This is a genomic window from Streptomyces viridosporus, assembly GCF_002078235.1.
Lineage (GTDB): Bacteria > Actinomycetota > Actinomycetes > Streptomycetales > Streptomycetaceae > Streptomyces > Streptomyces viridosporus.
In genome coordinates, this window is record NZ_MSGP01000240.1 from 1 (window position 1) to 46,681 (window position 46,681).

A 46,681-nucleotide genomic window follows, 5' to 3' on the forward strand; every position below is an offset into this window, starting at 1 on the left:
GGCTCCGGCTCCGGCTCCGGCAGCAGCGGACATGGGTGCGGCAGCCCGGCGACACGTCCGTACGCCAGGCCCCGTCGCCCGTTTCGGGCGCCGACTGATCACTGGAACGAGTGTCTTGACTTTCCCGAGGCGCGATATATCGTGAATTACGGAAGACGCGATATGGCGCGTCGTCGGGTTCGTCCCAGGAGGTCTCCCATGTCCGAGTGGTCCGTCGCGGAGCCCACGAAGCTCACCTTCGACGCCCCTGTGAGCGAGCTGCACGTCCGCATCGTCAACGGCATGGTGAACGTCGTGGGGACCGACGAGGGTCCCGCCCGTCTGCAGGTGTCCGACCTCGAAGGGCCACCCCTGGTGGTCACCCAGAAGGACGGCACGCTCACGGTGGCCTACGACGACCTGCCGTGGAAGGGCTTCCTCAAGTGGCTGGACCGGAAGGGCTGGCGCCGCAGCGCGGTGGTCTCCCTGGCCGTTCCGGCACGGACCCGGGTCGAGGTCGGCGTGGTCGGCGCCGGCGCCGTCGTCTCCGGGATCCAGGGCCCGGCGGCGGTGAAAGGAGTCGCGGGTGACACCACCCTGGTCGCCCTCTCCGGCCCGGTCCGGGCGGAGACGGTCTCCGGAAACCTGGAGGCCCAGGCGGTCACCGGCGACCTGCGCTTCGCCTCCGTCTCCGGCGACCTCACGGTCGTCGAGGGCTCCGGCTCCTCCGTGCGGGCGGACTCGGTCAGCGGCTCCATGATCGTGGACCTCGACCCCGACGGCCCCACCGACGTCCGGTTGACCAGTGTCTCCGGCGAGATCGCGATCCGGCTGCCGGATCCGGCGGACGCCGAGGTGGAGGCCAACACCGCGAGCGGCGCCGTCTCCAACGCCTTCGACGACCTGCGGGTGCACGGCCAGTGGGGCGCCCACAAGATCACCGGTCGCCTGGGCGCGGGCAGCGGCAAGCTGCGGGCCACCACCGTCTCCGGTTCCATCGCCCTGCTGCGCCGCCCGGCCGGGGAGGACGAGCCCGGACCGGCGGACGCACCACCCCGCGCCGGAAGCACAGCGGACGCCGCCCCGCACGGCCGGGACGGCGGACCGCGGGGCGGCTCGGGGGACCATTCCCCTACCGGCCGGAGCGAGGGCTCCTCCGACTCCCCGGCCGACGGCACGACCGACAAGAAGGTGCTCTGACATGCCCCCCGTCTTCGCCCACGGACGCCTCCGCCTGTACCTGCTGAAGCTGCTGGACGAGGCGCCGCGCCACGGCTACGAGGTGATCCGCCTCCTCGAGGAGCGCTTCCAGGGGCTCTACGCGCCGTCCGCCGGCACGGTCTACCCGCGCCTGGCCAAGCTGGAGGCGGAGGGCCTGGTCACCCACACCTCCGAAGGCGGCCGCAAGGTCTACTCGATCACCGAGGCCGGACGCGCCGAGCTGGCCGACCGCAGGGGCGAGCTGGCCGACCTGGAGCTGGAGATCCGGGAGTCGGTCGCCGAGCTCGCCGCCGAGATCCGGGCCGACGTCAGCGGCGCGGCCGGCGACCTGCGCCGCGAGATGCGGGCCGCGGCGAGCAAGGCCCGCCAGAGCCGGCGGAACGGGACGTCCGGCGAGGAGGAAGGCGTCGGCCTCGGCGATTTCACGGTCCTCGGCGACAAGGACGCCTGGCGCGCCGCCAAGGAGGAGATGCGCCGCGCCAAGCAGGAGTGGAAGGAGCAGGCCCGGCGCGCCAAGGACGAGAGTCGTCGCGCCCGCGAGGAGGCCCAGCGCGCCCGTCGCCAGGCCGAGGAGGCCCAGGACCAGGCGCAGGAGGAGGTGCGGCGCATCGCGCGACGGGTCCAGGAGCAGGTGCAGGACCACTTCGCCCGGGGCGACTGGCCGACGGGGCTGCGCGAGGGCCTGAGCGAACTGGCCAAGGAGATGGGCGAGTTCGGCAAGGACTTCGCCTTCGGCCGTACCGGCGCGGGAACCGCCGACCGGTCCTCCCGGCCGTCGTACTCCCACACCCCCGAGGACTTCCCCGCCGACTGCACCCCGGCCTGGGCGCACGAGGACGCCGCGGACTCCACCGGCGATCCGGCCCGCGACCTGGACCGGCTGCTGGACCGCTTCCGGGACGACATCCGCGACGCGGCCCGCGACCACGGCATCTCCCAGGAGCAACTCCACGACGCCCGCCGTCACCTGTCCACGGCGGCGACCCGGATCGGGGCGCTGCTGCGCACGCCGAAGCCCTGAGCCCGACGGCGGATCGGGACCCTACGGCAGACCGGGACCCGGCGGCGGACCGGGACCCGGCGGTGCGGCGGGGCCCCGGCCCGTGCGGCCGAGGGGTCCCGCCGTGCCGTCGGACGGGTCGCGCCCTCCTCAGGCGCACGCCTCCCCCGTGCCGCCGAGCACCCTGGTCAGCGACGCGTGGGTCACCCCGTGGTCGGCGAGCACCTCGGCCGGGACGCCGGGGCGGACGGTCAGGGCGAGGAGGATGTGCTCGTCCCCGATGTGCCGCTCGCGCCGGGCGAGGGCGACGCGCAGGGCCTTCTCCAGCACCTCCTTGGCACCCTTGCCGAAGCCGGGGCGCCCCGACCGCCCCTGCCCGTCCTTCCGGTCGCCGGACATCGCCCCGACCCCATGGGTCTCCTCCACCCGGGCGACGATCTCCCGGACGTCGATCCCCAGCCCGGCGAGGGCGTCGGTCTCGGCCCGGGACAGACCGGCACGGCGACGCGCCTCCTCCAGGGCCCGCCGCACCGACTCCTTGCGCTCGCCCACCCCGAGCGCCGCCAGCGCGAAGGAGGCACGGCTGCCCTCGCGGTCCAGCAGGGCGAGCAACAGGTGCTCGGCACCGACGGTCCGCGCCCGCGTCCCTTCGGCACGCTCGACCGCCCCCTTCACCACCGCACGGGCGTCCTTCGTGAACCGCTCGAACATCACTGCCTCCCGTACTTCTTGTGCACGGCCTGCCTGCTGACCCCGAGTTCGGTGGCGATCTCCTGCCACGACCAGCCCTGATGGCGCGCGTTGCGCACCTGCACGGTCTCCAGTTGCTCCAGCAGCCTGCGCAGCGCGGCGACGGCCCGCAGGCCGACCCGCGGGTCGCGGTCGCCCGCACGCTCGGCGAGGTCGGTTGCCTCAGTCATGCCGTCAACTTACGTTGACACATTGGCGACGTCAACCCCGGTTGACAAAGCGACGGCCGGCCCGGAGATCCGGACCGGCCGTCATGAGGTGGGCCGTACCCCGCCGTCAGGGATTCGTGAGCACGATCTTGCCGAACTGCCCGCCGCTCTCCATCCGTTCGAAGCCCTCCCGGGCCCGGTCCATGGGCAGTACCTCGTCGATGACGGGGCGCACACCGGTGGCGGCACAGAAGGAGAGCAGGTCCTCCAGCTCGTCCTTGGTGCCCATCGTCGACCCGACGACCTTGAGCTCCAGGAAGAAGATCCGGGTCAGCTCGGCGTGCGAGGGCCGGTCCCCGCTCGTGGCCCCGGAGATGACCAGCGTGCCGCCGGGCCGCAGCGACTTCACCGAGTGGGACCAGGTGGCGGCCCCCACGGTCTCGATGACCGCGTCGACCCGCTGCGGCAGCCGCGCACCGGACTCCAGCGCCTCCACGGCCCCCAGCTCCAGCGCCCGCTTGCGCTTGGCCTCGTCCCGGCTGGTGGCGAAGACCCGCAGTCCCGCGGCCTTCCCCAGCGCGATCGCGGCGGTGGCGACTCCCCCGCCGGCGCCCTGCACCAGCACCGAGTCCCCCGGGCGGACCCCGGCGTTGGTGAACAGCATCCGGTAGGCGGTCAGCCAGGCGGTGGGCAGGCAGGCCGCCTCCTCGAAGGACAGCTCCTTCGGCTTGGGCAGGACGTTCCAGGTGGGCACGGCGACCTGCTCGGCGAAGGTCCCCTGGTAACGCTCGGTCAGGATGGAGCGGGGCTCCTCGGGCCCCACCCCGTGACCGCTCTGTCCGATCACCGAGTGCAGGACGACCTCGTTGCCGTCCTCGTCGACCCCGGCGGCGTCGCAGCCGAGGATCATCGGCAGTTTGTCCTCCGCGAGGCCTACGCCGCGCAGGGACCAGAGGTCGTGGTGGTTGAGGGAGGCGGCCTTGACCGTGACGGTGCTCCAGCCGGGACGGGCCTCGGGAGCCGGGCGCTCTCCCGACTCCAGTCCGGCAAGCGGCTGGTCGCGGTCGATTCGGGCGGCGTAGACAGCGAACATGACCTTGACGATAGGTTCCCCGCCGCGCGGAAGGAACCACGGCCCGCTGTGAGACACGCCCTCTTGCCAGGAGGCATGGAAAGGCCGGGGCGCCCCTCCCGACAGCGAAATCGGCCCCGTCCCTCGGAGGGGACGGGGCCGACGGGTACCGCGCGCCTCAGCGGCGGGCGACGCCCTCCGCCCGGGCGGCCGCGGCCACCGCCGCCGTCACCGCGGGGGCGACCCGCTCGTCGAACGGGGACGGGATGACGTAGTCGGCGGCGAGGTCGTCGCCCACCACCGACGCCAGCGCCTCGGCCGCCGCCAGCTTCATCCCCTCGGTGATCCGGGAGGCCCGCACCTGCAGCGCCCCCGCGAAGATCCCCGGGAACGCCAGGACGTTGTTGATCTGGTTCGGGAAGTCCGACCGCCCGGTGGCCACGACCGCCGCGTACTTGTGCGCGACCTCCGGGCGCACCTCCGGGTTCGGGTTGGCCATGGCGAAGACGAACGCGCCCTCGGCCATCGACGCCACCGCCGGCTCCGGCACCGTGCCGCCCGAGACGCCGATGAAGACGTCGGCGCCGGCCAGCGCGGCCTCCAGCGGGCCGGAGAGCCCGGCCTTGTTGGTGAAGGACGCCAGTTCCCGCTTGATCGGCGTGAGGTCGTCGCGGTCCCGCGACACCACGCCCTTGCGGTCGGCCACCGCGACGTCCCCGATCCCGGCCTCGATCAGCATCTTGGCGATCGCGACACCGGCCGCGCCCGCACCCGAGATCACGGCCCGCAGATCGCCCAGCGCCCGCCCGCTCAGCCGCGCGGCGTTGCGCAGCGCCGCCAGCGTCACGACCGCCGTGCCGTGCTGGTCGTCGTGGAAGACCGGGATGTCCAGCCGCTCCTGCAGGCGCCGCTCGATCTCGAAGCACCGGGGCGCCGAGATGTCCTCCAGGTTCACCCCGCCGAAGGACGGGGCGAGCCGCACCACGGTCTCGACGATCTCGTCGACGTCGGTGCAGTTCAGGGCGAGCGGAACGGCGTCCACGCCGCCGAACTGCTTGAAGAGGATCGCCTTGCCCTCCATCACCGGGAGGGAGGCCTCGGGCCCGATGTCCCCGAGCCCGAGCACGGCCGTACCGTCCGTCACGACGGCGACGACCGACGACTTCCACGTGTAGTCGTGGACGAGGTCCGGCTGCTCGGCGATCGCGCTGCACACCTTCGCGACGCCGGGCGTGTAAGCCAGGGACAGATCGTCCTTGTCACGGACCGGCACGGTGGCCTGCACGGCCATCTTGCCGCCGCGGTGCAGCGCGAACGCCGGGTCGAAGGAATCGAGGGGCTCTGCCCCGTTCTCCTGCTCCGTATGACCCTGCAGGCTTTCGCTGTCGCTGCGAGGATTGACAATCTCCGCTGCCACTTGGTTTTACCCCTTAAGTGTTTCGGTTTGAGGGTTGCCGCTCCGGGTGAGGAGCGGGCGGGACCGCGCAAGGCCCGAAGGGTGGATAGGCACGAGCCGAACACGACGGGCACGCCGCACACGCGCCCTGAGCCCCGGATGAGGGGTGTAAAGAACCTTCTTACCGGACGGACGCCACCGGCGACGAGTCCATAACGCGAAGGTCACATGACGACACCCCGAATCATCATCTGATATCAGGACAAGACCTGGACGAACGCTCAGCAAGCCCACAAGCACAGCAAAAGGCGCAGTGGACATGTCCGCATCCTGGGACACGCAGAAGATCTTCCGGTCGGAATGATCGATTCCCGAAGAGTCTCCGGTCGTGATGTACCGGAGTGATGCGGTTCGGGTGTCGCCCGTTACCCGATTTTGACATGGCGGCCCCACTGAATGGCTCAATCCAAATGGCAAGATGCGGTAATCACACGAGGTCGCGACACTCGAAGGCGCGTGCTCTCGTCGACCCGCGGCGACGCCGCGCAGGCAGTCGCCGGCCCCATCGGCAACTCCACCCATCCGCCGGAGGAACCCACCATGACCGCAAGCACCACCCGTCGTACCACCGCCGCGCACTCCCGGCTAGCAGCGGTCGGTGCGATCGCGGTCGCAGGCGCGCTGCTTCTCACCGGCTGCGGTGACCAGACCGAGGAGAACGGCCCGGGCACCAGCGACACCGCGTCGACGAGCGCCGCTCCCCTGGCCGACAAGCTCCCCCAGGCGATCCGCGACAAGGGCGTCGTCAAGGTCGGTTCGGACATCGCGTACGCCCCGGTCGAGTTCAAGGACGACTCCGGCGAGACGGTCGGCATCGACCCCGACGTCGCCGCCGCCCTGGGCAAGCAGCTCGGGGTGAAGTTCGAGTTCGAGAACGGCACCTTCGACACCCTCATCACCGGTCTGCGCTCCAAGCGGTACGACATAGCCATGTCCGCGATGACCGACACCAAGGACCGCCAGGAGGGCATCGACTCCGAGACCGGCAAGAAGGTCGGCCAGGGCGTCGACTTCGTCGACTACTTCACCGCCGGTGTCTCGATCTACACCAAGAAGGGCGACGACCAGGGCATCAAGACCTGGTCCGACCTGTGCGGCAAGAAGATCGTGGTGCAGCGCGGCACGGTCTCCGAGGACCTCGCCAAGGCCGAGAACGAGAAGTGCCCGGCGGGCAAGAAGATCGCCATCGAGGCCTTCGACAACGACCAGCAGGCCCAGACCCGGCTGCGCGCGGGCGGCGCCAACGCAGGCTCCTCCGACTTCCCGGTCGCCGCGTACGCTGTGAAGACCTCCGGCGGCGGCAACGACTTCCAGCTGGTCGGCGAGCAGGTCGAGGCCGCTCCGTACGGCATCGCGATCGCCAAGGACAACACCCAGCTGCGCGACGCCATCAAGGCCGCACTGGACGCGATCATCGAGAACGGCGAGTACCAGAAGATCATGGAGAAGTGGGGCGTCACGGAGGGCGCCGTCGAGGAAGCCACCATCAACGGCGGCAAGTGACCGCGCGCCGGCGGCACTGAAAGGCAACACCCGTGACTGTTGACATCGACAAGACGACGGGTCCGGCCGACACACCCCCGGCCGGACCGGAAGCCATCAAGGCCATCCCGGTCCGGCACTACGGGCGGTACGTCTCCGCCGTCGTCGCCCTCGCCCTGCTGGGCGGGATCGTCTACGCGTTCTCCCAGGGCAAGATCAACTGGGGCACGATCCCGGACTACTTCTTCGACGACCGCATCCTCAGCGGTGTCGGCAAGACGCTGCTGCTCACCGTGCTGGCCATGGCGATCGGCATCGTCGGCGGCATCCTGCTGGCCGTGATGCGCCTGTCGAAGAACCCGGTGACCTCGTCGATCGCGTGGTTCTACATCTGGTTCTTCCGCGGCACCCCGGTCCTGGTGCAGCTGATCGTCTGGTTCAACCTGGGCCTGGTCTTCGAGTACATCAACCTCGGGCCGTTCTACAAGGACGAGTGGTCGGACTTCATGACCCCGTTCCTGACGGCGCTGCTGGGGCTCGGTCTCAACGAGGCCGCTTACATGGCGGAGATCTGCCGGGCCGGCCTGCTCTCGGTCGACGAGGGCCAGACCGAGGCGTCGCACGCGCTGGGCATGAGCCACGCGAAGACGCTGCGCCGGATCGTCGTCCCGCAGGCGATGCGCGTGATCGTGCCGCCGACGGGCAACGAGGTCATCAACATGCTGAAGACGACCTCGCTGGTGTCGGTCGTCCAGTACCCCGAGTTGCTCCGCGCCGCCCAGGACATCGGCCAGACCTCCGGCGCACCGGCCGAGATGCTCTTCCTGGCCGCCGCCTGGTACCTGCTGCTGACGTCGGTCTTCAGCATCGGCCAGTACTACCTGGAGCGCTACTACGCGAAGGGCTCCACGCGTCAGCTGCCGCCGACGCCGTGGCAGAAGGTGAAGGCCAACATGCTGTCCCTCGGCCGCCCGAAGGGAGGCATGGCATGAGCGAGAAGCTCGTCGAGTCGGACGCGCCCGTGAAGGGGTCCGCCGTCCCCATGGTCAAGGCGGAGGGCGTCCACAAGTCCTTCGGTCCCGTCGAGGTCCTCAAGGGCATCGACCTGGAGGTGAGGACCGGCGAGGTGTTCTGCCTCATCGGCCCCTCCGGCTCCGGCAAGTCGACCTTCCTGAGGTGCATCAACCACCTGGAGAAGATCAACGCCGGCCGTCTGTACGTGGACGGCGAGCTGGTCGGCTACCGCCAGAAGGGCGACAAGCTGTACGAGCTCAAGGACAGCGAGGTCGCCCTGAAGCGCCGGGACATCGGCATGGTCTTCCAGCGCTTCAACCTGTTCCCGCACATGACGGCCGTCGAGAACGTCATGGAGGCGCCCGTACAGGTCAAGGGCGCGAGCAAGGCGCAGGCCAGGGAGCGCGCGATGCAGCTCCTGGAGCGCGTGGGCCTCGGCGACAAGGCCGGGAACTACCCCTCGCAGCTCTCCGGCGGCCAGCAGCAGCGCGTGGCGATCGCGAGGGCGCTCGCCATGGACCCCAAGCTGATGCTGTTCGACGAGCCGACCTCGGCCCTCGACCCGGAGCTGGTCGGTGACGTCCTCGACGTCATGCGGGACCTGGCCGAGTCGGGCATGACGATGGTCGTCGTCACCCACGAGATGGGCTTCGCCCGCGAGGTGGGCGACAGCCTGGTCTTCATGGACGGCGGCGTGGTGGTCGAGTCGGGCGACCCGCGCCAGGTGCTGACCGATCCGCAGCACGAGCGGACCAAGTCGTTCCTGTCGAAGGTGCTCTGACACCTCCCGCGGGCACGCGCAGCGAGGGGCGGTACGGACTTCCGTACCGCCCCTCGCCCGTGGCACGGCCTACTTCAGCGCCAGCAGCAGCGTGTCCGACGGCGAGCACCACACCGGGCGGGCCTCGGCGAACCCCTGCTCGCGCAGCACGCGCGCGTGCCAGGCCGCGGACGGCATGTCGCCGTCGGCGTGGTCGCCGTAGATCTCGAAGCGGCGGGCGGTGGGCTCGGCGAGGACGGGGTCCTCGGCGGCGAGCCGCCACCATTCGGCCCAGTCGAGGGCACCGCCCTCCCTGGCCCGGTCCATGCGGGCGTGGCGCAGGGCGCGCTCGGCCGCGTTGATCCGGGGCGTGGTCTCGTCGATCATGTGGTCCGCGTTCATGAAGACACCGCCGTCGCGGACCAGGCCCGCGACGTGCCCGTAGAGGTCCGCGAGAGGTTCCCGGTGCAGCCAGTGCAGAGCGGTCGCGGTCAGCACGGCGTCGTAGGAGTCGTGCGGCAGCGCCGCCGTCCAGTCGGGGTCCTTGAGGTCGGCGGTGACGAAGGCGACCCGCCCGTCGCCCGCGAAGGTGCCCTCGGCGATGGCGAGCAGCGCCGGGTCCAGGTCGACGCCGGTGCTGGTGGCGTCCGGGAACCGGGCGAGCAGCCGGGCCGTGATGCTTCCCGTGCCGCACGCGAGGTCCAGCACGCGCGGGGAGGTGCCGACGAGTGCCTCCACCATGTCGAGCATGACCCGGAACCGCTCCTCGCGGTCGGGCATGTACCACTCCTGCTGCCGGTCCCAGCTCTCCTGCCAGGCCTGCCAGTCGGCGGCGGCCGTGGTGGTGTCCGCGTCCGTCATCGAGCCCCTCCCTCGCGCACGTCACGTAATACCCTGAAAGCACGATCGTCTGTTACCCGACCGCACGCACGACCATAGAGCCCCTGCGTAAGGACTACAAGTGGAACTGGCCTATTACTCGGATTACGCCGTCCGCCTCGTCAACACCGAGGAACCGGCGCGGGGCAAGGACGTCCTGACCTCGATCGAGGCCGTGCGCGCCCTGTTCGGCGCCAACCAGTCGGCGGCGCGCCGCGCGACCGAGGCGGACGTGACCCGGTTCCGTTCCGTGCGGGCCCGGCTGCGCGCGGTCTTCGAGGCGGCGGACGGCGGCGACGAGACGCTCGCCGTCGACCTGCTGAACTCGCTGCTGCTGGAGTTCCCGGTGAGCCCGCAGATCTCCGGCCACGACTTCCGCGACGACGACGGCCGGCCGCTGTGGCACATGCACCTGGCCGACCACCCGTCCAACGCGACCGCCGGATTCGCCGCCATCGCGGCGATGGGCCTGGCCTTCCACCTCACCGAGTACGGCGTGGACCGCCTCGGCCTGTGCGAGGCGCCGCCCTGCCGCAACGCCTACCTGGACACCTCGACCAACCGCTCCCGGCGCTACTGCTCCGACCGCTGCGCCACCCGGGCCAACGTGGCGGCCTACCGCGCCCGCAAGCGCCTGGAGGCCGACCGGGCGGAGAACACCGGCCGGGCCGCCGACAGCGCCCAGCCCACCACGGCCGGCACGGAACGCCGGTCCGAACCGCGCGGCCGGTAGCGGAAGCGGACCCTGCCGAGCACCAGCTCGTCGGGGACGACCCCGTAGTCGGTGCTGTCGCCCCCGGCGTACGTGTTGTCGCCGAGCACCCACCAGCCGCCCTCGCGCCGCTCCGCGGCCCGCTTCACCACGAGCAGGTCCTGCTGGAACGGATGTCTCAGCACGACCACGTCACCGCGTTTGATCCGGGCCCCGTAGTGCACCAGGAGCCGGTCCCCGTGGTGCAGCGTGGGCACCATGGACGGCCCGGTCACCTCGGCGACCCCGAAGGGCAGCGGCGCCCTCACCCGCTCGGCGTCCTGCGGCAGCTCCGGCATCACCCGGCACCTCCCCGGTCTTTCCTCCACCAGTCTCAGTCTCACCCGGGACTTTTGTCCTAAGCCCACGGGGGCACCCGAGAAAAGCACTCCGCCACGGAGTAATGTCCCCTCTGAGAAGACGATCACGAGGGAGGAATGCTCCATGCTTTCCCGCCTGTTTGCCCCCAAGGTAAAGGTCAGCGCGCACTGCGACCTGCCCTGCGGTGTGTACGACCCTGCCCAGGCCCGCATCGAGGCGGAGTCGGTGAAGGCCGTCCAGGAGAAGATGGCCGGCAACGACGACCCGCACTTCCAGGCGCGTGCCACGGTCATCAAGGAGCAGCGCGCGGAGCTCGCGAAGCACCACGTCTCCGTGCTCTGGAGCGACTACTTCAAGCCCCCGCACTTCGAGAAGTACCCGGAACTGCACCAGCTGGTCAACGACACCCTGAAGGCCCTCTCGGCCGCCAAGGCGTCGACCGACCCGGCGACCGGCCAGAAGGCGCTGGACTACATCGCCCAGATCGACAAGATCTTCTGGGAGACCAAGAAGGCCTGACCGGCCGGATTCTTTCATCACGACCGACGATCCGCGCACCCTCGCGGGTCAGCGGGCATCCCGGAGGGGCCGGGCCGACTGCAGTCGGCCCGGCCCCTCCGGCGATCTCTGGGGGGAGGGCGTGACGGAGTCCGACGCGTCGGTGCCGCGGCCGGGCGCGGAAGGGGGTCGCCGAACGGAAGGGGTGGACCGTGGCGTCCTGCAGCCCCAGGGCCGGTCCGCCCGTCAGGTGTCCTCCGCGGTGGCCCGTCCCGGCTTCTCGACCGGCGCCGCACTCCGGGCGTCCCCCGTCCGGCCGGTTTCGCCGGGTCCCCGGACGAGGCGGCCCCCGCACTCGGGGTTGCGACACGGGCCGGGCACCCACACCGGTACCCACGCGCCCAACGTCTTGTGGCGCCGGACGACCGTCTCCACCGGCTGTCCGCAGACGGGACAGACGGGTTCCTTGCTGCCCATGTCCTCAGGGTAGACCCGGCGACGGTCCGTCGCTTCCCGCCGCACGTCCCGTCCCACCGCGCCGTTGCCGAGGCCGCGCACCGGCTCCGGGGCGAACCGCGCCGCCGAGAAGCCGGAGTCGGACACCGGCGTCCCGGGCACGTGGGGAAGGGGGTTCCGCGTTCTGCCGGCCCCGATCACCGTGCGGCTCCGGTCGCCACCGGGCCGCTACCCCGGGTGCCGTCCGCGGCCCGCCGCGGTGTGGCGGGCCGCTCGGGTGTGCCGGGCGGCGACCGCGAGGCAGAGGCACACGGCCGCCGCGGGGACGACGACCACCGCCGCGGGGACGACGGCGGTCGCCGGCCCGTGCCCGCCCCCGTGCCCCAGGTCCGGCAGCAGGGCGGTCACGGCCGCCACGCCCGCGGCCGGCCCGGCGACGACCAGGGCCGTGACCGCTCCGCGGGAGCGGTGAGCGGCGACGGGCAGCGGTCCGTGCGGCAACTGCGCCCACTGCCGGGCCGCCTCCCGCCGCTCACCGGCGCGCCGCACGGCGGCACCGGTCCACAGGGCGGCGGTGGCCGACCCGCCCGCGGCCACCACGACGCCCGGCGCCCCCCACCCCGTGGTCACGAGCAGCACCGCGGCGACCGCCGCAAGCGTGCCCCAGCCGGTCAGGCAGGCGATCGCCGCGGTGCGGCGGGACAGCGGCCGGTCGGCACCGGCCCGCAGGTCGGCGAGGGCGGGCAGGTACCAGACGCAACCGGCGGCCGTCACCACCGCGCACCCCAGGGCCAGAACGGGCTGCGACACCGCTCACCTCACCGTTTCGATCTCGAGCGCGGCGATCTCGGGGTGGTGCAGGTCGAACGCCGGGGACTCGCTGCGGATCTTCGGCAGGGTGAGGAAGTTGTGCCGCGGCGGCGGGCAGGAGGTCGCCCACTCCAGCGAACGGCCCCAGCCCCAGGGGTCGTCGACCTCGACCTTCTTGCCGTACTTGGCCGTCTTCCAGACGTTGTAGAAGAACGGCAGGAGCGACAGGCCGAGCAGGAACGACCCCATCGAGGAAAGGGTGTTCAGCGCGGTGAAGCCGTCGGCGGCCAGGTAGTCCGAGTACCGGCGCGGCATGCCCTCGGCGCCCAGCCAGTGCTGGACCAGGAAGGTCAGTTGGAAGCCGGCCGTCAGCGTCCAGAAGGTGACCTTCCCCAGACGCTCGTCGAGCATCTTGCCGGTGAACTTCGGCCACCAGAAGTGGAAGCCGGCGAACATCGCGTACACGACCGTCCCGAAGACGGTGTAGTGGAAGTGCGCGACGACGAAGTACGTGTCGGTGACGTGGAAGTCCAGCGGCGGCGAGGCCAGGATCACGCCGGTCAGCCCGCCGAAGACGAACGTGATCAGGAAGCCCAGCGTCCACAGCATCGGCGTCTCGAAGCTCAGGGAGCCCTTCCACATGGTGCCGATCCAGTTGAAGAACTTCACACCGGTCGGGACCGCGATCAGGAAGGTCATGAAGGAGAAGAAGGGCAGCAGCACGCCGCCGGTGGCGTACATGTGGTGCGCCCACACCGTCACCGACAGACCGGCGATCGCGATGGTCGCGCCGATCAGTCCCGTGTAGCCGAACATCGGCTTGCGGGAGAAGACCGGGACCACCTCGGAGACGATGCCGAAGAACGGCAGCGCCAGGATGTAGACCTCGGGGTGGCCGAAGAACCAGAACAGGTGCTGCCACAGCAACGCGCCGCCGTTGGACGCGTCGAAGACGTGGCTGCCGAACCTCCGGTCGCACTCCAGCGCGAAGAGCGCCGCGGCCAGCACCGGGAACACCATCAGCACCAGCAGCGCCGTCAGCAGCACGTTCCAGGTGAAGATCGGCATCCGGAACATCGTCATGCCGGGCGCCCGCATGCAGATGATCGTGGTGATGAAGTTGACCGCGCCCAGGATCGAGCCGAAACCGGACAGGGCCACGCCCATGATCCACAGATCGGCGCCGATGCCCGGCGAGTAGACCTCGTTGGACAGCGGGGCGTACAGGAACCAGCCGAAGCTGGCCGCGCCGCCCGGGGTGAGGAACCCGGCGGCCGCGATCGCGGAACCGAACAGGAACAGCCAGAAGGCCAGCATGTTCAGCCGGGGGAACGCCACGTCGGGCGCGCCGATCTGCAGCGGCATGAGCCAGTTCGCGAAGCCGGTGAACAGCGGCATCGCGAACATCAGCAGCATGATCGAGCCGTGCATCGTGAACGCCTGGTTGAACTGCTCGTTCGACATGATCTGCAGACCCGGACGGGCCAGCTCGGCGCGCATCACCAGCGCCAGCACCCCGCCGATCACGAAGAACACGAACGCGCTGACCAGGTACAGCGTTCCGATCTTCTTGTGGTCGGTGGTCGTCAGCCAGTCCACCCACGCGGCCCGGCGCACCGCGGGTGCCACCGCGACGGTCCCCTCGCGCGCCACGGCCCCCGCCCGCGGCACGGGGCGTGCCCGCCCCTCCTCCGCGGTCCCGACCTTCTCCATGCGTGTCTCGTCCACCGGACGCCTTCCTCCCCATCCTGTTTCGCGCGCCCATGATCGGCGCCGGGGAAGGTGGTCCACATGGGTCGAACAGTCCCTGTACGGGCCTTCGGGCAGGGGCCGATGGTCCCTGTTCTCACCCGGTCGCGGGCAACGCCCGGCGGGCGGCCCCCTCGGGCCACACGACCTCCACGGGGACGCCGTGTGCGCGGGCGTACGTCACCAAGTGGGCGGTGGCATCACGGCCGTTGGAGGGAGAACCGTCCCAGACGGCCAGGAGGAGGCCGCTGGAGACGACGAGCCGCTCGTCCGCGCCGACGCAGGAGTCACGGTCCAGCGGGTCGTACGACAGCAGACGCACCTGGTCGGCGAGGGTCAGGAGCTCGCCGGTCGCCATCCGGTCGCGCGGGGGCGGCATGGCCGGGACCCCGTTCCGCGTCGGGATCACCACGGCCAGCGGGCATCCCGACGCCCGCGCGGCCCGGCCGGAGGCCAGCGGTGCCCCCGCGCCGGAACGCACCATGGCCATGGTCCGGACGGGACGCCGTGCCAGCCGCGCCCGCAGCGCGGACTCCACCAGTGCGAGCGCGTCCGGGGTCAGATCGGCGTGCCCGACCACCGCGATGTCCCTGCTCGTCGTCCCGTCGTCCCCCGCCGCTGCACTCATCCCGCCCCTGGCCGCCCTCGTCGTCCGACGTCCCGCCGACCCCCGGGGGGCGTCGGCGGGTGCTCTTCGCGAGGCCAGTGAAGTCGGGACGCGCGTCGGCGACTAGGGCCGAACGTCCCTGTCGGGCGCGGACGGAGGTGCGGGGAGTCACCCGTCCAGGCCGTCCCGCGAGCCGGTGGTACGGGGTTCGCGCCACATCGGCCACATGTACGGGCCGTCCGGGAGGGGCAAGGGGTCCCCGGCCGGTGCGAAGCCGAGACGCTCGTACAGCAGGCGGCTCCGTTCGCTGCTCGCCTCGAGATAGGCCGGCAGCCCCTCCCGGTCGCAACGGTCGAGGACCGAGCCGATCAGCGCGGTACCGAGTCCCTCGCCCTGGCGGCCGGGGGTGACGCCGATCATCCACAGGTACTCGTGGGCCCGCCCCGAGGGGTGGATGCCCGCCGTCAGCCGGCCGATCAGCTCCACGCGCTCGTTCTCCGGGTCGACGGCCCGGCGCACCTGTGCCGGGCCGTCGTCGTCCGTCCCCCCGTCACCGTCGCCGTCGCCTTGGTCGTCGCCGTGGTCGTCCGCGGGTACGGACAGCCACAGTGCGCACGCCGATCCGTCCTCGGTGACGTCGATGCGCCCCTCGGCGAGCACGATCTCGGTGAACGCGGCCATGAGCCTGTGGTGCGTCGCACGGCGGTACTCCTCGCCGGGGAAGACCCAGCCGCTCACCGGATCGTCCTGGAACGCCTCGTCCAGGAGCCGGACGATCAGCTCCCGGTCCTCGTCCCCAGCCGTCCGGATCGCCACGCCCATGTCCGCCCCTTCATCTCAACCACCCTTGACCGTACGGGGGTTGAGCCTAGCGGGGCGCACCGGGGGGTGTGGGGTGGACGGGTCCCGCACACCGTGGGGAAGTGCGGGACCCGCCGGGCCGGAGCCACGGTGGCCGTACGGGGTCAAAAGCCATACGGTCCCGGTGGGCCCGGGGACGGGGGCGACGGCCGCGCGGGACGGCCGGGGACACGCGCTCCGGTGTCCCTCGACCGTCCCCGGCGAACCGTCAGGTACTGCGTCGGGTCACGAACTCGGCCAGGGCCAGCAGCCCGCCCGCCGCCTCCGGGTCGGGCACCGCGCGGGCCACTTCCTGCATCGCGCGGGCCATCCGGTCGGCCGCCTGGGCCTGCGCCCAGTCGCGGCCGCCCGCCCGCTCCACCGTCAGGGTGATCCGCTCCAGGTCCTCCTCCCGGTGCGCGGTCGCGTACAGCGCGGCGAGTTCGGCGGCGGCCGGGGTTCCCGAGGTGAGCGCGGCGACCACCGGCAGTGACTTCTTGCGGGCGGCCAGATCCGCTCCGGCCGGCTTGCCGGTGCGGCGGGGGTCCCCCCATATGCCGATCACGTCGTCGATGAGCTGGAAGGCCAGCCCCGCCTCGCGGCCGAACGCGTCCAGGGCCGCCACGTCCGCGTCCCCGGCGTCCGCGTACAGCGCACCGATCGCGCAGGCACATCCGAGCAGCGCCCCGGTCTTGGCCTCGGCCATGGTGAGCGTCTCGGCGAGGGTGACCTCGTCGGGGCCCCGCCGCTCCATGGCCGTGTCCGTGTGCTGCCCCGCGCACAGCTCGACGACACAGTTCGCGAGCCGGGCCGCCGCGGCCGGGGCTGCCGGATGCGGGTCCTCGGCGAGCAGCCCCAGGGCGAGCGCCTGGAGGGCGTCCCCGGCGAGGATCGCGTCGGCGTCGCCGAACACCGTCCACGCCGTGGGCCGGTGGCGTCGGGTGGCGTCCCGGTCCATCACGTCGTCGTGCAGCAGCGTGAAGTTGTGGACCAGTTCCACCGCGGCCGCCGCCCGCACGGCCGCCCTCCGGGCTTCGGGCCCGCCCAGGGCGGAGGCCGCGGCGAGCACCAGCGCGGGGCGGATCGCCTTGCCCGAACCCCCCTCGGCCGGGGTGCCGTCCGCGTGTTCCCAGCCGAAGTGGTAGAGCGCGATCCGGCGCATCGGGCCCGGCAGCGAGCCGAGGGCGGCCCGCAGCGCGGGGTCGACCTCGGCCCGCGCCCGCTCCAGCAGGATCGCCGCCTCCTGCCCCTCGCCGGGGTGCTGTTCCGGCTCCGTCGTCCGCGGTGGCACGCGTGGTGTCCGGCACTCCGTCGCGGGCCCCGTTTTCGGCTCCGTCATGGACTCCGTCATCGACTTCACCCCCGGGGCCGGCTCGTGGAACGGAGGGACGGCGCCTGCGCCGCCGTCGAGCACGTACCCCCGAGATGTACCCGCCCGGACGGGCGGGGACACGGCGGGTACACCGGGATCTCGCGGACGGTCACCGCCAGCGGCCGATCTCGACGTTCTCCAGGACACCGAGCGCGTCCGGCACCAGGACCGCAGCCGAGTAGTAGGCCGTGACCAGGTACTTGATGATGGCCTGTTCGTTGATGCCCATGAACCGCACGGACAGGCTCGGCTCGATCTCGTCGGGGATGCCCGCGGCCCGCAGCCCGATGACGCCCTGGTCCTCCTCGCCGGTGCGCAGGGCGATGATGGAGGTCGTCCGGGCCTCGGTCACCGGGATCTTGTTGCACGGGAAGATCGGCACGCCCCGCCAGGTGGGGATGCGGTTGCCGCCCATGTCGATGGTCTCCGGGACGAGTCCCCGCTTGTTGAGTTCACGGCCGAACGCCGCGATCGCGCGCGGGTGGGCGAGGAGCAGCCGCGTCCCACGCCGCCTGCTGAGCAGCTCGTCCATGTCGTCGGGGCTCGGCACGCCGTCGTGCGGCTGGATCCGCTGGTCGTACTCGCAGTTGTGGAGCAGGCCGAAGTCGCGGTTGTTGACGAGTTCGTGCTCCTGGCGCTCCTTCAGCGCCTCCACGGTCAGCCGGATCTGCTGCTCCGTCTGGTTCATGGGCTGGTTGTAGAGGTCGGCCACGCGCGTGTGGATGCGCAGTACGGTCTGGGCGACGCTGAGTTCGTACTCGCGCGGCTGGGCCTCGTAGTCGACGAAGGTGTGCGGGATGTCCGGCTCCCCGCTGTGACCGGCCGCGAGGTCGATCTCCTTCTCCCCGTACTTGTTCGTGCGCTGCCCCGGGATCGTGCGGATCCCCCGCAGGTGCTCGCGCAGGGTTTCGGACCGCTCGGCGACCTGGGTGACGGCCTCGCGGGGCAGGGCGAGCACGGTGCAGGCGGTGAGCGTGCGCGCCGTGTACTCCCAGATGGCGTTCTCGTCCAGCAGCGCCTGCTCGCCGAAGTAGGCGCCGTCGGCGAGGACACCGAGGGACTCGTCCTCGCCGTAGGGGCCGGTGCCGATCTTCTCCACCCTGCCGTGCGCCAGCAGGTACACCTCGTCGGCCGGGCTGCCGAACGAGGCGATCACCTGGCCCGCCTCGATCTCCCGCTGCCGGCAGCGGGAGGCCAGTTCGGACAGCACCTCATCGTCGTCGTACGACCGCAGGGCCGGCAGTTCGCCCAGTTCCGCGGGGATGATCTCGACTCGGTCGCCGGTCTTCACGAACGTCATCCGGCCGTCGCCCACGGCGTACGTCAGCCGCCGGTTGACGCGGTAGGTACCGCCCTGCACATCGACCCAGGGCAGCATGCGCAGCAGCCAGCGCGAGCTGATCTCCTGCATCTGCGGCACGGACTTGGTCGTGGTGGCCAGGTTCCGCGCGGCTGCCGTACCGAGGCTCTGCTGCTGCCTGGTCTGCTCCGCGCCGACCTCTTCGCCTACCGACATAGAGAATTGTCCTCCCCTGTTGTGACCCGTGTCCGTCCATTCCGGACTTCGGACTGCACGATCAAGCGTTCCTCACGCAACGCGCTCGCACCATTACCCGAATGAGCGGGAATGGATCTTGGGCGGTCTGGGCACAATTGGGGGTCGTTCGGCGGCGCCCTACCGGAAGGAAATTGTCCGGATCGACTCGTACGGAATCCGAACGAGTAGTTGAACGCGCTCCTTTTAGGTAAGAGGCGGGTAGCAGGCGGTTGCGACGGGCGGCCGCCGCCCAGCACGAAGGAGGGCGGTCATGGCCCCACCCATGTCCGCGAACGCGTTCCTGCGCGCTCTGAAGGCGGAGGGGCTCACGGTCGTCGAGGTCGGCGACTGGCGGACCCACAACCGCAACCACAAGGGCCCGTGGGGTCCGGTCCACGGCGTGATGATCCACCACACGGTGACCGAGGGCAGCGCCCGGACCGTGGAGCTCTGCCGCAAGGGTTACACGGGCCTGCCGGGTCCCCTGTGCCACGGCGTCATCACCAAGGACGGCCGGGTCCACCTCGTCGGCTACGGCCGGGCCAACCACGCGGGACTGGGCGACGACGACGTGCTGCGCGCGGTGATCGCCGAGAGGGCCCTGCCGACGGACAACGAACAGAACACCGACGGCAACCGCCACTTCTACGGCTTCGAGTGCGAGAACCTGGGCGACGGCAAGGACCCCTGGCCGGCCGCGCAGCTGGAGGCCGTCGAGAGAGCCGCGGCCGCGGTCTGCCGCCACCACGGCTGGAACGAACGGTCGGTGATCGGGCACAAGGAGTGGCAGCCGGGAAAGGTGGATCCGCGCGGATTCACGATGGGCTCGATGCGGGAACGGATCCGCAGCCGGCTGAAGTGACCCGGCGGTGCCACGGCGTACGCGACCGGTGGCGGCGACCACGGGGATCCGCGGTGGTCGCTCACCTCGCGTTCCGCGGTCCGCGGTCGCGGACGTTCCTCGGCGTCGCCCGGTTGCCGCACCGCGCGCGGGACGTCGTCCGCCGTCCCGGGGGCGACCCCGCCATTCCGCTCCTCCCGCCCCGTCCCCGGGCCGCGCCCCGGGGTGCCCGCGGGGAGGGCCACCCCCTCGGGCACCTTCCGCGCCCGCGGGACCGGTCGGCCGACGGCCGCCCCGGGTGCCGCCCGAGCCCGGATCCCCCTCCGGGCGACAATGGCCCCGTGACCAGCTCCGACGACCCCGGCTCCACCGCCCTCACCGGTCTGCGCCCGCGGCTGCCCTCGCCGCTGCAGGAGGTGACGGACGAGCGGTTCGCGCGGCGCGGGATCCGGTTGCTGCTGAAGCGGGACGATCTGATCCACCCCGAGCTGGTCGGGAACAAGTGGCGCAAGCTGGCCCCGAACCTCGCGGCGGCGGGCGGACGGACGGTGCTCACCTTCGGCGGCGCCCACTCCAACCATCTGCGGGCCACGGCCGCCGCCGGCCGGCTCCTCGGCCTGCGCACGGTCGGCGTGGTGCGCGGCCAGGAACTCGCCGACCGCCCGCTCAACCCCTCGCTGGCCCGGTGCGTGTCCGACGGCATGCGACTGCACTTCGTCGACCGGGCGACGTACCGCCGCAAGACCGAGCCGGAGACCCTGGCGGCCGTCCTGCGCGCGGCGGACGCCGAGACCGCGTACGTCGTGCCCGAGGGCGGCAGCAACTCCCCCGCGGTGCGTGGCTGCCGCACGCTCGGTGCGGAGCTGGCCGGCCGGGCCGACGTGGTCGCGGTGGCCTGCGGCACCGGCGGCACCCTCGCCGGTCTGGCCGCCGGACTCGGCACCGGCGGGCGCGCACTGGGCGTTCCGGTGCTGAAGGGCGGCTTCCTGGCCGACGTGACACGGGCCCTGCAGGACGAGGCGTTCGGCGGCCCCCGCGGCGACTGGAGCCTCGACGACCGCTTCCACTTCGGCGGTTACGCCCGTGTCCCCGAGGAACTCGACGCCTTCGCCGAGGACTTCGAGCACCGGCACGGCATACCCGTCGAACGTCTCTATGTCGCCAAGTTGCTTTACGCCCTCGTCGCCCTGGCGGAGGAGGACGCCTTCCCGCGCGGGAGCACGGTCGCCGCCGTGATCACCGGCCGTCCCTTCCCCTGACCACCTCTCCCCTTCCCCCTCACCGGTCCTGAGCCGTCTCCCGGTACGCCGCCGCCTCCTCCAGGTCCAGCCGGCGCAGCAGCGTCCGCAGCATCTCGTCGTCGATGTACCGGCCGTCGCGCAGTCTGACGAACACCTCGCGTTCCGCGCCGATCATCTCCCGCGACAGCCGCCGGTAGGTGTCGTCCACCGTCTCCCCGGTGACCGGATTGACCTGGCCGAGCCGTTCCCAGACGGCGTTGCGGCGGCGCTCCAGGACGGTGCGCAGCCGGTCGGCGAGCGGTGCGGGCAGGGCGTTGCGCTCATCGGCCAGCAGCTCGTCCAGCCTCTGCTCGGCGACCCGGGAGGCCTGCGCCTGGGCGTTGGCCTCCGCCAGGGTCTCGGCCTGCGCGTCGCGCCCGGGGAACTTCAGCACGCGGATCAGCGGGGGCAGCGTCAGCCCCTGCACGACCAGGGTGCCGATGACGGTGGTGAAGGTCAGGAAGAGCAGCAGGTTGCGGTGCGGGAAGTGCCCGCCGTCGGCGGTGAGCGGGATCGAGAAGGCGATGGCCAGCGAGACCACGCCCCGCATCCCGGCCCACGCGATGACGAACGGCTTCTTCCAGCCGGGCCTCCCCTCGCGTCCCCGGATCCGCGCCGACAGCATCGGCGGCAACCAGGTCGCCGGGTAGACCCAGACGAACCGCGTGACGACGACCACCGCGAAGACGGCGAGCGCGTACCAGGCGGCGTCGACGCCCTCGTGTTCCTCTCCGAGGCCCTCGAGGACGACCGGCAGTTGCAGCCCGATGAGCGCGAACACCGCGGACTCCAGCACGAACGCGACCATCTTCCGCACCGCCTCCTCCTGGAGGCGGGTGGCGAAATCGACCTCCCACGCGCGGTGCCCCAGGTAGAGGGCGACGACCACGACGGCGATGACGCCGGAGGCGCCCACCTGCTCCGCGGCGGCGTAGGCGACGAACGGGATCAGCAGGGAGAGCGTGTTCTGCAGCAGCACCTCCTTCACGTGCGTGCGCAGCCAGTGCAGCGGGGCCATCAGCACCAGGCCGAACACCACCCCGCCGACCGCGGCGAGCAGGAACTCCCCGATCCCCCCGGCCCAGGACGCGCCCTCGCCGACCGCCGCCGCCACGGCCACCCGGAACACGGTGATCGCGGTGGCGTCGTTCAGCAGGGACTCGCCCTGGAGGATGGTGGTGACCCGGGACGGCAGTCCGACCCGGCGCGCCACCGCCGTCGCCGCGACCGCGTCCGGCGGGGCCACCACGGCACCGAACACCATGGCCGCGGTCAGTGACAGGCCCGGCACCATCACGTACAGGGCCCAGCCGACGACGAAGGTCGCGAACAGCACGTACCCCACCGAGAGCAGCGCCACCGGCCGCAGCTGTGCCCGCAGGTCCAGGTAGGAGCTGTCGGCGGCCGCCGTGTACAGCAGCGGGGGCAGCAGGAGCGGCAGGACGACGTGCGGGTCCAGCGTGTAGTCGGGCACCCCGGGGAGGTAGCTGACCGCCAGGCCGGCCGCGACCAGCAGCAGCGGTGCCGGCACCGAGGTGCGCCGGGCGGCAGCGGCGACCGCGGTGCTGCCCGCGACCAGCAGCAGCAGGGGAATCACGTCCATGTCCGGCCCGCTCTCGGTTTTCCGCGCGGTCTTCCGCGTGCCCGTCGTAATCTGGCCATCATGAAACAGTGCACGCATGCCGGCGCGCTGCCGCACCCGGAACCCGCCCCGCTCAGCAAGACGTGTCCGGAGTGCCTGCGGGACGGCACGGATCCGGTGCAACTGCGCCTGTGCCTGAGCTGCGGCCACGTCGGCTGCTGCGACTCCTCGCCGGGACGGCATGCGACGGGGCACCACAGGAAATCCGGCCACCCCGTGATGCGGAGCCACGAACCGGGCGAGGACTGGCGCTGGTGCTTCGTCGATCATGTACTCGTGTGACCCGACGGGACTCCGGTGCCGGACGGTTCGACCGTCTGACGTCTGGGTACGTCAATGCGGCGCGCGCTCTTCCCATTTGGGCCCGCAGACCCCTAGCCACGGAGCGTATTCATAGTTTTACTATGAGTGACACCAGTGGCCGGGGTCCCGGGACAGGACCGCCGAGAGCGCGATAGCGTCACCGCTGAACCACGTAGCGCGTTGCCCGGGGGTGCCCCCGGCCCTGAAACGCTTGTACCACCTTGGAGGTGAGGGTGTCCCAGTTCGCAGGCGAGCCCGCGACCCAGGACTTCGTGGAAGTCCGGCTGCCGGCCGCGGGGGCCTACCTGTCGGTGCTGCGCACGGCCACGGCCGGGCTTGCCGCCCGTTTGGACTTCACCCTCGACGAGATCGAGGACCTGCGCATCGCGGTCGACGAGGCCTGCGCGATCCTGCTCCAGCAGGCCGTGCCGGGGTCGGTGCTCAGTTGCGTCTTCCGGCTCGTCGACGACTCGCTCGAGGTCACCGTCTCGGCGCCGACCACGGACGGTCACGCCCCCTCGCGGGACACCTTCGCCTGGACCGTCCTGTCCGCGCTCGCGGGCAAGGTCTCCTCGGCCGTGGACGAGGACAAGACCGTTTCGATCAGCCTCTACAAACAGCGCGGCGCGGGACCCGGGCCGGCGTGAGGAACGAGGACGGGCCGGTGCGGGACGAAGAACGCGGCACAAGGGAGCTGCCGGCCGAGCGCGTGCCGGACGGCATCGACGGCATCCCCGAGCAGGCCCGGCCACACCCGGAGGACGACGCCCTGGAGGCCGGCTCCGCGAGCGGCGGGCAGCCCGGCGGTGCCGCGCGGGGCACGCCTCCGGGCGGGTCGGCCGGGGTCGCTCCCGGCCACGGGGACGCCCCCGCCCGGGCGAAGCCGGCGGCTGGGGACGAGGCGAGCGCCCGGGGAAGGGCGACGACGGGCGGGACGATGAGCGAGCACGAGCGACACGCCGAGGACGAGGCGCCGCGGGCGCCGAGCGCCCGGGGCGCCGGAAGCACCCCGGGCCCCCGGAACGCGCACGACGCGCAGGACCGCAGCGGGGCGCGCGCCATGTTCCTCGAGCTGCGCTCGCTGCAGGACGGCAGCCCCGAGTACGCGGAACTGCGCAACCAGCTGGTCCGCATGCATCTGCCGCTCGTCGAGCACCTCGCGCGCCGCTTCCGCAACCGCGGCGAGCCGCTGGACGACCTGACCCAGGTCGCCACCATCGGGCTGATCAAGTCGGTCGACCGCTTCGACCCGGACCGCGGCGTGGAGTTCTCGACGTACGCGACCCCGACGGTCGTCGGCGAGATCAAGCGGCACTTCCGCGACAAGGGCTGGGCGGTGCGCGTGCCGCGCCGGCTGCAGGAGCTGCGCCTGGCGCTGACGACGGCCACGGCCGAGCTCTCGCAGCTGCACGGCCGCTCCCCCACGGTCCACGAGCTGGCCGAGAAGCTGGCGATCTCGGAGGAGGAGGTCCTGGAGGGCCTGGAGTCCGCCAACGCGTACTCCACGCTGTCCCTGGACGTCCCCGACACCGACGACGAGTCCCCGGCGGTCGCCGACACCCTCGGCGCCGAGGACGAGGCGCTGGAGGGCGTGGAGTACCGGGAGTCGCTCAAGCCGCTGCTGGAGGACCTGCCGCCGCGCGAGAAGCGGATCCTGCTGCTGCGCTTCTTCGGCAACATGACCCAGTCGCAGATCGCGCAGGAGGTCGGCATCTCGCAGATGCACGTCTCCCGGCTGCTGGCCCGCACCCTGGCCCAGCTGCGGGAGAAACTGCTCGTGGAGGAGTGAGCAGGCGCTACTTCTCGGTGTCCCCGGCGTTCCCGGGCCCCCGGATGCCGAGGGCCCGGGTCGTCTCGGGGTTGAGCAGCAGGACCAGCGCGGTGACGGCCACCACGGCGAGCGCGATGCCGGCCGGGATGGCCACGCTGTCGGCCTTCAGCAGGGTGTAGGCCACCGGCAGCGCCATGAGCTGCGTGATGACGGCGGGGCCGCGGCTCCAGCCGCGCCGGCCGAGCAGTCCCCGCGCGGCGATGAGCGGCAGCAGCGCGAGGACGATCAGCGTCACCCCGCCGGTGACGGCCTGTTGGCGGTCGTCCGGCTCGCCCGTGATGCCGAGGACCAGCATCCAGACGCCGCCGACCACCAGCGTGAGCCCTTCCAGGGCGACCAGTGCCGCGGCGTACGTCAGACGGCGCGGGCGGGGGCCGGTGCTGTCCGGACTGGTGGAGGTCTGCTCACTGCTCACCCCTGAAGGGTAGCCCTCGCCGCACCCGCCCCCCGTGCCGAGGTTCACGCCCCCTTCCCCGGCCGATCCGCACCTCGGCCTGTGCCCGGTACCGCCCAGTAGGTACCCTGCACGTCATGCGTGCACTTCTCGTGGTCAATCCGGCGGCAACCACCACGAGTGCGCGTACGCGCGACGTACTGATCCACGCGCTCGCCAGCGAGGTGAAGCTGGAGGCGGTCACCACCGAGTACCGCGGCCACGGGCGCGACCTGGGCCGGCAGGCGGCGGAGAGCGACGACATCGACCTGGTCGTGGCCCTCGGCGGTGACGGCACGGTCAACGAGGTCGTCAACGGACTCCTGCACGCCGGACCCGACCCGGAGCACCTGCCCGGGCTCGCCGTGGTCCCCGGTGGCTCCACCAACGTCTTCGCCCGCGCCCTGGGCCTGCCCAACCACCCCGTGGAGGCCACCGGCGTCCTGCTGGACGCGCTGCGCGAGGGCCGCGAACGCACCGTGGGCCTGGGCCTGACCTCGGGAACCCCGGGTTCGGAGGACGAGGCGGTGCCGGCCCGCTGGTTCACCTTCAACGCGGGGCTGGGCTTCGACGCCGGTGTGGTCGGCCGGGTGGAGCAGCACCGCGAGCGCGGCAAGAAGTCCACCCACGCGCTGTACGTGCGCCAGGTGGTGCGCCAGCTGTTCGGCGAGCCGCACCGTCGGCAGGGGATGATCACCCTGGAGCAGCCGGGCGAGGACCCGGTCACCGACCTGGTGCTCTCCATAGTCTCGAACACCTCGCCGTGGACGTTCCTCGGCAACCGTCCGATCTACGCGTCGCCCGAGGCCTCGTTCGACACGGGCCTGGACATCTTCGGCCTGAGCCGGCTGTCCACCGCCGCGGTTGCCCGGTATGGCACCCAGTTGCTCGCTTCGTCCCCGGAGCGCGGCCCGCACGGCAGGCACGCCGTCTCCCGGCACGATCTGACGCAGTTCACCTTGCATTCGAAGGTGCCACTGCCTCTTCAGATGGACGGTGACCACCTGGGGCTGCGTACCAGCGTGACGTTCACAGGCGTACGCCGTGCACTGCGTGTGATTGTGTGAGCAGAAAGGGCCAAAGTCCTTTCACTCGAACGTTTAGGCCAGGATCCACCCCATGGAAGTACGGCTGTGACCTAGTCGACACCGAAGAATCAAAAAAAACTTTCCGGAAGGGGTTGTATCCGCCGCCGAGGTTTGCGAGTCTCTACATGGCGATCGGGACGGCCCACTACACCGGCCTCCACAGATCACCGGAACCCCTCTTCACACCCAAGGACCACGCCAGGGACCCTGGCAGTCGGCCCTTCACTTGTTGAGGGATTCGTGAAAGCGTTCACATTCACAAGCAACCCGCAGTAATACCAAGGAGAGGTAGCAGCCATGGACTGGCGTCACAACGCCGTTTGCCGCGAGGAAGACCCCGAGCTCTTCTTCCCCATCGGCAACACCGGTCCCGCGCTGCTGCAGATCGAGGAAGCCAAGGCCGTCTGCCGTCGCTGCCCGGTGATCGAGCAGTGCCTGCAGTGGGCGCTCGAGTCCGGTCAGGACTCCGGCGTCTGGGGTGGTCTCAGCGAGGACGAGCGTCGCGCGATGAAGCGCCGCGCCGCCCGCAACCGGGCCCGTCAGGCCTCCGCCTGACACCCCTGCCCCTGCTGACAGCCTGAGCTTGGCGGCGCGTGCAGCGCGCACGCATCTCCCGCCCCGAGCCGCAGCGCGCAGTTCCCCCCGAGCTCTCGACTTCGCTCGAGCAGGGGGTGACCCCATCGCATGAGCGTGAGCCCCGGCCGTTCCACCGGTCCGGGGCTCTTCGCTGTCCGCGTCCGTCCGGTGCGCCGCACCGGCCTCGGCGCCTGACGGATCGCCAGGCGCCCTCGGTCCGCGGGTGCTCGGCTACTTGCCCGACCGCACCGGGATGTCGAGGATCACCCGGGTCCCCCGGTCCGGGGCCGGAACCATGTCGAAGGTGCCGCCCAACTCGCCCTCCACCAGGGTCCGTACGATCTGCAGGCCCAGGTTGCCGGCTTTGTGCGGGTCGAAGCCCTCGGGCAGCCCCACTCCGTCGTCCTGCACGGTGACCAGCAGACGGGCCTCCTTCGTGGTGCCGCCGCGGACCGCGGACACCTCGACGGTGCCGGTCTCGCCCTCGCGGAAGCCGTGCTCCAGGGCGTTCTGCAGGACCTCGGTCAGCACCATCGACAGCGGAGTGGCGACCTCCGCGTCGAGTATGCCGAAGCGGCCCGTGCGCCGGCCGGTGACCTTGCCCGGGGAGATCTCCGCGACCATCGCCAGGACGCGGTCGGCGATCTCGTCGAACTCCACGCGCTCGTCGAGGTTCTGGGAGAGCGTCTCGTGCACGATCGCGATGGACCCGACCCGGCGCACCGCCTCCTCCAGTGCCTCACGGCCGCGCTCGGACTCGATCCGCCGGGCCTGCAGACGCAGCAGTGCCGCCACCGTCTGGAGGTTGTTCTTCACCCGGTGGTGGATCTCCCGGATGGTCGCGTCCTTCGTGATCAACTCGCGCTCACGACGGCGGAGTTCGGTCACGTCGCGGAGGAGGACCAGGGACCCGATGCGCGTCCCCTTCGGCTTGAGCGGGATCGCCCGGAACTGGATGACCCCGTTGGCCTCGATCTCGAACTCGCGCGGTGCCCAGCCGCTGGCGACCTTGGCCAGCGCCTCGTCCACCGGTCCGCGGGACGGGGCCAGCTCGGCGGTGGTTCGGCCGAGGTGGTGGCCGACCAGGTCGGCGGCCAGGCCCAGCCGGTGATAGGCGGACAGGGCGTTCGGGGAGGCGTACTGGACGATGCCGTCGGCGTCGAGCCGGATCAGCCCGTCACCGACGCGGGGCAGGGCGTCCATGTCGAGCTGCTGGTTCGCGAACGGGAAGGCACCGGCCGCGATCATCTGCGCGAGGTCGGAGGCGCTCTGGAGGTAGGTGAGCTCCAGCCGGCTCGGGGTGCGCACGGTGAGGAGGTTGGTGTTGCGCGCGATCACGCCGAGGACGCGGCCTTCGCGCCGGACGGGGATGGACTCGACACGGACCGGGACCTCCTCGCGCCACTCCGGGTCCCCCTCGCGCACGATCCGGCCCTCGTCCAGGGCCGCGTCCAGCATGGGCCGGCGGCCGCGCGGGACGAGGTGGCCGACCATGTCGTCCTGGTACGAGGTGGGGCCGGTGTTCGGCCGCATCTGGGCGACGGAGACGTAGCGGGTGCCGTCGCGGGTGGGCACCCACAGGACCAGGTCGGCGAAGGAGAGGTCGGAGAGCAGCTGCCACTCCGAGACCAGCAGGTGGAGCCACTCGAGGTCGGTGTCGTCGAGAGCGGTGTGCTGGCGTACGAGTTCGTTCATGGAGGGCACGTCAGCGAGCGTACCCGGGGCCGCGGCGCCCCGAAGGGCACCCGCGGGCCGCGGCGCCTGGGAGGGACCCTCAACCCTCCCGGCACCGCAGCCCGGAGCAACGTCGGCCGTGGGGTGTGCGGTCCCGGTCGGCCGAGCGGTGAGGAACCGGGGCAGTCAGGGCAGAGAGCTCCGGGTCCTCGATCCGCCTTCCTGTGCGGGGAAGGCAGGCCTGTGTGTCTTGCTACGCATTGTGGACTAGACCACTATTGGTGTCCATGGGTGGAACGCTGCATATCGACGGCACGTCCTCGGCCGTCGTGCAATCCGGCCGGACGCAGGGGCGTCCACCACGCAGCCTAACCCGTGGGGGTTCCCGCGCGGGGCCAGACGGACACGGCGATTTCGGCGAGCGACTCCAGTTCCTCCCGGCTCGCTCCGTCCCGCGCCTGCTGCGACATGCCCTGGATCACCGCCCCGGTGTACCGGGCGAGCGCGCCGGCGTCGGTGTCCGCGGGCAGCGCTCCGGTGGCGACGTCGTCCCGGATCCGGCGCTCGAGCGCGGCGATGTCGGCCCTGCGGCGCTCCCGCAGGGACTGCCGGACCTCGGGGTTCGAGCAGTTCGCGGCGGCGTGGAGGACGAGGCAGCCGTGCGGACGGCCGGGTTCGGTGTACACGGCGGCGGCCTCCCGCAGCGCCCGCTCGACAGCGGCCCGGGCGGTGGGCTCCTCGGCGAGGGCGCGGTCGGTGAAGGAGCCGTACCGCACGCCGTAGACCCGGACGACCTCGTCGAACAGGGAGCGCTTGTCACCGAAGGCCGCGTAGAGGCTCGGGACGCCGATGTCCATGACGCGGGTGAGGTCGGAGACCGAGGTGGCCTCGTAGCCGTGCTCCCAGAAGGCGAGGAGCGCCTTTTCCAGTGCGGTCTCCCGGTCGAAGGAGCGGGGGCGGCCGCGGGGCCTGCGCGCGGGCCCGGCTCCGGTACGGGCGGCCCCGCTCCGTCCGGTGCCTTCGTCACTGCTCATCCGCCCCTCCTCACCCATCGGGCGCATCCGCCCCGTTCGCCGACGGCCCGCCCGCCGTCCCTCCGTGGAGTGCATTTTATAGCGGGCACTAGAAAAAGCCGGTGGGTTGTCGTACGGTTTTTTCTGTAGCGGCCACTAGGGAAATCGGGAGGGGGCGCCGGCGTGAACGCGCTTACGGGCGGGACGGCACACGCGACGAGGGCGAGCGGGGGTCCCGCCGGGGAGCACGGACCCAGGTCCGCGGTACGGGCCGGGCCCCGGGATACTGAAGGGAGCAGGCAGGAAGCCCGCACCGCCCCTCACCTGGGAAAGCGGCACTTGCCCTGCTAGATTAATTGGTCTAAACCACATGGTCCCCGTCCGGGGCCAGCTCCAGTCGAGCCCTCCTCTCAGATCGGCAGGTCCAGCGTGGAAGTTGTCATCGTTGCGGACGCCAAGGCCGGCGGCGAACTCATCGCCGAGACCATGGCGCAACTCCTGCGACGCAAGCCCGACGCCCTGCTCGGCGTGGCCACCGGCTCCACACCCCTGCCCATCTACCAGGCGCTGGCGGCCAAGGTGCGCAACGGTGCCGTGGACGTCTCGCGCGCACGCATCGCCCAGCTCGACGAGTACGTGGGACTGCCCGCCGACCACCCCGAGTCCTACCACTCGGTGCTCCGGCGCGAGGTGCTGGAGCCGCTCGGGATCGGGATGGACGCCTTCCTGGGCCCCGACGGCGCGGCCGAGGACGTGCAGGGCGCGTGCGAGGCGTACGACAGGGAGCTGGCCGAGGCCGGCGGTGTGGACCTCCAGCTGCTGGGGATCGGGACGGACGGGCACATCGGGTTCAACGAACCGTGCTCCTCGCTCGTCTCGCGCACCCGGATCAAGACGCTGACCGAACAGACCCGGGCCGACAACGCGCGCTTCTTCGACGGCGACGTCGACCAGGTCCCGCACCACGTCATCACCCAGGGCATCGGGACCATCCTGGAGGCCCGCCACCTGGTGCTGCTCGCCACCGGGGAGAACAAGGCGGACGCCATCGCCGCGACCGTCGAAGGACCGGTGGCCGCGGTGTGCCCGGCGTCCGCGCTGCAGCTGCACCCGCACGCCACGGTGGTCGTCGACGAGGCGGCCGCCTCCAAGCTGAAGTTCGCCGACTACTTCCGGCGCACCTACGCCAGCAAGCCGGAGTGGCAGGGGCTCTGAGCGCCGACCGCACGAGCCGGGGCCGGTCGTGGACTAGACCAGCCCCGGTCCCGGGGGTATACAGAGGGGATCACGGAGGGTACGGGGCACACCACGCCCCGGGCCGTGCCACGATGTGAGCCGTGGCCGATGGGGTGTCGGCCGCTTCGGCACGCGGAGCCGGGAAGGCAGAGCATGAGCACCGACGTCAGCAGTGCGGAGAACGAGGGTGGGACTGCGGTCCGTACGGCGCGCGTGCCCAAGTACTACCGGCTGAAGAAGCATCTGCTCGACATGACCGAGACGGCGCCCCCCGGTACCTCGGTCCCGCCCGAGCGCACCCTGGCGGCGGAGTTCGACACCTCGCGCACCACCGTGCGCCAGGCCCTCCAGGAGCTGGTGGTCGAAGGGCGTCTGGAGCGCATCCAGGGCAAAGGCACCTTCGTCGCCAAGCCCAAGGTCTCGCAGGCGCTGCAGCTCACCTCGTACACCGAGGACATGCGCGCCCAGGGGCTGGAGCCCACCTCGCAACTGCTGGACATCGGCTACATCACCGCCGACGACCGGCTCGCCGGGCTGCTCGACATCACGCCCGGCGGACGGGTGCTGCGCATCGAGCGGCTGCGCATGGCCAACGGCGAGCCGATGGCCATCGAGACCACCCACCTGAGCGCGAAGCGCTTCCCCGCGCTGCGCCGCAGTCTGGTGAAGTACACGTCCCTCTACACCGCCCTCGCGGAGGTGTACGACGTCCATCTGGCGGAGGCCGAGGAGACCATCGAGACCTCGCTGGCCACCCCGCGCGAGGCCGGTCTGCTCGGCACGGACGTCGGCCTGCCGATGCTGATGCTCTCCCGGCACTCGCTGGACCGGGACGGGCAGCCGGTGGAGTGGGTGCGGTCGGTGTACCGGGGCGACCGGTACAAGTTCGTCGCGCGGCTGAAGCGACCGCAGGACTGAGTCCGGGCCTCCGGCGCGGCGCACGGTTGGCGGGGATTTCGCTGCTGTTGCCGCCCGGCCGCGCGGCATTCGCCGCACCCCGATGCCGACGAGGGGTTACGACTGCGCCACCCCCTCCTCTAGATTTCCTGCGCACGATCGCCGGTGATCAGTGAGGGGACGGAACCGTCTGATGTCGCAAGCCCCAGAGACCGGCAGGGAGCCGGTGGTGACGCCCGTGCGCGTCGTCATCGCCCTCTGTCTCGTCGCACCCTTCGTGGCCATGCTGTGGGTCGGGTCGTACGCGAAGACCGACCCCGTCGTCATCGGCATCCCGTTCTTCTACTGGTACCAGATGTTATGGGTGGTCCTCTCGACCGCGCTGACGATGGTCGCGTACAAGCTGTGGCAGCGTGACCAGCGCGCCCGCAGGGCCTCGAAGGGCGGTGCGGGGCGATGAACGACGGTGTCAACGGCGTGGCACTCGCCGTCTTCGTCTTCTTCTTCGTGCTCGTCACGGTCATGGGCTTCCTGGCCGCGCGCTGGCGCAAGGCGGCGAACGAGCACAGCCTCGACGAATGGGGCCTGGGCGGACGGTCGTTCGGTACCTGGGTGACCTGGTTCCTGCTCGGCGGCGACCTGTACACCGCGTACACCTTCGTGGCCGTGCCGGCGGCGATCTACGCGGCGGGCGCGGCGGGCTTCTTCGCCGTGCCGTACACGATCCTCGTGTATCCGCTGATCTTCACCTTCCTGCCCCGGCTGTGGTCGGTGTCGCACAAGCACGGCTATGTGACCACGTCCGACTTCGTGCGCGGCCGGTTCGGCTCGAAGGGGCTGTCGCTGGCGGTCGCGCTCACCGGCATCCTGGCGACGATGCCGTACATCGCGCTCCAACTGGTCGGCATCCAGGCCGTGCTGGACGTGATGGGCGTCGGCGGCGGCGAGAGCACCCACTGGTTCGTCAAGGACCTGCCGCTGCTGATCGCCTTCGGCGTGCTGGCGGCGTACACGTACTCGTCGGGTCTGCGGGCCCCCGCGCTGATCGCGTTCGTGAAGGACACGCTGATCTACCTCGTGATCGCGGTGGCGATCATCTACATCCCGATCAAGCTGGGCGGCTTCGACGACATCTTCGCCAAGGCGAGCGAGGCGTACAACGAGACCAACCCGGCCACGGGCGCGCCGCGCGGTGCGCTGGTGCCGGGCGAGGCGGGCCAGTGGACGTACGCCACGCTGGCGTTGGGCTCGGCGCTCGCGCTGTTCATGTACCCGCACTCGATCACCGCGACGCTGTCCTCGCGCAGCCGTGAGGTGATCCGCCGCAACACCACCATCCTGCCGCTGTACTCCCTGATGCTGGGTCTGCTGGCGCTGCTGGGCTTCATGGCGATCGCGGCGGGCGTGAAGGTGCAGAACGGCCAGCTGGCGATCCCCCAGCTGTTCGAGGACATGTTCCCGGCCTGGTTCGCGGGCGTGGCCTTCGCGGCGATCGGCATCGGCGCGCTGGTGCCGGCGGCGATCATGTCGATCGCGGCGGCGAACCTCTTCACCCGCAACATCTACAAGGACTTCCTCAAGCCGGACGCGACACCGGCCCAGGAGACCAAGGTCTCCAAGATCGTCTCCCTGCTGGTGAAGGTGGGCGCGCTGGCCTTCGTCCTGACCATGGACAAGACGGTCGCCATCAACTTCCAGCTGCTGGGCGGCATCTGGATCCTGCAGACCTTCCCGGCGCTGGTGGGCGGCCTGTTCACCCGCTGGTTCCACCGCTGGGCGCTGCTCGCGGGCTGGGCGGTCGGCATGGTCTACGGCACGGTCGCCGCCTACGGAGTGGCCTCGCCGACGCAGAAGCACTTCGGCGGCTCGGCGAAGGAGATCCCTGGCATCGGCGAGATCGGCTACATCGGCCTCACCGCCTTCGTGATCAACGTCCTGGTGACGGTCGTGCTGACCTTCGTGCTGAAGGCCGTCAAGGCCCCCGAGGGCGTCGACCAGACGAAGCCGGAGGACTACACGGCGGACGCGGGCGACCCGGGCGTCCAGGTGGAGCTTCCGCCGGCCACGGCGGGCAGCGCGCACTGACGCCGCGCTCAGGGCCACGGGCCGCCGGAGAGATCCGGCGGCCCGTCGTCGTGCCCGTCGGGCACACTCGCCCGCATGGACATCGTCATCCGACCGGTGGAGTCCGGCGAGTACGAGGAACTCGGTGAGATCACCGCGCAGGCCTACCTCCAGGACGGACTGCTCGACTTCGGGGAGGGCGACGCCTACCTCGGTGAGCTGAGGGACGTGGCGAAGCGGGCGGCGGCCGCCGAGGTGCTGGTCGCCGCGGAGCACGGGAGGGTGCTGGGCGGGGTGACCTTCGTACCGGACGGCGGGCCGATGGCCGACATCGCCCGGCCGGGCGAGGCCGAGATCCGGATGCTCGCGGTCGCCCGCGCGGCCCGGGGCCGTGGCGCCGGGGAGGCCCTCGTCCGCGCCTGTGTCGACCGGGCGCGGGCCGTCGAGGGCTGCACCGGGGTCGTGCTGTCGACCCAGCGCGCCATGCGCTCCGCCCACCGCGTCTACGAGCGGCTGGGCTTCGTCCGCACGCCCGGGCGCGACTGGAACCCCCTCCCGGACCTGGACGACATCACCCTCCTCACCTACGAGTTGACACTCTGACACCACCGAGACACAAGATATGGGCCTGCCGACAGCACCCGGCACAAGATGTATGCTCGTGCTCGCTGTCGCCGCAGGGGAATCCGGTGCGAATCCGGAACTGTCCCGCAACGGTGTACTTGTGCATGCCCGCGTCATCCCGCGGGCACGCACGGGCTTCAGTCCGAGGACCTGCCGACAGTGCGCCCGGCCGTCCGGTCCGGGTGCCCTGACGTCCGGGCCTCGTGGAATGGGCCGGTGGACGCGACGCCGTGTGCGCTCGTGTGCTGCCCCCTGCCCTCGACGAGGCCTCTGTGCCGAGCGAGGGAGAGCCCCACGTGACCATCGCGCCAGCCGATCCGGCTTCAGCGGTCGACGTGACCGAGCGGAGCGACGGCCCCGGTGCCGCGCTGCTGCGGACCCTGACCGAGCTGACCGCCGACCTGCCCGACGCGGACCCCGGCCGGGTCGCCGCCGCCGCGCTGCGCGGCCGGTCCGCCCGCGCCGACGAGACGGAGCTGCGGGAGCTGGCCACCGAGGCCGCGGCCGGGCTCATCTCCGAGGACCCCGCCTACTCCCGGCTCGCCGCCCGGTTGCTGACCATCGGCATCCGCGCCGAGGCCGCCTCGCAGGGCGTCACGTCGTTCACCGGGTCCGTCGCGACCGGGCACCGCGAGGGTCTGATCGCCGACCGCACCGCCGCGTTCGTCCGGCTGCACGCGGACCGGCTCGACGCGCTGATCGACACCGGGGCCGACGACCGCTTCGGCTACTTCGGCCTGCGCACCCTCCACAGCCGGTACCTGCTGCGGCACCCGATCACCCGCAAGGTCGTCGAGACGCCGCAGCACTTCCTGCTGCGCGTCGCCGCCGGACTCGCCGAGGACGACAGCGTCCGGTCGGTGGACGAGGTCGCCGCGCTCTACGGGCTGATGAGCCGCCTGGACTACCTGCCCTCCTCCCCCACCCTGTTCAACTCCGGTACGCGGCACCCCCAGATGTCGTCCTGCTACCTCCTGGACTCCCCCAAGGACGAGCTGGACTCCATCTACGACCGCTACCACCAGGTGGCCCGCCTCTCGAAGCACGCCGGCGGCATCGGCCTGTCCTACTCCCGCATCCGCTCGCGCGGTTCGCTGATCCGCGGCACCAACGGGCACTCCAACGGCATCGTCCCGTTCCTGAAGACGCTGGACGCCTCGGTCGCCGCCGTGAACCAGGGCGGGCGGCGCAAGGGCGCGGCGGCGGTCTACCTGGAGACCTGGCACTCGGACATCGAGGAGTTCCTGGAGCTGCGCGACAACACCGGTGAGGACGCCCGCCGCACGCACAACCTGAACCTCGCGCACTGGGTGCCGGACGAGTTCATGCGCCGGGTGGACGCCGACGGCCCGTGGTCGCTGTTCTCCCCGGCGGACGTGCCGGAGCTGGTCGACCTGTGGGGCGAGGAGTTCGACGCGGCGTACCGGGCCGCCGAGGAGAAGGGGCTGGCCAGGAAGACCCTCCCCGCGCGCGAGCTGTACGGCCGGATGATGCGCACCCTCGCGCAGACCGGCAACGGCTGGATGACCTTCAAGGACGCCGCCAACCGCACGGCGAACCAGACGGCGACCCCGGGCCACGTCATCCACTCCTCCAACCTCTGCACGGAGATCCTCGAGGTCACCGACGACGGGGAGACGGCGGTCTGCAACCTGGGATCGGTCAACCTCGGCGCGTTCGTCGACACGGCGGCCGACGACATCGACTGGGAGCGGCTGGACCGGACCGTCCGCACGGCCGTCACGTTCCTCGACCGGGTCGTGGACATCAACTTCTACCCGACCGAGCAGGCGGGCCGCTCCAACGCCCGCTGGCGTCCGGTGGGCCTCGGCGCGATGGGCCTGCAGGACGTCTTCTTCAAGCTGCGCCTGCCCTTCGACTCGCCCGAGGCGCGGGCCCTGTCCACCCGGATCGCCGAGCGGATCATGCTCGCCGCGTACAAGGCCTCCGCCGACCTGGCCGAGGACAAGGGCCCGCTGCCGGCCTGGGAGAAGACCCGCACCGCCCGGGGCGTGCTGCACCCCGACCACTACGACGTGGACCTGACGTGGCCGGAGCGCTGGGCCGCGCTGCGCGGGCGGATCGCGTCCACCGGTCTGCGCAACTCCCTGCTGCTGGCCATCGCGCCCACCGCCACCATCGCCTCGATCGCGGGCGTGTACGAGTGCATCGAGCCGCAGGTGTCCAACCTGTTCAAGCGCGAGACGCTGTCCGGCGAGTTCCTCCAGGTCAACTCGTACCTGGTGAGCGACCTGAAGCGGCTGGGCGTGTGGGACGAGCGCACCCGGGAGGCGCTGCGCGAGGCGGGCGGCTCGGTGCAGGGCTTCGCCTGGATCCCCGACGACGTGCGCCGGCTGTACCGCACGGCGTGGGAGATCCCGCAGCGCTCGCTGATCGACACGGCCGCCGCCCGCACCCCGTTCCTGGACCAGGCGCAGTCACTGAACCTGTTCATGGAGACGCCGACCATCGGCAAGCTCTCCTCGATGTACGCGTACGCCTGGAAGCAGGGCCTGAAGACGACGTACTACCTGCGTTCGCGCCCGGCGACCCGCATCGCCCGCGCCGCGCAGGCCCAGCCCCAGACCCAGACCACCGTCCCCGTCCAGCAGCCGGCCCCCGACGAGGCCGTCGCCTGCTCCCTTGAGAACCCCGAGTCCTGCGAGGCCTGCCAGTGATGACCCGCACCACCCGTACCCAGAACCTGCTCGACCCGGGCTTCGAGCTCACGCTGCGCCCCATGCGCTACCCCGACTTCTACGAGCGCTACCGGGACGCCATCAAGAACACCTGGACCGTGGAGGAGGTCGACCTCCACTCCGACGTGGCCGACCTCGCGAAGCTGAGCCCCGCCGAGCAGCACCTGATCGGCCGGCTCGTGGCCTTCTTCGCCACCGGTGACTCGATCGTGGCGAACAACCTCGTGCTGACGCTGTACAAGCACATCAACTCCCCCGAGGCACGGCTCTACCTGAGCCGGCAGCTCTTCGAGGAAGCGGTCCACGTCCAGTTCTACCTGACCCTGCTGGACACCTACCTGCCCGACCCGGACGACCGGGCGGCCGCCTTCGCGGCGGTGGAGAACATCCCCTCCATCCGGGAGAAGGCCGAGTTCTGCTTCACGTGGATGGACTCGGTGGAGAAGCTCGACCGGCTTGAGACGCAGGCGGACCGCCGCCGTTTCCTGCTCAACCTGATCTGCTTCGCCGCCTGCATCGAGGGCCTGTTCTTCTACGGGGCGTTCGCCTACGTCTACTGGTTCCGCAGCCGGGGCCTGCTGCACGGCCTCGCAACCGGCACCAACTGGGTCTTCCGCGACGAGACGATGCACATGTCGTTCGCCTTCGACGTGGTCGACACCGTCCGCAAGGAGGAGCCGGAGCTGTTCGACGAGCGGCTGGGGCAGCAGGTCACCGACATGCTGCGCGAGGCGGTCGAGGCGGAGCTGCAGTTCGCGCGCGACCTGTGCGGTGACGGGCTGCCGGGCATGAACACCGAGTCGATGCGGCAGTACCTGGAGTGCGTCGCCGACCAGCGCCTGACCCGGCTGGGCTTCGCCCCGATGTACGGCTCCCAGAACCCGTTCTCCTTCATGGAGCTGCAGGGCGTCCAGGAGCTGACGAACTTCTTCGAGCGGCGCCCGTCCGCGTACCAGGTCGCCGTGGAGGGCACGGTCGACCTGGACGAGGACTTCTAGGGATCCTCCGGGGGCGTCGGCCGGGCGCCACCTCGCCTCACGCCGCCCGCGCGGTGCGGTGCGAGGTGGCGTCCCGCGAGGTGCGGGGCGAAGTGACGTCCCGCGGGGCGCGGGACGGCGTGGCGCTCCGCGTCGTGCGGGCGGGCGCGGCGGGGACGTCGCGCCCGCCCGGCGCGGTGGTGCGGCCGGTCTCCGCCTGCCGGAGCTGCCGGTCGATCCGCCGGTCGCGCACGATGCCGATCACGGCGGGGAGGACCATCAGGACCAGCAGGCCGAGGACGGTCAGTGCGCCGAACAGTGCTTCCATGCGTGTCGTATCCATGGACACCACTGTCGCGCCGCACACTCCTTACCGGCAGTGGCAGGACTGCCGTACACCCTCGATTTACTGCCAACGGCGAGGCACACTGGAACCATGCTCCGGAACGTGGCCGCCGTCCTCCTCGACGGTGTGAACCCCTTCGAACTCGGCGTCGTCTGCGAGGTCTTCGGCACCGACCGCAGCGACGACGGCCTGCCGGTCTACGACTTCGCCGTCGCCTCGGCCGAGGGCCGCACGCTGCGCAGCAACACGGGCTTCACCCTCCAGGTGGAGCACGGCCTGGAGCGCCTGGAGACGGCGGACCTCATCGCCGTGCCGGCCGGCTCCCGCTACGAGTCGCGGGACTTCCCGCCCGAGCTGCTGGACGCCCTGCGCCGGGGCGTGGACCGGGGCGCCCGGGTGCTCAGCGTCTGCTCCGGGGTGTTCGTGCTCGCCGCCGCCGGGCTCCTCGACGGCCGGCGCGCCGCCGCCCACTGGCGCCACGCCCAGGCCCTGACCAGGCAGTATCCCCATCTGAGCGTCGAACCGGATGTGCTCTACGTCGACGAGGACCCGGTGATCACCTCCGCCGGCACCGCCGCCGGCATCGATGCCTGTCTGCACCTGGTGCGCAAGGAGCAGGGGCCGGAGGTCGCCAACAGGATCGCCCGGCGGATGGTGGTGCCCCCGCACCGCGACGGCGGCCAGGCCCAGTACATCGAACGCCCGCTGCCGCAGTCCGGGGGCGACACCGTCTCCGAGGTACTGGTGTGGATGGAGCGGCACCTCGACGAGGAGGTCACCGTCGAACAGCTGGCCGCCCGCGCCCACATGTCCCCGCGCACCTTCGCCCGCCGCTTCCGGCAGGAGACCGGCACCACGCCCTACCGCTGGATCCTGCGCCAGCGCGTCCTGCTGGCCCAGCGCCTGCTGGAGGCGACGGACGAGACGGTGGACGCGATCGCGGGCCGCACCGGTTTCGGCGACGCCGCCGCCCTGCGCCACCACTTCGTCCGCACCGTGGGGACCACGCCGAACGCCTACCGGCGGACGTTCCGCGGCCCCGAGGCCGCCTGAACGCCCGCCGACGGGCGCGGGGTCAGCGGGTGATCGACCTCAGCAGCAGCCGGTTCGGGTGCAGGGTGATGCCGATGCGCACGGCGTCGTCCGAGCCGGCCACCCGCTCGAAGCGGTACCGGGTGGCCAGGGTCGCCGTGATCAGCGTCAGCATGGCCATCGAGAAGTGGTCGCCCGGGCACTTGCGGTTGCCCACGCTGAAGGGGCGCATGGCGTATTTCGGAATGTCCTTGGAACGTTCCGGACGCCACCGGTCGGGGTCGAACTCCAGGTGGCGCTCGTACGACTTCGGATCGCGCTGGATCGCGTACGGACTGTAGATGATGTCCGCCCCGGCCGGAATGCGATAGCCACCGAGTTCCGTGTCGGTCACCGCCCGGCGGGTCAGAATCCAGACGGAGGGATGCAGCCGCATTGTCTCGACGACGACATTGTTGGTGTGCGAGAGCCGGTGGATGTCCCGGAACGCCACGGGGCGCCCGCCGGTCACGGCTTCCACTTCGTCGCGCACCTTGTCCCCGTGTTCCGGGTGCGCGGCGAGCACCTGGAGCAGCACCATGATCGTGGATGCGATCGTCTCGCTGCCGGGGGTGAGTATCGCGACCACCTGATCGTGGATCTCCTGTTCCCCGATGGGGTCGCCGTTGTCGTCCTTCGCCTCCAGCAATGCCGTCAGCAAATCGTCCGGCTTTTGACCGGATGCGCGGCGCTCGGCCACGATCTCGTCGACGAGGAGATGCAAATCGGCCAATGCCCGGTTGAATTCGCGGTTGGCCGGTAACGGCAGTTTGTAGAGCGGTCCGAGCGGTACCACCATCCGCCGGTACATGCCGCGGAAGACGGTGGCGAGGGCGGCGCACAGCCGCTCCGCCCGCTCGTCCATGAACCGGCTGCGCAGCAGGCAGCGGGCCGTGACGCGCACGGCGACCCGGAAGGACTCGGAGGTGCAGTCGACGATCTGCCCGGAGGACCACCGCTCGGTCAGGGCGTGCGCCTCCTCCTCCATGATCGGGCCGTAGCCGGGGATGGCGTCGAGCCTGAAGGCGGGCTGGATGGTGCGTCGCTGGCGCCGGTGCAGCGGGCCGTTGGCGGTGGCCACGCCCTCCTTGCCGAGCAGGCCCTCCAGGGACTCCCACAACGGCCCGGCGATGATGTAGTCGGGGCTCAGCGCCAGCGCCCCGGTGAGGGCGGGGGTGGTGACGGCGTACACCGTCTTCGGCCCCAGTTTCAGGCGCACGACGTCGCCGTGGTCGCGCAGCCGGGTCATGAAGGCGAGCGGGTCGCGGACCAGCTTCCAGCCGTGGCCGAGGAGGGGGACGTCTCCGCCGGCCACCGGCGGAACGCGCGGTCCGGTCGTCGGGGACGCTCCGGGTTTCACCGACTCGACGGTCATTTCTCACCTGCCGCTTCGTTGTTGACGTACGGGGGCGTGGACCGGTCTTCCCATCTGTCGACCATGTACCGACCGGACTCGTGGTGGAACCAGTAGACGGAACTGAACCAGTTCCGCATATTGCCGAGGCAGGAGCGCACGGCGGCGCTCGTCTCCTTTCCTCGCACCGTGCCGTCGTCGAGGCCGTCGGCGAACCGTATGGCCTCCTGTTCCGCGTCCAGGAATTCACTGATGCATTCCTCGACGCGACGCCTCACTTCCGCGATCGCTTCTTCGAGTGTCAGCCCCTCGTGCGTGATGAGACTGATTCCCAGATTGTGCACCTCGCTGCCCGCCATTTCCTTCGGCAGCGAGCACAGGTCGTTGTACCAGGCGGCGAATTCCTGGCTGAGCAGCGCCGCTTTCCGATAGGCCGGGTTCTTCCGCACCTCGTCCGGGAGTTCGCAGCCCGCACTGGGCTCCAGGAGGTCGGTCCAGATCCAGTGCGCGAAGGTCAGCCGGCGAAGTTCCAGGTATTCCTCGACGGTGGGGACGATTCCCTCCGTGCGGTTGTGGAACTCCCGGTCGTACGCCTCGATCACCGCGTGGAAGTGCCGCGCGAACCGGGCGTTCCAGGTGCCGGACAGGAACGCGTACAGCCGCCGCACGCTGTCCGCGAGCCCCGCCACCACCGGATCCTCGTGACCCAGGTGGCCGGCGGGGTTGTCGAGGGCCGAGTGCAGCCGTTCCTTCAGCCTCCGCCAGGCGGCGGGGCGGCCGTGCACGATGTCGCGGTCGTGACGGTCGTCCCAGACGAAGAACCACGCGCTGTAGTCCGCTATCGCCTGCAGGACCTCGTCGGGAGCTCCCAAGTAGTAGCCCGCCATGAGGTCGGTGTAGCACAGCCCGTCGGCGTGTTCCTCCACCTTGTCGGCCGGCATGAGCCGCTTTTCGAGCAGCCACGTGCGGGTCGTCGCCTGGAGCTTCGGCCAATACGGGTGGAGTTGTCGGGGAAACGCTGCCTCGATCACCGGAAGGGACAGCGCCGGTGGAACTGCGATGGTGGTCGGTGTCGATGTGGTGCCGTGTGACAAAGCATGCACGAACAATCCCCTCTCAGCCGCCGGTTGCGCCGCGCGCCCGTCCCCCGTGCCGCGCGTGCGCCGGTGCGCATCCCCGTACCTCTATTCAGCACCACAACTGACCGCTCTGGGAATGGATTTGCCTCTTCCACCGCTCCTGGATGCCGGGGTTTCCCCTGGTGTGTCCGATTCCGGATCAGGGCGGGCCGATAAGGCATCGAACACATGACGGACGGACGAACGGCGCCCGATCCGGGGGCAAGCCCGGTCGGACGCCGTGCGTGAAGGGGTTCCCGCCCCGGTGGCCGGGCGTCAGTCGTTGGCGACCACGGGGTAGCGCGGCTCGTTCTCGGCCATCTGCCGCAGCGCCTCCTTGCGTTCCCGCTTGGACAGCCGGTCGATGTAGAGGTAGCCGTAGAGGTGGTCGGTCTCGTGCTGCAGACACCGTGCGAAGTAGCCGGTGCCGCGTACCTTGACGGGGTTGCCCCACTCGTCCTGACCGGTCACCTCGGCGTAGTCGGGGCGGGCCAGCGGAGCGTAGGCGGTGGGCACCGACAGACAGCCCTCGTTGCTGTCGTCCAGCCGGCGCTTCTCGGCGGGCAGTTCGACCAGCTCGGGGTTGCAGACCACGCCGACGTGGCGCACGCCCTCGTCGTCCGGGCAGTCGTAGACGAAGACCTTCAGGTCGACGCCGATCTGGTTGGCGGCCAGGCCCACGCCCTCGGCGGTGCGCTGGCTGGCGAACATGTCGTCGACCAGCTTGCGCAGCTCGTCGTCGAACTCCGTGACGTCCCTGCACTCCTTGTGCAGCACCGGGTTCCCGACGACCGTGATCGGACGGGAGGTGCCGCGTTCGCGGTAGGCGGCCTCGCGCTCCTCGCAGTCCTCCGTGTCGATGACGTACCCCTCGTCGTCGACGGGGAGCACGCCCGCGTGCTGCTGATCGGTGTCCTGCTGAGCCATGACCGACGTATGCCTTCCTGGAAAACATGGGGTGTGGTGCTGATACAGGGTACGGCGACCGGTTCGCGGGCCCGCGCGCTAGCAGACCTCTTCCAGGTCCCGCCAGTCCCGTGAGTCCGGGCTGTCCGCCACCCATCCGTCCAGCAGGCCCCGGACCAGCGACGCCGGCGCGGCCACGCCGCACTCCCGCTCCGGCACCCACAGCTGCCCGTCGGTGCGGTGGCCGAGCGGCCCCGGGTGCCCCGGCTCGCTGTGGTCGTGCGGGTCGAGGTGCTCGCCCTCGCCCTCGTCGGACGGCATCCGGGACTCCGAGCACATCCGGCACAGCAGCCGTACGGAGGACGACCAGTCCTCGGCGGCGAAACCGGCGTCGGAGGCCAACTGCTCCAGGGCGTCCCGGTCAGCCTCGGACGCGGCCTCCAGCAGCACCACCCAGGTCGGCACCGGGGAGGGCGCCCACAACTCGATCTCGTCGAAGACCGGGTAGGTGTGCCCGGCGGCCGTGCTCCGCTCCCCGTGGGGCACGCCGTCGTGCAGCACGACCTCCCCCCAGCGGCGCCCGGAGGACGGCAGCGGGATGGACAGCACCTCGATCCGGGCGGGGTCCAGCCGCCGCCCCCACACGACCTCGGCCTCTCCTTCCGGGGAGAGCCGCACGGCCGCGCTGCCCAGGTCCATGCCGAGGGGCTCGCCGGAGTCGGTGGCCGGGCCGGGGATCCTGAGCCCGTAGGCCTGCCAGGCCCGCCGGGCCAGCGGCCAGTCCTGCAGGGCGGTGGCGGCGATGCCGACGTTCCACCAGTCGGGAGCCCCGGTGTCGCGGTCGAGCAGCGCGACGGCCCGCAGGCCCGCCGCGCGCGCCTGTTCCCAGTCGTGCCGGAACTTGTGCAGCAGCGCCAGGTTGAACCACGACTCCGACAGCCAGGGTTCCAGATCGGCGGCCCGTGTCAGCAGCGCGCCCGCGTCCTCGTACCGACCGTCGCCGATGAGCGTGAACGCGCGGTCCGTGGCCTGCCGCCAGGAGGCGGAGGGCCGGTGCCGTCCCTTGCCGAAGATCCTCACGATTCCCGCCTGCCAGTTCCGTGCGGTGGGCTGGCTGTGTCTTTCCGCGCCCCCGGACACCCTCTTCTTCGCATCCAACCACGTACGGCCGGAGAGGCGCTCATTACCCATGGGTTACCCAGCCCCGGGCGGGGTCAGACAGTCCCGTTCACGGCCCCGGCCCCGCTCGGCCGCCGGACGCACCCGGCGTTCAGTTCCGGTCCGCACGCACCACCTCCGTGTTCCGCGACAGCACCCGGGCCAGTGCCTCCACCACCTCCGGGGCGTACTCCCCGGCGGTCGCCAGCCGCAGTTCCTCCAGCGCGGTCAGCGGCCCGCCGGGCCCTCCTTCCCGGGACTTCTCCTCGTACGCGTTCACCACCCGGACGATGCGCGCGGCGAGCGGCTGTTCCCGGTGCGGGTCGGCCTGCCGTTCGACGATCCGGGCCACCCGGGGGTCCACCCCGGTCTGGCGTACGACCGCGCCGCCGAGCAGGGCGATCCGCCGCTGCTCGGCGGCCGGCAGGTCGGCGGTGGCGCCCGCGGGAACCGGGTCGACGAGGCTGAGCTGGCCGATGTCGTGCATGAGGGCCGCGTACTCGAGCACGGTCAGCTCGGGTCCGGTCAGCCCGAGGTCCCGGCCCACCGCCCGGCTGAGCGCCGCGACCCGGTGGGCGTGCCCGGCCGGGGTGTACCCGGCGATCTCGGTGGCCCGCGCGAGGGAGGCGATGGTCTGCCGGTAGGTGGCGCGCACGGCGGCGTACCGCCGGTAGGACAACTGTGCGAGCAGCAGCGGTACGGAGAAGACGGGCAGCGCCCACAGCCCCACGACCGCGACCCCGAGCGCCATCACCGCGCCCGTGGCCACCACGGCGGCCCCGATGCCGGGCACGGCCCGCAGTTCGTCGCGCAACGTCGGCAGGAAGGGCCACCCGGTGCGGGAGCGGGCCAGCGCGGCGGCGAGCACGGCGTCGCACAGCGCGGTGAGGGACAGCAGGGCGAGCAGCAGCAGCGCGTGGGCCGACCCGCTCCAGTCGTCGAACGCGCCCTGGCTGTACAGGGGCTGGAAGCACACGGCGACGAAGCCGACGGTCAGCACCCGGCGGGCCAGCGGGTCGAGGGTGGGACCGTGGCCGCGCCCGACGTGCGGCACGCTGCCGAGCAGGGAGGCGGCGAGCACCACGGTGACGACCTGGGCGGCGCCGTGGTGGGTGGGCCGGCCGCCGGCCTCGCCGAGCAGCGCGTACGAGAGCGACCCGGCGGCGGCGAGCGGCGCGGCCTGCCTGATCCGGGTCCCGTTGCGCCGGGTGAGTTCGCCGACGGTGACGAGCAGGCCGAAGGCGAGGGCGGTACCGCGTTCCTCGACGCCGTGGTGGAGGGTGGCGCCCAGGGATCCGGCGGCCAGGACGGCCGCGCAGATGTGGACGAGGGTGTGGAGCCCGGGCCTCACCGGTGCGCCCCGGGCCGGTCGGTGACCGGTGCGGCGGGCGCGGGCACGGCGCGGGCGTCGTCGGCGGTGACCGCGGGGTGCCACCCGGCCCGGCCGATCACGTGCACCAGTGCGGCCACCATCCGCGGGTCGAAGTGGGATCCCGCGCACCGCTGGAGTTCCTTCAGGGCCACGGGCACGGGCCGGGCCCGGCTGTAGGAGCGGGTGGAGGTCATCGCGTCGAAGGCGTCGGCGACGGCGACCACCCGTGCGGACTCCGGGATCTGACTGCCCATCAGTCCGTAGGGGTAGCCGGTGCCGTCCAGCCGTTCGTGGTGGTGCAGCACCGCCTCCCGGGCCTCGCCCAGGAAGGAGATCCCCCGCACCATCTCGTGCCCGTACTCGGGGTGCAGTTCGATCACCCGGCGCTCCTCGGGGGTGAGCGGACCGTCCTTGGTGAGCAGCCGGGTGGGCACGCCGAGCTTGCCGACGTCGTGCAGGATCCCCGCGAACCGCAGCACCTCGACCCGCTCGTCGTCCATGCCCAGTTCACGGGCGATCATCATGGAGGCCTGTCCGACGCGCTCACTGTGCCCGCGGGTGTACCCGTCCTTGATGTCGACGGCCTGGACGAGCGCGCGGATCGTCGCCTGGTGCGCGGCCCGTTCCCGGTGGTACTGGGCGAACGCCCACCACGAGACGCCCATCGGCAGCAGCACGAGCAGCGCGGCCACGGGACCGTAGGGGCTGCGCCACAGCAGGGCCATCATGAGCCCGGCGAGGCCGTGCACGGTGATCGGTGCCAGGGACCGCAGGAACAGCCGCCACCAGGCGACCGCCGGCCCCGCCGTCCGTTCCCCGCGCCGGAGCGGTACGCCCGCCGTCAGCGCCAGGACGGCGCCGTCCAGCAGGGTGAGCACCAGGCAGAACGCCAGCACCGCGACCCCGGCCGTCCCGAGCGCGAGCGGAACGTCGCAGTCCGCCACCGCCTCCCGGCCGCCGGCCGCCCGGTGGACCCGGCTCGCGGCCCACACGGCGAGCACCAGCCGGCCGGCCCGCCAGAGCCGCCGGGCCGGGTACGGCCGCCGCGCCACGGGCACGAGCAGTGCCCCGGGCAGGACGGCCAGCGCCGCGGCGGACGGCGGCAGCAGGAAGGCCCCGGCGAGCAGGACGGGGTAGAAGGTTCCGCCCGGGTGCGGAGTGCCGACGAGGCGCGACCGGGCGAGGAACTCGCAGCCGCCGTACAGCGCGGCGAGCAGGGCGACCGCCCGCCAGGGGACGGGGACGCCCGGGAGGGGCAGCAGACAGAGCAGGCCCGACAGGGCGACACCGGCGACCAGCGCGCGGGCCCGTCCCGGTAACGCTTCCATGAGCCCCTCCCCGACCGTGCCCGCCGTGCTCGACCTGCCGCCCCCGTCAGGCTCTGGAGCCTAGGACGGCGAAGGGCGCCTCCACGGGCCGATAACCCGCGGATTAGCACGTACGAGTGACGACGGGCCCCGTACGGGGCGGTCACG

46 protein-coding genes and 1 riboswitch are annotated in these 46,681 nt (G+C 71.5%); of the genes, 22 read left to right on the forward strand and 24 right to left on the reverse strand.

Going from position 1 to position 46,681, the window contains the following annotated elements:
* The first annotated feature begins 198 nt into the window (after positions 1-198).
* Both B7L92_RS17835 and B7L92_RS17840 read left to right on the forward strand, forming a co-directional pair.
* On the forward strand, positions 199-1,179 hold the full coding sequence (locus B7L92_RS17835) for a DUF4097 family beta strand repeat-containing protein (protein ID WP_081238567.1): 981 nt from the start codon (positions 199-201) through the stop codon (positions 1,177-1,179).
* A gap of 1 nt (position 1,180) precedes the next feature.
* Positions 1,181-2,221: a PadR family transcriptional regulator gene (locus B7L92_RS17840; protein ID WP_081238568.1), complete on the forward strand. Its 1,041-nt coding sequence runs from the start codon at positions 1,181-1,183 to the stop codon at positions 2,219-2,221.
* 129 nt (positions 2,222-2,350) lie between these two features.
* Here the strand turns inward: B7L92_RS17840 and B7L92_RS17845 are convergent, their stop codons facing one another.
* The 4 genes from B7L92_RS17845 to B7L92_RS17860 all read right to left on the reverse strand — a co-directional run bounded on the left by B7L92_RS17845 (position 2,351) and on the right by B7L92_RS17860 (position 5,588).
* Complete coding sequence (locus B7L92_RS17845; RefSeq protein WP_081238569.1) at positions 2,351-2,911, reverse strand: Clp protease N-terminal domain-containing protein; 561 nt, start codon at positions 2,909-2,911, stop codon at positions 2,351-2,353.
* Positions 2,911-3,120 carry an HTH domain-containing protein gene (locus B7L92_RS17850; protein ID WP_004983506.1) on the reverse strand — a complete coding sequence of 70 codons (210 nt, stop codon included), beginning with the start codon at positions 3,118-3,120 and terminating at the stop codon, positions 2,911-2,913. The genes B7L92_RS17845 and B7L92_RS17850 overlap by 1 nt, the downstream gene beginning before the upstream one ends.
* Before the next feature lie 106 nt (positions 3,121-3,226).
* Positions 3,227-4,192, reverse strand: a complete 966-nt coding sequence (locus tag B7L92_RS17855) for a zinc-binding dehydrogenase (protein ID WP_081238570.1) — start codon at positions 4,190-4,192, stop codon at positions 3,227-3,229.
* A gap of 157 nt (positions 4,193-4,349) precedes the next feature.
* On the reverse strand, positions 4,350-5,588 hold the full coding sequence (locus B7L92_RS17860; RefSeq protein WP_081238571.1) for an NAD(P)-dependent malic enzyme: 1,239 nt from the start codon (positions 5,586-5,588) through the stop codon (positions 4,350-4,352).
* Positions 5,589-6,167: 579 nt separating this feature from the next.
* Between B7L92_RS17860 and B7L92_RS17870 the strand changes: the two genes are divergently transcribed.
* From B7L92_RS17870 to B7L92_RS17880, 3 genes are read left to right on the forward strand one after another with little or no spacing between them, the layout of a single operon-like run.
* Positions 6,168-7,130: an ABC transporter substrate-binding protein gene (locus B7L92_RS17870; protein ID WP_081238572.1), complete on the forward strand. Its 963-nt coding sequence runs from the start codon at positions 6,168-6,170 to the stop codon at positions 7,128-7,130.
* Positions 7,131-7,162: 32 nt separating this feature from the next.
* Positions 7,163-8,101 (forward strand): amino acid ABC transporter permease, encoded by a 939-nt coding sequence (locus B7L92_RS17875; RefSeq protein WP_081238573.1) that lies wholly within the window; start codon positions 7,163-7,165, stop codon positions 8,099-8,101.
* Positions 8,098-8,904 (forward strand): amino acid ABC transporter ATP-binding protein, encoded by an 807-nt coding sequence (locus B7L92_RS17880; protein ID WP_081238574.1) that lies wholly within the window; start codon positions 8,098-8,100, stop codon positions 8,902-8,904. The genes B7L92_RS17875 and B7L92_RS17880 overlap by 4 nt, the downstream gene beginning before the upstream one ends.
* Positions 8,905-8,973: 69 nt before the next feature.
* Here B7L92_RS17880 and B7L92_RS17885 read toward each other — a convergent pair whose 3' ends face one another.
* Positions 8,974-9,744: a class I SAM-dependent methyltransferase gene (locus B7L92_RS17885; RefSeq protein WP_081238575.1), complete on the reverse strand. Its 771-nt coding sequence runs from the start codon at positions 9,742-9,744 to the stop codon at positions 8,974-8,976.
* A 100-nt stretch (positions 9,745-9,844) separates the two neighbouring features.
* Here B7L92_RS17885 and B7L92_RS17890 point away from each other — a divergent pair, with 100 nt between their 5' ends.
* The gene (locus B7L92_RS17890; protein WP_081238576.1) at positions 9,845-10,495 is read left to right on the forward strand and encodes a CGNR zinc finger domain-containing protein; all 651 of its coding nucleotides are present in this window, start codon (positions 9,845-9,847) and stop codon (positions 10,493-10,495) included.
* Here the strand turns inward: B7L92_RS17890 and sodX are convergent.
* Complete coding sequence (gene sodX / locus B7L92_RS40315) at positions 10,378-10,812, reverse strand: nickel-type superoxide dismutase maturation protease (RefSeq protein ID WP_143626342.1); 435 nt, start codon at positions 10,810-10,812, stop codon at positions 10,378-10,380. The two genes, B7L92_RS17890 and sodX, sit on opposite strands and share 118 nt — an antisense overlap.
* A 145-nt stretch (positions 10,813-10,957) precedes the next feature.
* Here sodX and sodN point away from each other — a divergent pair, with 145 nt between their 5' ends.
* Positions 10,958-11,353 (forward strand): superoxide dismutase, Ni, encoded by a 396-nt coding sequence (gene sodN, locus B7L92_RS17900; RefSeq protein ID WP_004983535.1) that lies wholly within the window; start codon positions 10,958-10,960, stop codon positions 11,351-11,353.
* A gap of 225 nt (positions 11,354-11,578) precedes the next feature.
* On the opposite strand, the gene B7L92_RS43900 is transcribed toward sodN, so the two are convergent.
* The 7 genes from B7L92_RS43900 to B7L92_RS17935 form a co-directional block, all read right to left on the reverse strand.
* The gene (locus B7L92_RS43900; protein WP_081238602.1) at positions 11,579-11,809 is read right to left on the reverse strand and encodes a hypothetical protein; all 231 of its coding nucleotides are present in this window, start codon (positions 11,807-11,809) and stop codon (positions 11,579-11,581) included.
* Positions 11,810-12,016: 207 nt separating this feature from the next.
* The gene (locus B7L92_RS17910; protein WP_081238577.1) at positions 12,017-12,598 is read right to left on the reverse strand and encodes a hypothetical protein; all 582 of its coding nucleotides are present in this window, start codon (positions 12,596-12,598) and stop codon (positions 12,017-12,019) included.
* A 3-nt stretch (positions 12,599-12,601) separates the two neighbouring features.
* The gene (ctaD, locus tag B7L92_RS17915) at positions 12,602-14,326 is read right to left on the reverse strand and encodes an aa3-type cytochrome oxidase subunit I (protein WP_081238578.1); all 1,725 of its coding nucleotides are present in this window, start codon (positions 14,324-14,326) and stop codon (positions 12,602-12,604) included.
* 118 nt (positions 14,327-14,444) lie between these two features.
* Entirely contained in the window at positions 14,445-14,975 is a 531-nt protein-coding gene (locus B7L92_RS17920) for a hypothetical protein (protein WP_081238579.1), read from the reverse strand.
* Between the two features lie 147 nt (positions 14,976-15,122).
* Positions 15,123-15,776, reverse strand: a complete 654-nt coding sequence (locus tag B7L92_RS17925) for a GNAT family N-acetyltransferase (RefSeq protein WP_081238580.1) — start codon at positions 15,774-15,776, stop codon at positions 15,123-15,125.
* 247 nt (positions 15,777-16,023) lie between these two features.
* Positions 16,024-17,133, reverse strand: coding sequence for a family 2 encapsulin nanocompartment cargo protein polyprenyl transferase (locus tag B7L92_RS17930; RefSeq protein ID WP_438364001.1), 1,110 nt, complete (start codon positions 17,131-17,133; stop codon positions 16,024-16,026).
* A gap of 142 nt (positions 17,134-17,275) precedes the next feature.
* The gene (locus tag B7L92_RS17935) at positions 17,276-18,682 is read right to left on the reverse strand and encodes a family 2B encapsulin nanocompartment shell protein (RefSeq protein WP_081238581.1); all 1,407 of its coding nucleotides are present in this window, start codon (positions 18,680-18,682) and stop codon (positions 17,276-17,278) included.
* Between the two features lie 292 nt (positions 18,683-18,974).
* Between B7L92_RS17935 and B7L92_RS17940 the strand changes: the two genes are divergently transcribed.
* Together B7L92_RS17940 and B7L92_RS17945 are read left to right on the forward strand one after the other, a co-directional pair.
* Positions 18,975-19,565 carry a peptidoglycan recognition protein family protein gene (locus tag B7L92_RS17940; protein ID WP_174703979.1) on the forward strand — a complete coding sequence of 197 codons (591 nt, stop codon included), beginning with the start codon at positions 18,975-18,977 and terminating at the stop codon, positions 19,563-19,565.
* Between the two features lie 320 nt (positions 19,566-19,885).
* Complete coding sequence (locus B7L92_RS17945) at positions 19,886-20,803, forward strand: 1-aminocyclopropane-1-carboxylate deaminase/D-cysteine desulfhydrase (protein ID WP_081238583.1); 918 nt, start codon at positions 19,886-19,888, stop codon at positions 20,801-20,803.
* A gap of 19 nt (positions 20,804-20,822) precedes the next feature.
* On the opposite strand, the gene B7L92_RS17950 is transcribed toward B7L92_RS17945, so the two are convergent.
* A complete protein-coding gene (locus B7L92_RS17950; RefSeq protein ID WP_081238584.1) occupies positions 20,823-22,427 on the reverse strand; it encodes a Na+/H+ antiporter in 1,605 nt (534 codons plus the stop codon).
* Between the two features lie 60 nt (positions 22,428-22,487).
* On the opposite strand from B7L92_RS17950, the gene B7L92_RS17955 reads away from it, so the two are divergent.
* The 3 genes from B7L92_RS17955 (at position 22,488) to B7L92_RS17965 (ending at position 24,558) form a co-directional block, all read left to right on the forward strand.
* Positions 22,488-22,748, forward strand: a complete 261-nt coding sequence (locus tag B7L92_RS17955) for a UBP-type zinc finger domain-containing protein (RefSeq protein ID WP_081238585.1) — start codon at positions 22,488-22,490, stop codon at positions 22,746-22,748.
* Between the two features lie 254 nt (positions 22,749-23,002).
* The gene (locus B7L92_RS17960; RefSeq protein ID WP_004983566.1) at positions 23,003-23,416 is read left to right on the forward strand and encodes an ATP-binding protein; all 414 of its coding nucleotides are present in this window, start codon (positions 23,003-23,005) and stop codon (positions 23,414-23,416) included.
* Positions 23,417-23,433: 17 nt separating this feature from the next.
* Positions 23,434-24,558, forward strand: coding sequence for an RNA polymerase sigma factor SigF (locus B7L92_RS17965; RefSeq protein ID WP_081238604.1), 1,125 nt, complete (start codon positions 23,434-23,436; stop codon positions 24,556-24,558).
* A gap of 7 nt (positions 24,559-24,565) precedes the next feature.
* On the opposite strand, the gene B7L92_RS17970 is transcribed toward B7L92_RS17965, so the two are convergent.
* A complete protein-coding gene (locus tag B7L92_RS17970) occupies positions 24,566-25,015 on the reverse strand; it encodes a hypothetical protein (protein WP_081238586.1) in 450 nt (149 codons plus the stop codon).
* Positions 25,016-25,131: 116 nt separating this feature from the next.
* Between B7L92_RS17970 and B7L92_RS17975 the strand changes: the two genes are divergently transcribed.
* Entirely contained in the window at positions 25,132-26,100 is a 969-nt protein-coding gene (locus B7L92_RS17975; RefSeq protein ID WP_081238587.1) for a diacylglycerol/lipid kinase family protein, read from the forward strand.
* A 318-nt stretch (positions 26,101-26,418) separates the two neighbouring features.
* Positions 26,419-26,676, forward strand: a complete 258-nt coding sequence (locus B7L92_RS17980) for a WhiB family transcriptional regulator (RefSeq protein ID WP_003992873.1) — start codon at positions 26,419-26,421, stop codon at positions 26,674-26,676.
* A gap of 252 nt (positions 26,677-26,928) precedes the next feature.
* Here the strand turns inward: B7L92_RS17980 and B7L92_RS17985 are convergent, their stop codons facing one another.
* Together B7L92_RS17985 and B7L92_RS17990 are read right to left on the reverse strand one after the other, a co-directional pair.
* Positions 26,929-28,392, reverse strand: a complete 1,464-nt coding sequence (locus B7L92_RS17985; RefSeq protein ID WP_081238588.1) for a sensor histidine kinase — start codon at positions 28,390-28,392, stop codon at positions 26,929-26,931.
* Positions 28,393-28,739: 347 nt separating this feature from the next.
* Positions 28,740-29,405 carry a TetR/AcrR family transcriptional regulator gene (locus B7L92_RS17990; RefSeq protein WP_081238589.1) on the reverse strand — a complete coding sequence of 222 codons (666 nt, stop codon included), beginning with the start codon at positions 29,403-29,405 and terminating at the stop codon, positions 28,740-28,742.
* Positions 29,406-29,813: 408 nt separating this feature from the next.
* Here B7L92_RS17990 and nagB point away from each other — a divergent pair, with 408 nt between their 5' ends.
* The 7 genes from nagB (at position 29,814) to B7L92_RS18025 (ending at position 37,902) form a co-directional block, all read left to right on the forward strand.
* Entirely contained in the window at positions 29,814-30,599 is a 786-nt protein-coding gene (gene nagB, locus B7L92_RS17995; RefSeq protein ID WP_081238590.1) for a glucosamine-6-phosphate deaminase, read from the forward strand.
* Between the two features lie 174 nt (positions 30,600-30,773).
* Entirely contained in the window at positions 30,774-31,538 is a 765-nt protein-coding gene (locus B7L92_RS18000; protein ID WP_081238591.1) for a GntR family transcriptional regulator, read from the forward strand.
* 172 nt (positions 31,539-31,710) lie between these two features.
* Entirely contained in the window at positions 31,711-31,977 is a 267-nt protein-coding gene (locus tag B7L92_RS18005; protein ID WP_081238592.1) for a DUF3311 domain-containing protein, read from the forward strand.
* Positions 31,974-33,602 (forward strand): monocarboxylate uptake permease MctP, encoded by a 1,629-nt coding sequence (gene mctP, locus B7L92_RS18010; protein ID WP_081238593.1) that lies wholly within the window; start codon positions 31,974-31,976, stop codon positions 33,600-33,602. The genes B7L92_RS18005 and mctP overlap by 4 nt, the downstream gene beginning before the upstream one ends.
* Positions 33,603-33,677: 75 nt before the next feature.
* The gene (locus B7L92_RS18015) at positions 33,678-34,184 is read left to right on the forward strand and encodes a GNAT family N-acetyltransferase (protein WP_081238594.1); all 507 of its coding nucleotides are present in this window, start codon (positions 33,678-33,680) and stop codon (positions 34,182-34,184) included.
* A 52-nt stretch (positions 34,185-34,236) separates the two neighbouring features.
* Positions 34,237-34,377, forward strand: a riboswitch (cobalamin riboswitch).
* A 124-nt stretch (positions 34,378-34,501) separates the two neighbouring features.
* Positions 34,502-36,883, forward strand: a complete 2,382-nt coding sequence (locus B7L92_RS18020; protein WP_081238595.1) for a ribonucleoside-diphosphate reductase subunit alpha — start codon at positions 34,502-34,504, stop codon at positions 36,881-36,883.
* The gene (locus B7L92_RS18025; protein ID WP_081238596.1) at positions 36,883-37,902 is read left to right on the forward strand and encodes a ribonucleotide-diphosphate reductase subunit beta; all 1,020 of its coding nucleotides are present in this window, start codon (positions 36,883-36,885) and stop codon (positions 37,900-37,902) included. The genes B7L92_RS18020 and B7L92_RS18025 overlap by 1 nt, the downstream gene beginning before the upstream one ends.
* Positions 37,903-37,939: 37 nt before the next feature.
* Here the strand turns inward: B7L92_RS18025 and B7L92_RS18030 are convergent, their stop codons facing one another.
* On the reverse strand, positions 37,940-38,224 hold the full coding sequence (locus tag B7L92_RS18030; RefSeq protein ID WP_081238597.1) for a hypothetical protein: 285 nt from the start codon (positions 38,222-38,224) through the stop codon (positions 37,940-37,942).
* 93 nt (positions 38,225-38,317) lie between these two features.
* On the opposite strand from B7L92_RS18030, the gene B7L92_RS18035 reads away from it, so the two are divergent.
* Positions 38,318-39,280: a GlxA family transcriptional regulator gene (locus B7L92_RS18035; RefSeq protein WP_081238598.1), complete on the forward strand. Its 963-nt coding sequence runs from the start codon at positions 38,318-38,320 to the stop codon at positions 39,278-39,280.
* A 22-nt stretch (positions 39,281-39,302) separates the two neighbouring features.
* Here the strand turns inward: B7L92_RS18035 and B7L92_RS18040 are convergent, their stop codons facing one another.
* The 6 genes from B7L92_RS18040 to B7L92_RS18065 form a co-directional block, all read right to left on the reverse strand.
* Entirely contained in the window at positions 39,303-40,673 is a 1,371-nt protein-coding gene (locus B7L92_RS18040) for a bifunctional albaflavenone monooxygenase/terpene synthase (protein ID WP_081238599.1), read from the reverse strand.
* The gene (gene cyc1, locus B7L92_RS18045) at positions 40,670-41,755 is read right to left on the reverse strand and encodes an epi-isozizaene synthase (RefSeq protein ID WP_081238605.1); all 1,086 of its coding nucleotides are present in this window, start codon (positions 41,753-41,755) and stop codon (positions 40,670-40,672) included. Before cyc1 ends, B7L92_RS18040 begins: the two co-directional genes overlap by 4 nt.
* A 291-nt stretch (positions 41,756-42,046) precedes the next feature.
* Positions 42,047-42,697, reverse strand: a complete 651-nt coding sequence (gene def / locus B7L92_RS18050) for a peptide deformylase (protein ID WP_004983603.1) — start codon at positions 42,695-42,697, stop codon at positions 42,047-42,049.
* A 78-nt stretch (positions 42,698-42,775) separates the two neighbouring features.
* On the reverse strand, positions 42,776-43,756 hold the full coding sequence (locus B7L92_RS18055; RefSeq protein ID WP_004983605.1) for a tetratricopeptide repeat protein: 981 nt from the start codon (positions 43,754-43,756) through the stop codon (positions 42,776-42,778).
* A gap of 190 nt (positions 43,757-43,946) precedes the next feature.
* Positions 43,947-45,185 carry an HD-GYP domain-containing protein gene (locus B7L92_RS18060; RefSeq protein WP_174703980.1) on the reverse strand — a complete coding sequence of 413 codons (1,239 nt, stop codon included), beginning with the start codon at positions 45,183-45,185 and terminating at the stop codon, positions 43,947-43,949.
* Positions 45,182-46,534, reverse strand: a complete 1,353-nt coding sequence (locus tag B7L92_RS18065; protein ID WP_081238601.1) for an HD-GYP domain-containing protein — start codon at positions 46,532-46,534, stop codon at positions 45,182-45,184. Before B7L92_RS18065 ends, B7L92_RS18060 begins: the two co-directional genes overlap by 4 nt.
* Positions 46,535-46,681: the final 147 nt, after the last annotated feature.

Excerpts from the sequence above, each read along its gene's own strand:
- B7L92_RS18065 (WP_081238601.1), bottom strand. The coding sequence starts at position 46,534 with ATGGAAGCGTTACCGGGACGGGCCCGCGCGCTGGTCGCCGGTGTCGCC.
- B7L92_RS17985 (WP_081238588.1), bottom strand. The coding sequence starts at position 28,392 with ATGAACGAACTCGTACGCCAGCACACCGCTCTCGACGACACCGACCTC.
- B7L92_RS18005 (WP_081238592.1), top strand. The coding sequence starts at position 31,711 with ATGTCGCAAGCCCCAGAGACCGGCAGGGAGCCGGTGGTGACGCCCGTG.
- B7L92_RS17840 (WP_081238568.1), top strand. The coding sequence starts at position 1,181 with ATGCCCCCCGTCTTCGCCCACGGACGCCTCCGCCTGTACCTGCTGAAG.
- B7L92_RS18000 (WP_081238591.1), top strand. The coding sequence starts at position 30,774 with ATGAGCACCGACGTCAGCAGTGCGGAGAACGAGGGTGGGACTGCGGTC.
- B7L92_RS17930 (WP_438364001.1), bottom strand. The coding sequence starts at position 17,133 with ATGACGGAGCCGAAAACGGGGCCCGCGACGGAGTGCCGGACACCACGC.
- B7L92_RS17990 (WP_081238589.1), bottom strand. The coding sequence starts at position 29,405 with ATGAGCAGTGACGAAGGCACCGGACGGAGCGGGGCCGCCCGTACCGGA.
- B7L92_RS17870 (WP_081238572.1), top strand. The coding sequence starts at position 6,168 with ATGACCGCAAGCACCACCCGTCGTACCACCGCCGCGCACTCCCGGCTA.
- B7L92_RS17855 (WP_081238570.1), bottom strand. The coding sequence starts at position 4,192 with ATGTTCGCTGTCTACGCCGCCCGAATCGACCGCGACCAGCCGCTTGCC.
- mctP (WP_081238593.1), top strand. The coding sequence starts at position 31,974 with ATGAACGACGGTGTCAACGGCGTGGCACTCGCCGTCTTCGTCTTCTTC.
- B7L92_RS17845 (WP_081238569.1), bottom strand. The coding sequence starts at position 2,911 with ATGTTCGAGCGGTTCACGAAGGACGCCCGTGCGGTGGTGAAGGGGGCG.
- B7L92_RS17880 (WP_081238574.1), top strand. The coding sequence starts at position 8,098 with ATGAGCGAGAAGCTCGTCGAGTCGGACGCGCCCGTGAAGGGGTCCGCC.
- B7L92_RS18035 (WP_081238598.1), top strand. The coding sequence starts at position 38,318 with ATGCTCCGGAACGTGGCCGCCGTCCTCCTCGACGGTGTGAACCCCTTC.
- B7L92_RS17980 (WP_003992873.1), top strand. The coding sequence starts at position 26,419 with ATGGACTGGCGTCACAACGCCGTTTGCCGCGAGGAAGACCCCGAGCTC.
- B7L92_RS18025 (WP_081238596.1), top strand. The coding sequence starts at position 36,883 with ATGACCCGCACCACCCGTACCCAGAACCTGCTCGACCCGGGCTTCGAG.
- B7L92_RS17885 (WP_081238575.1), bottom strand. The coding sequence starts at position 9,744 with ATGACGGACGCGGACACCACCACGGCCGCCGCCGACTGGCAGGCCTGG.
- B7L92_RS18030 (WP_081238597.1), bottom strand. The coding sequence starts at position 38,224 with ATGGATACGACACGCATGGAAGCACTGTTCGGCGCACTGACCGTCCTC.
- sodX (WP_143626342.1), bottom strand. The coding sequence starts at position 10,812 with ATGCCGGAGCTGCCGCAGGACGCCGAGCGGGTGAGGGCGCCGCTGCCC.
- B7L92_RS17940 (WP_174703979.1), top strand. The coding sequence starts at position 18,975 with ATGGCCCCACCCATGTCCGCGAACGCGTTCCTGCGCGCTCTGAAGGCG.
- sodN (WP_004983535.1), top strand. The coding sequence starts at position 10,958 with ATGCTTTCCCGCCTGTTTGCCCCCAAGGTAAAGGTCAGCGCGCACTGC.
- B7L92_RS43900 (WP_081238602.1), bottom strand. The coding sequence starts at position 11,809 with ATGGGCAGCAAGGAACCCGTCTGTCCCGTCTGCGGACAGCCGGTGGAG.
- B7L92_RS17835 (WP_081238567.1), top strand. The coding sequence starts at position 199 with ATGTCCGAGTGGTCCGTCGCGGAGCCCACGAAGCTCACCTTCGACGCC.
- B7L92_RS18040 (WP_081238599.1), bottom strand. The coding sequence starts at position 40,673 with ATGACCGTCGAGTCGGTGAAACCCGGAGCGTCCCCGACGACCGGACCG.
- B7L92_RS17925 (WP_081238580.1), bottom strand. The coding sequence starts at position 15,776 with ATGGGCGTGGCGATCCGGACGGCTGGGGACGAGGACCGGGAGCTGATC.
- B7L92_RS17975 (WP_081238587.1), top strand. The coding sequence starts at position 25,132 with ATGCGTGCACTTCTCGTGGTCAATCCGGCGGCAACCACCACGAGTGCG.
- B7L92_RS17955 (WP_081238585.1), top strand. The coding sequence starts at position 22,488 with ATGAAACAGTGCACGCATGCCGGCGCGCTGCCGCACCCGGAACCCGCC.
- B7L92_RS18015 (WP_081238594.1), top strand. The coding sequence starts at position 33,678 with ATGGACATCGTCATCCGACCGGTGGAGTCCGGCGAGTACGAGGAACTC.
- B7L92_RS17850 (WP_004983506.1), bottom strand. The coding sequence starts at position 3,120 with ATGACTGAGGCAACCGACCTCGCCGAGCGTGCGGGCGACCGCGACCCG.
- B7L92_RS17935 (WP_081238581.1), bottom strand. The coding sequence starts at position 18,682 with ATGTCGGTAGGCGAAGAGGTCGGCGCGGAGCAGACCAGGCAGCAGCAG.
- def (WP_004983603.1), bottom strand. The coding sequence starts at position 42,697 with ATGGCTCAGCAGGACACCGATCAGCAGCACGCGGGCGTGCTCCCCGTC.
- B7L92_RS17950 (WP_081238584.1), bottom strand. The coding sequence starts at position 22,427 with ATGGACGTGATTCCCCTGCTGCTGCTGGTCGCGGGCAGCACCGCGGTC.
- B7L92_RS17920 (WP_081238579.1), bottom strand. The coding sequence starts at position 14,975 with ATGAGTGCAGCGGCGGGGGACGACGGGACGACGAGCAGGGACATCGCG.